General features: G+C 55.9%; 38 protein-coding genes. 21 read left to right on the top strand and 17 right to left on the bottom strand.

Annotated elements, in window-relative coordinates; genetic code table 11:
* Window positions 1-687: 687 nt before the first annotated feature.
* The 10 genes from QZ554_RS01345 to QZ554_RS01300 form a co-directional block, all read right to left on the bottom strand.
* Window positions 688-3378 carry a zinc-dependent metalloprotease gene (locus tag QZ554_RS01345; RefSeq protein ID WP_297193689.1) on the bottom strand — a complete coding sequence of 897 codons (2691 nt, stop codon included), beginning with the start codon at window positions 3376-3378 and terminating at the stop codon, window positions 688-690.
* Window positions 3379-3399: 21 nt separating this feature from the next.
* Window positions 3400-6060 (bottom strand): zinc-dependent metalloprotease, encoded by a 2661-nt coding sequence (locus tag QZ554_RS01340; RefSeq protein ID WP_297193687.1) that lies wholly within the window; start codon window positions 6058-6060, stop codon window positions 3400-3402.
* A 134-nt stretch (window positions 6061-6194) separates the two neighbouring features.
* Window positions 6195-7685 (bottom strand): hypothetical protein, encoded by a 1491-nt coding sequence (locus QZ554_RS01335; RefSeq protein ID WP_297193685.1) that lies wholly within the window; start codon window positions 7683-7685, stop codon window positions 6195-6197.
* Between the two features lie 5 nt (window positions 7686-7690).
* Window positions 7691-8455, bottom strand: a complete 765-nt coding sequence (locus QZ554_RS01330) for a DUF4843 domain-containing protein (RefSeq protein WP_297193683.1) — start codon at window positions 8453-8455, stop codon at window positions 7691-7693.
* Window positions 8456-8481: 26 nt separating this feature from the next.
* Window positions 8482-9939: a RagB/SusD family nutrient uptake outer membrane protein gene (locus QZ554_RS01325; RefSeq protein WP_297193681.1), complete on the bottom strand. Its 1458-nt coding sequence runs from the start codon at window positions 9937-9939 to the stop codon at window positions 8482-8484.
* Between the two features lie 25 nt (window positions 9940-9964).
* Window positions 9965-13003: a SusC/RagA family TonB-linked outer membrane protein gene (locus QZ554_RS01320; protein WP_297193679.1), complete on the bottom strand. Its 3039-nt coding sequence runs from the start codon at window positions 13001-13003 to the stop codon at window positions 9965-9967.
* A gap of 520 nt (window positions 13004-13523) precedes the next feature.
* Window positions 13524-14975 (bottom strand): HD domain-containing protein, encoded by a 1452-nt coding sequence (locus tag QZ554_RS01315; RefSeq protein ID WP_297193677.1) that lies wholly within the window; start codon window positions 14973-14975, stop codon window positions 13524-13526.
* Window positions 14976-14992: 17 nt separating this feature from the next.
* The gene (gene mnmG / locus QZ554_RS01310; protein ID WP_297193675.1) at window positions 14993-16885 is read right to left on the bottom strand and encodes a tRNA uridine-5-carboxymethylaminomethyl(34) synthesis enzyme MnmG; all 1893 of its coding nucleotides are present in this window, start codon (window positions 16883-16885) and stop codon (window positions 14993-14995) included.
* 10 nt (window positions 16886-16895) lie between these two features.
* The gene (gene ychF, locus QZ554_RS01305) at window positions 16896-17999 is read right to left on the bottom strand and encodes a redox-regulated ATPase YchF (protein ID WP_005468138.1); all 1104 of its coding nucleotides are present in this window, start codon (window positions 17997-17999) and stop codon (window positions 16896-16898) included.
* A gap of 346 nt (window positions 18000-18345) precedes the next feature.
* Window positions 18346-20079: a phosphoenolpyruvate carboxykinase gene (locus QZ554_RS01300; protein ID WP_297193673.1), complete on the bottom strand. Its 1734-nt coding sequence runs from the start codon at window positions 20077-20079 to the stop codon at window positions 18346-18348.
* A gap of 1212 nt (window positions 20080-21291) precedes the next feature.
* Here QZ554_RS01300 and QZ554_RS01295 point away from each other — a divergent pair.
* The 4 genes from QZ554_RS01295 (at window position 21292) to QZ554_RS01280 (ending at window position 25831) form a co-directional block, all read left to right on the top strand.
* Window positions 21292-23577, top strand: a complete 2286-nt coding sequence (locus QZ554_RS01295; RefSeq protein WP_297193671.1) for an outer membrane beta-barrel protein — start codon at window positions 21292-21294, stop codon at window positions 23575-23577.
* Window positions 23578-23873: 296 nt separating this feature from the next.
* The gene (locus QZ554_RS01290; protein ID WP_297193669.1) at window positions 23874-24485 is read left to right on the top strand and encodes a sugar O-acetyltransferase; all 612 of its coding nucleotides are present in this window, start codon (window positions 23874-23876) and stop codon (window positions 24483-24485) included.
* 47 nt (window positions 24486-24532) lie between these two features.
* Window positions 24533-25219 (top strand): M15 family metallopeptidase, encoded by a 687-nt coding sequence (locus tag QZ554_RS01285; RefSeq protein WP_297193667.1) that lies wholly within the window; start codon window positions 24533-24535, stop codon window positions 25217-25219.
* Between the two features lie 24 nt (window positions 25220-25243).
* The gene (locus QZ554_RS01280; protein WP_297193665.1) at window positions 25244-25831 is read left to right on the top strand and encodes a nitroreductase family protein; all 588 of its coding nucleotides are present in this window, start codon (window positions 25244-25246) and stop codon (window positions 25829-25831) included.
* A 130-nt stretch (window positions 25832-25961) separates the two neighbouring features.
* Here QZ554_RS01280 and QZ554_RS01275 read toward each other — a convergent pair whose 3' ends face one another.
* The 3 genes from QZ554_RS01275 to QZ554_RS01265 all read right to left on the bottom strand — a co-directional run bounded on the left by QZ554_RS01275 (window position 25962) and on the right by QZ554_RS01265 (window position 27540).
* The gene (locus QZ554_RS01275; protein ID WP_297193663.1) at window positions 25962-26597 is read right to left on the bottom strand and encodes a hypothetical protein; all 636 of its coding nucleotides are present in this window, start codon (window positions 26595-26597) and stop codon (window positions 25962-25964) included.
* A gap of 333 nt (window positions 26598-26930) precedes the next feature.
* Entirely contained in the window at window positions 26931-27329 is a 399-nt protein-coding gene (locus QZ554_RS01270) for a DNA-binding protein (RefSeq protein WP_297193661.1), read from the bottom strand.
* A 25-nt stretch (window positions 27330-27354) separates the two neighbouring features.
* Window positions 27355-27540 (bottom strand): type II toxin-antitoxin system HicA family toxin, encoded by a 186-nt coding sequence (locus QZ554_RS01265; RefSeq protein WP_297193659.1) that lies wholly within the window; start codon window positions 27538-27540, stop codon window positions 27355-27357.
* A gap of 1226 nt (window positions 27541-28766) precedes the next feature.
* Between QZ554_RS01265 and QZ554_RS01260 the strand changes: the two genes are divergently transcribed.
* The 4 genes from QZ554_RS01260 to QZ554_RS01245 all read left to right on the top strand — a co-directional run bounded on the left by QZ554_RS01260 (window position 28767) and on the right by QZ554_RS01245 (window position 30630).
* A complete protein-coding gene (locus QZ554_RS01260; RefSeq protein ID WP_297193657.1) occupies window positions 28767-29216 on the top strand; it encodes an HU family DNA-binding protein in 450 nt (149 codons plus the stop codon).
* A gap of 229 nt (window positions 29217-29445) precedes the next feature.
* The gene (locus QZ554_RS01255) at window positions 29446-29958 is read left to right on the top strand and encodes a hypothetical protein (RefSeq protein ID WP_297193655.1); all 513 of its coding nucleotides are present in this window, start codon (window positions 29446-29448) and stop codon (window positions 29956-29958) included.
* Window positions 29955-30437, top strand: coding sequence for an N-acetylmuramoyl-L-alanine amidase (locus tag QZ554_RS01250; RefSeq protein ID WP_297193654.1), 483 nt, complete (start codon window positions 29955-29957; stop codon window positions 30435-30437). The genes QZ554_RS01255 and QZ554_RS01250 overlap by 4 nt, the downstream gene beginning before the upstream one ends.
* Entirely contained in the window at window positions 30427-30630 is a 204-nt protein-coding gene (locus tag QZ554_RS01245; protein WP_297193652.1) for a hypothetical protein, read from the top strand. Before QZ554_RS01250 ends, QZ554_RS01245 begins: the two co-directional genes overlap by 11 nt.
* A gap of 121 nt (window positions 30631-30751) precedes the next feature.
* Here the strand turns inward: QZ554_RS01245 and QZ554_RS01240 are convergent, their stop codons facing one another.
* The 4 genes from QZ554_RS01240 to QZ554_RS01225 all read right to left on the bottom strand — a co-directional run bounded on the left by QZ554_RS01240 (window position 30752) and on the right by QZ554_RS01225 (window position 35941).
* Window positions 30752-32026 carry a hypothetical protein gene (locus QZ554_RS01240; protein ID WP_297193650.1) on the bottom strand — a complete coding sequence of 425 codons (1275 nt, stop codon included), beginning with the start codon at window positions 32024-32026 and terminating at the stop codon, window positions 30752-30754.
* Between the two features lie 31 nt (window positions 32027-32057).
* Window positions 32058-34199 (bottom strand): TonB-dependent receptor, encoded by a 2142-nt coding sequence (locus QZ554_RS01235; RefSeq protein ID WP_297193648.1) that lies wholly within the window; start codon window positions 34197-34199, stop codon window positions 32058-32060.
* Window positions 34200-34256: 57 nt separating this feature from the next.
* Entirely contained in the window at window positions 34257-34874 is a 618-nt protein-coding gene (locus QZ554_RS01230; protein WP_297193646.1) for a TetR/AcrR family transcriptional regulator, read from the bottom strand.
* A gap of 263 nt (window positions 34875-35137) precedes the next feature.
* Window positions 35138-35941: a Cof-type HAD-IIB family hydrolase gene (locus QZ554_RS01225; protein ID WP_297193643.1), complete on the bottom strand. Its 804-nt coding sequence runs from the start codon at window positions 35939-35941 to the stop codon at window positions 35138-35140.
* A 401-nt stretch (window positions 35942-36342) separates the two neighbouring features.
* On the opposite strand from QZ554_RS01225, the gene QZ554_RS01220 reads away from it, so the two are divergent.
* The 13 genes from QZ554_RS01220 to QZ554_RS01160 form a co-directional block, all read left to right on the top strand.
* Entirely contained in the window at window positions 36343-36780 is a 438-nt protein-coding gene (locus QZ554_RS01220; RefSeq protein ID WP_297193641.1) for a DUF695 domain-containing protein, read from the top strand.
* Window positions 36781-36797: 17 nt separating this feature from the next.
* Window positions 36798-37493 (top strand): pimeloyl-ACP methyl esterase BioG family protein, encoded by a 696-nt coding sequence (locus tag QZ554_RS01215; protein ID WP_297193640.1) that lies wholly within the window; start codon window positions 36798-36800, stop codon window positions 37491-37493.
* A 177-nt stretch (window positions 37494-37670) separates the two neighbouring features.
* Window positions 37671-40247, top strand: coding sequence for an alpha-glucan family phosphorylase (gene glgP / locus QZ554_RS01210; protein ID WP_297193638.1), 2577 nt, complete (start codon window positions 37671-37673; stop codon window positions 40245-40247).
* Between the two features lie 21 nt (window positions 40248-40268).
* Entirely contained in the window at window positions 40269-40619 is a 351-nt protein-coding gene (locus QZ554_RS01205) for a nucleotide pyrophosphohydrolase (protein ID WP_297193636.1), read from the top strand.
* Between the two features lie 28 nt (window positions 40620-40647).
* Complete coding sequence (gene deoC / locus QZ554_RS01200; RefSeq protein ID WP_297193634.1) at window positions 40648-41523, top strand: deoxyribose-phosphate aldolase; 876 nt, start codon at window positions 40648-40650, stop codon at window positions 41521-41523.
* Window positions 41524-42233: 710 nt separating this feature from the next.
* On the top strand, window positions 42234-43592 hold the full coding sequence (locus QZ554_RS01195; RefSeq protein WP_297193633.1) for an SWIM zinc finger family protein: 1359 nt from the start codon (window positions 42234-42236) through the stop codon (window positions 43590-43592).
* Entirely contained in the window at window positions 43585-45078 is a 1494-nt protein-coding gene (locus QZ554_RS01190; protein WP_297193631.1) for a DUF5691 domain-containing protein, read from the top strand. Before QZ554_RS01195 ends, QZ554_RS01190 begins: the two co-directional genes overlap by 8 nt.
* Before the next feature lie 20 nt (window positions 45079-45098).
* Complete coding sequence (locus QZ554_RS01185; protein ID WP_215493661.1) at window positions 45099-46178, top strand: AAA family ATPase; 1080 nt, start codon at window positions 45099-45101, stop codon at window positions 46176-46178.
* Between the two features lie 4 nt (window positions 46179-46182).
* Window positions 46183-48543: a DUF5682 family protein gene (locus QZ554_RS01180; protein WP_297193629.1), complete on the top strand. Its 2361-nt coding sequence runs from the start codon at window positions 46183-46185 to the stop codon at window positions 48541-48543.
* A gap of 12 nt (window positions 48544-48555) precedes the next feature.
* Window positions 48556-49683: a VWA domain-containing protein gene (locus QZ554_RS01175; protein WP_297193627.1), complete on the top strand. Its 1128-nt coding sequence runs from the start codon at window positions 48556-48558 to the stop codon at window positions 49681-49683.
* Between the two features lie 425 nt (window positions 49684-50108).
* Complete coding sequence (locus tag QZ554_RS01170) at window positions 50109-51326, top strand: S-adenosylmethionine:tRNA ribosyltransferase-isomerase (RefSeq protein WP_297193625.1); 1218 nt, start codon at window positions 50109-50111, stop codon at window positions 51324-51326.
* 106 nt (window positions 51327-51432) lie between these two features.
* Window positions 51433-51993 carry a four helix bundle suffix domain-containing protein gene (locus QZ554_RS01165; RefSeq protein ID WP_297193623.1) on the top strand — a complete coding sequence of 187 codons (561 nt, stop codon included), beginning with the start codon at window positions 51433-51435 and terminating at the stop codon, window positions 51991-51993.
* Between the two features lie 150 nt (window positions 51994-52143).
* Window positions 52144-52963: glycine--tRNA ligase (locus QZ554_RS01160; RefSeq protein ID WP_297193621.1), on the top strand; the 820-nt coding region annotated here is incomplete at its 3' end.

Raw genomic sequence — 52963 nt, 5'->3', positions numbered from 1 at the left:
TAGCCTAGCCGAACTCGTGGGGCTCTATGCGCTCCTCATGGTCGTACTCCTACTCGCTCGCTTACGTGCCGAGTACCACCGCTCCCCGACTCCAGCACCCGTGGAGAGCTAAGGAGAGGCAACGGCGTGGTCGGGATAGCTATCGTGTAGCACAGCCCGCCTACCCCGTGTCCCTAGGGCGCAGAGGGAGGCAACCAAGAGGGTTCGTAGAGGCAGAGCAAGGCCGACACATGAAAACACTATTGTGTGAAAGTAAAGTAGAGCATACAACGAACATAGAACTAGCTGTGTACTAGCTCCAGGCATACCAAGTGTACACCTCCTACCCAAGAGGGGTGAGTATACACGCGTGTACACAAGAGTATACACGTGTGTACACAACTGTATACACGCGTGTACACTACCTCGCCCTAAGTATATCCTCTGTAGAGCTCGCTCGTATGTTTTTCCTTAGGGATAATATCTAGGCGCTCGGCTAAGGCCTTCTGGATATGAGATAATATACCCAAAGAGCCAAAGACTGGACTATAAGAAAGAGCATATGTGGGGCAGTGGAGGATGGGGAACAAGCCTGCTCACTACCCACGGCGACGAGACTCCGCTCCCCGACAGACACAAAAGCAGAGACGGTGGTATAGGGAAGTCCTATACCACCGTCTCTGCTTCTATATGGAGCTAGCGAGGTCGCTACTTGGTGATCTGGTCGAGCTTACGCAGTAGGAACTCGTAGTGCTGACGCAGGGTCGCATCTGCCGTCTTGGGCGCTACTCGACGTAGGAGCTCCTGCGTACGGTAGAGCAGTGGGAGGTAGAGCGACTCTGTCGTATTGATGGCGTTGGTGAAGAGATCTTCTGGTTCGCCATAGCTCTTCCCGAAGTTGAGGAAGCCTACCCCTGAGTGCCCATGCGCATCCGCTGAACTCGAGGGCGCATAGGAGCAGATGTGTGGAGCCTGCTGAGGCAGGAGCGAGATGAACTCTTCGTCTGTCATACCCTCCGTGCGTACCAGCTCCGTAGGCTCTGCGAAGCCCGTGAGCTCTGCGATGGAGAGGGAGGAGCGACCACCTCCCTTAGGAGCAAGGTCAGAGGTGTAGCCGATGAGGTAGCGGACGAAGTAGTCCTGCAGTTGCTTTTCCTCAAAGGAGAGGTTCTCCTTACCCTGCTCCGTCTTAGCAAAGACACGAGCATAGACATCGTCCGCATACTCGAGGGGCGAGTAGGAGGTGGAGTCTAGGTAGTAGGAGAGGTTGAGGTTGGCAATATTGCGGATAGCCATCGCTCTCGTGAGGGCACCTAGGCGCACGAAGGGAGAGTCGGCAGCGACATCACTCATCGTATGCTCTAGTGGCTCATTGCGCATACTATCGATCGAGACCGCTTGGTCTAGGAGCCACATAGCTGAGGCACGTTGCTCGGCCTTCGGTACGACCTTGTAGCGGGGTAGGCCAGAGGCTTCGCTCGTCTGATAGAGGTAGATCCCAGGGACGTTGAGGAAGACATTGGAGACATAGCGCATCGCCTGATTGGCGATTCCTTCGTAGAGGGTAGCACGGTGCTCTGCTTCGTCATCATTAGGGAACCACTCCCCTAGGTGGCTGAGGATATAGCGGAGGTTGGAGAGGCCTAGGGTACTTGCCTTGACCGGGTCATTTGATAGGTCTTCCTCGATAGCGGAGGGGTCATAGCGACGATCCCCCATCTGCTGTACCCCATAGCGATACTCAGGGTCGTGGGCATGCTGGTCGATCAGTGCTGAGACTCGCTTAGACTCCTCGATGAGATCCCCCTTCGTATCGGGGAAGTACTTATACGTCCATTCGATGGCGTACTTGTCGTACGTCCCTACGGTAGGAGGATCAAAGCTCACCCCCTTGTCTCCGGGCTGCACGACGTAGTTGAAGCGCGCATAGTCCATGATGGAGGGCGTCGTACCGTGTGTAGCCGAGAAGGAAGGAGAGCGCAGGGAGTCGATGGTGTAGGCTGCCGAGGCCGCCATGTTGTGCATGAAGCCAAGGGTATGGCCGATCTCGTGGGCGATGACGTACTTCAGCGACTTAGACATGAGGCTATCGGGTAGCTTCACTGCTCGTACGGCTGGGTCAGCCTGTGCGGTCTGGATGAATCGCCAGTTGTTATTGAGCTTAGACACATCGCTCCATACAAGTACAGAGGCATTGATGATCTCCCCTGTGCGAGGGTCAGACCAAGAGGGACCCATAGCGTTCTCGGTAGCGATGGGGACGTAGCGAATGCAGTTGTACTTGAGATTATCGGGGTCGAAGGTAGGATCATCGGTGGGGAAGTCACGTACCTCGATCGCATCCTTGAAGCCGATGAGCTCGAAGGCCTTGTTCCAGCGTAGTGTCCCCTCCTTCATAGCTTCCTTCCAGACTGGGGGGAAGGTATTCTCTACATAGTAGACGATAGGCTTCTTGGGGCGGACAAGTTCGCCACGCTTGAAGGCCTCGACATCCGAAGGCTCCAGACGCCAACGCTTAACGAAACGTGCCGACTCGAACTGCTGGCTCTCGGGGTTATATGCCCCCTTGCTGATCTGGAAGACACCGATACGGGTGTCAGCTAGTCGAGGGGTCATAGGCTCCTCCGGTAGGCGCAGTAGCGTGAAGGTCGCCCCGAGGGTCACGGGATAGTCCTTCAGTGGCGAACCGCCCCCACGTGCCGAGGAGAGCGTGATGCGGTAGCTACGATCAACCTTGATGGAGACATTGTCCTCAAAGGACTTAATCTCCCGTATATGCGTTAGGCTACGCTGTGGGCTGGAGCTGACACTGTATGACCCTAGGCTCTTAGCCATGAGGGGCAGATACTTCTGATCCTCTAGGAAGAGGGAGGAGGCATCGAAGACCACGGTAGTCTTGTCCTTGTTCCAAGCCTTGATGGGGAACTTATATACGGCTAGATCCGTGTAGCTCGAGGCGATACGTGGCCGTAGCTCCTTCTCGTCCGCTGGGGTGAGGTAGGGCTCGGTATTGATGGCCTCCATCACGATAGCGCTATCCTTCTGTGCGAAGCGCATGTGGATGGGGTTGCCGTTCTTGAAGCCTACCATCCCCAGCTGGGGGTTGGAGATGGAGGAGAGGGTAGCTGCTAGGAGGAACTCCTTGCCGATCGTCTTGACGGGTAGCTCGATGTAGAGCTTGTTATCCGTCTTGTGTAGCGTGAGGAAGTCCCCCTTAGCGGAGACGATCTTCCCAGAGGTAAGGATACGCTCGTAGGGGGTCTTCTCTACGGGCTTCTCCGTCTTGGCTGGCTTCTTCTTCCTCTTAAGGAAGTCGAAGATGCCTGCATGAGCCGATAGAGGAGCGAGGGTGAGGCACCCGGCTAAGAGGAGCAGGGTGATCGATCTATTCTTCATCATATCTATTCGTATCCTGGTCTACTACTTCTTGTCGTCGAGGAGCTTCTTGACCTTGAAGGCTAGTGTCTGGTAGTGTGCACGTAGCTCTCTGTCGGTGGTGGAGCTGGCTCGCTGCTCTAGGATAGGACGTATCTTGACCAGTGCTGCGTAGAAGTACTGGTCAGAGGTGTCGAGGGCAGGGACATTGGCCATCGGATAGATGTTCGCCGAGGGGTCACCACCGCCGTAGCTGAGACGACCTCTGCTGAGGAGCGTAGAGAAGTCTGTAGGGGCAGAGGCACTGAGACGAAGCATATCCATCGTCACGGGCCCGCTGGTGAAGCCATAGGGCATGTTGGGGGTAGCCTGACGGGCATTGGTAGCACCAGCTACAGCCTTGTCGATGAAGTTGCGCTGCATGAAGCGCTCCATGTGGTTGGGGGCAGTCCCAGCAATCGTGGAGGCGAAGATAGCCTTGTAGAGGTCGTCGAAGTACTCCCCGAGCGAATAGCTATTCTTATCTACCTGCGAAGCGATGATGATGCGGGCACGTAGGTTGAGGATGTCGTTATTGATGAACTCCAGTAGCTGGTCAAAGTAACTCACATCCATCGGTAGCTTCCGCTCTAGGCTACGATCGGCATAGCTCTGGAAGCGCTTAGCCTCCGCTAGGATCCATTGGAAGGCTTCGCGCTGCTTGGCCTTAGGTACAACCTGATAGCGGGGCAGGCCTGTGGAGAGACGAGCTTCACGGGTCACCACACCCCCGACGAGCGACATGACATTCTTGAGGTAGAGGTAGTACTGCTGGACGACGGTGAGGTACATCGCCTTCTTCTTACGACTGTCGGGGTCGTTCTGGATCCACTGCTCGAGGTGCGAGCGGATGATCGCTAGGTTCTTCATCCCAAGCGTGCTACTCATCAGGTGGTCATCCCCGAGGTCTTCGGTACGAACCGTTGGGTCTACGGAGTAGGTCTGCCTTGGGGCGTAGCGGTAGATGGGGTTAGCAACCTTCTTATTGACAAACTCTACCAGACGCTTGGCTTCACGGGCGGGATCACCCTTGTCCTCGGGGAAGTAGCGGTAGCCCCACTCTATGGCGTAGCGGTCGTATTCGCCGAGGACGTTGTTGATGAGGCGGACACCCTTGTCGCTAGGCTGTGCTACATAGTTGTAGAACTCTCCATCCATGATCGAGGGAGCTAGCCCATGCTCACTCGTGAACTTTGCAGAGCGAAGGTTCGCAGTCGAATAAGCGGTGGAGGCAGCATAGTTATTGAGCAAGCCAAGGGTCTTCCCTACCTCCTGCGTGACGAGGGCAGAGAGTGACTCGAGGAAGCGGTCCTCGGGCAAGCGTGCGCTACGTACTGCGGGGTCGATGGCAGCGGTGGCGATGAAGCGTTGCTTGTGGATGAGGTTCTCCACGTTGTTATAGATCAGGAGCGAGGCATTGAAGATCTCCCCAGTACGTGGGTCGAACCATGAGGCACCCGAGACGGTCTCCTGCGAGTTAGGTATGTAACGGATAGTGGAGTATTCGAGGTTGTCTGGGTCAAAGTTCTTGTCCCGAGGGAAGTCGCGTACCTCGATCACGTTGCGGAAACCCGCTGCTTCAAAGGCCTTATTCCACCTCAACACACCTTCCCTCACAGCCTTTGCCCAGGTAGCGGGGAAAGCGTTGTCGAGGTAGAAGGTAATCTTCTTCTCAGGTTCTACTAGTACTCCTTTGGCGTAAGCTTTCTTGTCCTTGGGGATGAGGCACCAGCGGTGGGCAAGGTACACAGGCTCACTCTGGTCGAGGTAGTCGGGGAAGGAGACCTTACGTGAGGTCTCATAGCCCACACGAGCATCGGCTAGACGAGGGGTAGCCTGCGAGGGCTTCACCGGAAGGATGGTATAGGTAACCTCTGCCGTGAGGGGCATATCCTTGGCGACGGTTAGCACGCCCATCAGGGAAGCCGTTACGGAGAAGTTCGTCTCGACCTTGACACTGGCATTGGTATCAAAAGCCTTTAGCCCTCGGATGAAGGTCAGGTTACCATTGCGGGATGAGGATAGCTTGAAGGGACCCTGCTCCTTGGGGATAATCTCAAAGAAAGGATTGCTCTCCGTGACGAGCGAGTTAAGACTGAACACTACGGTAGAGCTATCGGCAGTATAGACCTTCGGAGTGAAGGACATGACCACAGGGTCACGATAGTTAAGCTCAAGGGCCTGCTGTAGCTGACGGGAGGCATCCCTGCGGTAGACGAGGGTATTGGGAGCCTTCATGACGATGACGCTGTCCTGCTTCTCCAGTCTGAAGACGAAGGGAGCGGAGTTCTTCGACCCCACAGCTAGATAGTCAGGGTCGGTGGTGGAGGTGATCGTCGCCCCCATCATCAGCTCCTGTCCTAGGTATTTCGTGGGAAGCTCGAGGAAGACTTCGCCGTCGATCTTGTGGAGGGAGACGAACTTGCCACGGGCACTCTCCACCTTCTTGTCCTTAAAGAACTTGATGTACGGGGTCTCCTCCTTTTTCTTCTTCTCTTCCTTCTCCGGCTTTTCTTCCTTTTTCTTCTCTTCCTTCTTGGGTTCCTGCTTCTTCTCTACCTCCTTGGGCTTGGTCTTGAGTGTGTCGATCTGCGCCGAGGCAGAGAGCGTGTAGCCACCCAGTAGGAGTAGAGTCACCACGAGGGTGCGAATGCTGCTCTTGTGCATGAATCTATCGTTTATTGTATTTGTGATTTTATCGTTGGGATGGTAGCGTCTCCGCTCTTGCATGGGTGAGGCTGTGTGATAAGGGGTGCTTATGACACAGCCTCACCCATGGGAGCGGAGCGCAATGTGAGGGCCTAGCGGGGCTCTCGGTAGACGAGCTTCGTTACCCGGCCCAGCGAGGTGTCTCGCCAGAGTTGCTGAGCCGTACTACCTGAGACATCATAGCTATAGACCGCTCCTGCCGAGCCGTCATAGGTAGCGATATAGAGGCGTGTCCCTCCCGAGAGCACCATACACTGTATCGTCTCCGAAGCACCGAGTGTGATGTAGGCCTCGGGCGAGGAGGCGGCTTGACGCTGTAGGTCATAGAGGTAGACCTTGTTGCCAGCAGCTACGTAGGCCGAGTTGTGCTCAGGGCGCAGGGTGAGGTGAGTCGGGCTGTCTGTCCCCTTGTAGGTAATGCGCTGCATGGGGTAGCTTGTCCCAGCCTTGGTGGAGCTGAGGAAGAGGTTAGGCTCGATCACCGCTAGGGTATACTCACTCGAGGATGCACTATACGTCAGCAGAGCTACATGGCTCATCGTCGTAGTACCTGACATATCGAGGAGGGTACTTCCTGAGAAGGGATTGCCCGTGACAGATACGTCTTGCCCAGTGAAGGGATCGGGCTCGCTGTAAGTGGCCTTGAAGGGATAGACCTTATTCCCCGAGCCAGCGAGCTCCAGCACGATGGCTGTACCCGTAGTCTCATCGAAGAGCGTTAAGCCCCCCGAGTAGATAGCATTGCGCCATACACTGATTCGCCCGGCTAGGACGGGGAGGGTACCGGAGAAGGCGGCCTTGAGGCGAGCGTCATTCAGACGGCGAGGGAGCGTCGTCTGTAGACCTACGGTATAGAGGTTTCCCCCTGCTACGACATACTCATTGAGGTCCTGCGAGGAGAAGATATGCGCCTGGATGGTATGCCCATTGAAGTTCATACGAGAGCCTATGACCTTCAGAGAGTCTGCATTCATTCTATAGCCCCAGGTGTCGGCACCGACGAAGAGGTAGTTGGTCGTCCTCCCTGCCCCCGTGGTATGGGTAAACATACTCAGCGTCTGTGGTGTCCCCGTTAAGTCACGATCGACCCCACCCTCGGTGAAGATGTCCGCAACGGGATTGGCGGCCTGCCCGAAGGGGTAGTAGCCAACAACCGTCTTCCCCGACTGCTGTGTGAGGGCATAGAGTCCCTCACGATACTTGAAGTTCACACGGATGCGGAAGCGATGGTAGTAGGTACCATCAGGGGTCTGCATCTTGAGGCGAGCAGGGTGAATACCATAGTCCGAGCTCTTAGTCGGTGTATAGGCGAGGGTGCTGGTCGTAGAGACCTTCTTGTAGTCCACTTCCCACTCGATCGTAGGAGTCACACTTGCCCCATTGGTGATCTTATACTGGGGAGCCTGTATCGTGAGCGTAGAGCCAAACTCTACCTCGTAGAGCTCCTGAAGCTGCGAAGTGGGGTCTACCACCTCTAGGGGATGCGTCACCCCCGTAGAGTGATCCTTGTAGCACGAGCTGACGACTCCGAGGGTAAACAAGGAGAAGAGCGCTATGCTGAGTTTATATGTCTGTCGCTTCATGTGTCTTATTGTCTGAATTGTTCGAGAGCACGTTTGGTCACCTCGGGGATAGGCTCACCGATCTCGTTGAGGGCAGCCTCGATATTGACCAGGAGCTGATAGAAGACCTCTACATTACCTAGATGGCTAAAGGCATCATAGAGCTCCATCTCATCCTGATGGTAGCGAGCTAGGATAGCTCGGTACTTCTTCAGAGAGAAGTCTCCGCAGAAGTACTGGTAGCTGGAGTTCACCCAGAAGTCTCGTGTGATCATCAGCCCATTGTTGGCTGTCACCGTGATGCGGTTCAGTTGGGTGAAGGCTGTCCTCAGATCCGAGGTAGCCTCTAGCACTAGGACGAGCGTATCGGCCTTACCCTCCTCGGTCTGGAGGGCACTACGGATAAAGGTCACAGGGAACGTCCCATTCAGAGAGTCCGCAGCGAAGGTATACTGGCTCGCCAAGGCCTTGAAGTGCTGCCCCACACGTGCCGTAGAGGCAGCTTCGTCTACCCGTACTCTAAAAGCTAGCGGAGTAGAGGCAGCCGTGCCCGTATGACGTACTGGGATATTCACCGTGAACTCGGTGAGGGCATCGGGACGTGTCCCATAGCTCTCCCGTATGATCCGGTCATCAGCACTAGCAAAGTGGAAGTACACACTGCGTGGGGCTGAGTAGTAGCCATCCCGACTGATATACTCTATACGCTCGTCCTCGGTCTTCTGGCAGCTCATGAGCGTAAGCCCAGTGAGTGCGAGGCAGAGGAGGAGCTTGATATGGTTCCTTTTCATTGTTCGCATTATCTGAGGGTGATCGATCAGTGATTGCCGTAGGTGAGCTCAAGCTGTGGCCAGGGCAGGGTGAACATCTCTTCCGTGGGGGTCACACTCTCCCCAGTGAGCGAAGGGAAGGCGAGGAAGAAGTGCTTGATCGCATGGAACGACAGCCCTTCCCCCGGGGTCTCACGGATATACTCGCGCATCAGTTCCTTGTCAAAGGCAGCCTGATTCGAGAAGTTAGCAGTCGTCAGTGGTGCTAACCCTCGGCTGTCACGTACCTTGTTCAGCGCCTCTACAGCTGCAGCAGGATCGGTGGGATAGCTCGCTTCGGCTAGGATGTAATACATCTCAGGTAGGCGAATGAGCATGATCCCCTTGCTCGAGGTCGCTATGGAGCGAAGCAGGTCCCTATCTGGAAGCAGACGGATGAACTGCGTGTAGGAGTCGATCTGACGGAAGTAGGCTACCTGACGATTGTCAATGGAGGCTCCCCCGCCTAGTGGAGTGTAGAGCTCATTGAGGGCTCGGAGCAGGCGTCCCTGATCGACATTACCTGCCCCCCCTGTAGAGAGGTAAGTCGTAGCTACCCAGTCTAGGAACTTAGGAGCATACAGCCCAAAGACAAGCTCCCGATCAGCAGGGAAGCGGGTCACGTTAGCGAAGGCAGAGCGATCCGCTAGGCCGAAGTCCACACTGTGAGCGATGACCTTCTGTGCATATTCGATAGCCTTGGCAGTCTCACCCATAGCATTGTAGACACGTGCCTTCGTGGCATAGACAGCATACTTATTGAAATGCACGATGCGGTTCGTCTCGTAGGTCGCCGCCGTGAGATCACCTCCCCGGATCGACTCATCACCACCGAGGAGTGCCTCTGCTTGGTCAAGGTCAGCTAGGATATTCTTGTACGTATCCTCGAGGTTGTAGAGACGCTTGTTCTGCAGGTTGAAGTCATAGGAGTAGGGAATACCACGTGTCGTCTTGAGTGTCCCAGCAGCCTTAGCTCGGCGGTAGTCCGCAGCGAAGATACGAGCGACATCAAAGTGCAGGAAGGCACGCAGCCCATAGGCTTCGCCTCGGGCGAGCTGGAGCACATGCCCCGAGAGGGCGCTCTTCTCGGCGTTGGCGAGGATGTTATTGACGTAGGAGATCACTTGGTACTGGGCAGACCAGATAGCGTCGATCTGATCCCGCACCTGAGGGTTGGTATAGCGATAGCGATTCACATGATAGTTCATGGACACGTTATTCACATTACCTATCGTCTGGGAGATATTCTCTAGGAATCCTGCTGTGAGTACCCCTCCATAGAGCCCCTGCTCAGCCATCGAGCCATAGACCCCGTACATAGCATCCTCGTAGCCTCGTATCGTGGAGAACTGTACATCCTCCAGGAGGGTACCCTTGGACTGGATATCGAGGAACTTATTGCAGGAGGGCAGTAGTGCCAGTGACAGTAGACCCACAGCCAGGGGGCGGATTATCATCTTTCTCATCATTGTATCGTTGAGGAGTGGGTGGTTAGAAGGAGAGGCGAGCCGAGAGCTCTATACTCCGTGCAAAGGGATAGTCTAGCCCACGCTCACGACGGACCGTGGAGAGATAGAAGAGGTCATTGGAGAGGAGCTCGAAGCGTGCACGACGCAGGTGTAGCTTCTTCACCCATGCTGCCTCCGTCTCGTAGGCCAGTGAGAGGCTGCGCAGGGTCAGGTAGTACTCCTTCTGTACGAAGCGACTGCTCTGATAGGGACTCTCGCGGTTGGCGATATCCTTGTACTTGGCGACATCGCCGGGCTTCTTCCAGCGGTCATTCAGGACACGCTCGTCGGCATTGTACTGGGGGTCTGCACCCTCTACTCGGGAGGCGAGGGTCTGGTTGTAGACCACAGCCCCAAGGGAGTAGCCAAAGCTAGCATTCAGAGAGAAGCCCTTATAGAAGAGGTAGGACGAGAGCGTCCCATAGGCCCAGGGACTCGTATCACCGAAGACGATACGGTCGTTGGAGTCGTAGTCGAAGGTATAGGAGCCATCACGCTTGATATAGATCTCCTTACCCGTGGCAGGGTCGATCCCAGCCGAGGGGACGACCTTCAGCGCCGTGAGCGACTGCCCTTCCTCGTAGAGAGGGAGCGGCGTCGTGGAGCGGTTCAGCACCGTGTCCTTGGCATAGGAGTCGTTCAGCGCCTTGAGGGCATTACTGATCTTCTTCACCTTATTCCTATTATAGGAGTAGTTCAGAGCGAGCGTCCACTGCAGATCTTGGTTCTGAATAGGCACGACACGAGTGGAGAATTCCAGCCCTGAGTTCACGACCTCCCCGACGTTCTGCTTTGCCGTGACGACACCGATTGAGGGCGCCTTCGTGACATCCAGCAGGAGGTTATCCGTCAGCTTGCGGTAGGCATCGAAGGTCAGGTCCCAGCGACTCTTGAAGAGCGTCAGGTCAAGCCCTACGTTCTGATTCAGCGTACGCTCCCACTTGAGGTCAGGGTTCCCGATGCCACGGGGCACAGCACCTGCACCTACGAGGTAGTTGATATTCTTATTGTAGTCGTAGGTCGTGTAAGCCTGATAGGGCTCGAAGGACATATTTCCTAGATACCCAAGGCTCGCACGGAGCTTCAGCAGTTGGATATTCTTGTTGCCCTTGAAGAAGGACTCGTTGTGGATATTCCATCCACCACCGAGCGACCAGAAGGGAGCGAAGCGCTGGTTCTTCCCGAACTTCGAGGAGCCCTCATAGCGGAAGACGAAGTCCAGCGAATAGCGGTTATCATAGATGGCATTTCCATTGAGGAAGAAGCCCGCAGCCGTGGAGTAATTGTCCGAGCCTGAGGGGCGAGCACCACTGCGATAGCCAAGGGCAAAGTTGGGGTGCCCAAGGTTGTCCGAGTAGAACCCTCGACTCGTGTAGGTAGAGGCATCGGAGGACGAAGACTCAATATTAGCCCCAGCCATAGAGGTGACATAGAGCTTGTCGAGGAAGGTACGGTTGTAGGACACCATCAGCTTCCCCATGTAGTTGAGGCCCTTCGACTGATTCTCTACCATCTCCCCACGCTGGTCGAGGGCATCGCCACGGAAGTCATTGGAGAGAGGTGAACGGAACTTACGTCCACTACCACTACGGATCGTGAAGGAGAAGTCTCCGTCTACACGGAAGTCCCCAACCCAAGCCTGAAGGGTAGAGGTATTCAGCAGGTCGATATTCTGCGACTGATTGTAGCTCCCGAGCTTGGCCTCATAGAGCGGGTTATTGACCCGATCCCCATTGAAGCTCTTGACGAGCTGACCATCCGAGCCATAGGGCGAGAGATAGGGGTTCATGCGGGAGAAGTTGCTGAACGACCCATAGTTGGGCTCGTCCGAAGAGACCCTATTGACCGTAAGGTTATTGGATAGGAAGATGCGATTAGGTCTGTTGTAGGAGAGCTTGAAGCTTCCCGACACACGCTCACGTCCTGACTGGATCATGACCCCCTGCTCGTTGCCGTAGCGGAGGGTTAGGCCGTAGCGGACGAACTGGTCACCACCCTCTGCACTGAGGCTATGCGAGTGAGAGACACCCATACGCAGGGGCTTAGAGAGCCAGTCGGTATTCACCCCACTGCGGATCATGCGTACCACGGCGTCACGCTCTAGGTCCTTGCGATACTGCTCAGCTGGGTCAATACCCGTATAGACCCCAGCTAGGTCCTCATAGCGGAGCTTCTGCTCGGGATTTAGTAGGTGATAGCCACTAAGGTCTGGAGTGGTGAGGCGGAGCGTACCACTATAATTAAGGCGGATAGCCCCCTGCTCAATGGGCTTGGTGGTGATGACGATGACCCCAGCCGCGGCCTTCGCCCCATAGAGCGCAGAGGCAGAGGCGTCCTTGAGCACGGTGACACTCTCGATGGTGTTCATATCCATATCGTAGATGTAGTTCACGTCTACGATAGCTCCATCTACGACGAAGAGAGGGAGATTGGCAGCTCCAGAGAACGTAGCACGACCACGGAGGTTGAGGTCAGGGCGAGCATTCGGGTCAGAGCCGAGGTTATTCTGCTGTACGATCTGTAGCCCCGGGACAAAGGCCTCAAGACTCTCCAGGAGGTTCTTAGTCCCCACAGAGAGGAGCTCCTTGGCCTTGACGGTCGTCTGCGAACCAGTGAAGCTCTTCTTATCCTTCTTTGTGAAGCCCGTGACGACAATATCCGAGAGCGTCTCACTATCGGGCTCTAGGGTGATACGATGGGGCTTGCCGGCCTGTAGGGTCAGACTCTTGGCCTTATAACCAATGAAGCTTAGGCGGATCGTCTCGCTAGGCTTCGTGGTCTTGAACTCAAAGTGCCCTTTGGCGTCCGTAATAAACCCACCAGTCATCCCACTAACCTGTATAGTGACCCCCATCATGGGCTCGCCGAACTCATCTAGGACGATCCCACTGATCAGGGAATAGGTGGATTTGGGTTGATCTTGTTGTCCTGCTTGGCTCGTCGGCGCACTAGGGGCAGCTAGTGCCGGGGGGAGAGCAAGCATTAGCCATCCGCAGGCTAATAATGTAGTTTTTAATCTCATTGCGACCTATTAAATAGTGATACAATCTCTGCCCAAGGGCGGTCGGTTCCCCCTACTCGATCCATAGCTCTACTCACATAGAGCCTATGGTGTGTAGATCATTTCTTTCCCGTGACCAGAGTTCGTCGTGAATTATAATGACAAATAGTAAGGGGGAACAATCCCCCCCTTAGACGACCACGCCAAAGTCATTTGGCCAGTCTCAAAGCACCTTATTTCACAAAATTAGCAATTGATTTCCATAATTCCTAGCAAACTACCAAACTCTCCCCAAAAACAGCAACAGACCCCACCCCCATCTCTTGCCCATATCCGCCCTAGACCACCTAACACCTACGATCCCCACCTATCACACCTAGCCCTACCTACGACTCGCCATAGGAGCACTTCTCCGACCACCCTTATTAGACCTATTGCTCCCATTGGACCCATTAGACCTACGCTCTAATAGCACCAGCCCCACACGCATCGGAGACACGTGTGGGGCTGGTGAGCTTAGGGATAGCTATCGTAGACGAGACTATTCCTCCTTGGGGGTGAGGCCTAGCTTCTCGGCCTCACGTAGCATATAGGCATAGGCGGGCTCGTACTCGTTGGGGATGGTGCCGTCGAGGATAGCATCCTTGATAGCGTCCTTGATGAGCCCTACCTCCCGACAAGGGGAGAGGGCAAAGGTCTTCATGATGAGCTCCCCTGAGATGGGGGGCTGGAAGTTGCGCACACGATCCTTCTCCTCGATGTCGGTGAGCTTCTGCCGTACGAGGCTATAGTTATCGAGGTACTTACGCACCTTCTGCGGGTTCTTGCTCGTGATGTCGGCCTCTACGAGGAGCATGAGATCGTCGATATCATCCCCTGCCTCGAAGAGCAGACGGCGCACAGCTGAGTCCGTCACTCCCTCGTCCACGAGGGTAGCTGGACGCATGTGCAGATCGACGAGCTTCTCCACGTAGTGCATCTTGTGGTCTAGGGGCAGCCGCAGGCGACGGAAGATACGCGAGATCATCTTCATCCCCACGTAGTTGTGGTTGTGGAATGTCCAGCCTAGGCGATGGTCAAACCGCTTCGTCCGAGGCTTACCGATGTCATGCAGTAGAGCAGCCCATAGGAGCCACAGATCCTCCTCACGATGAGGGCGGGAGGCAAGTGCCTTGGCGAGGTTGTCTACGACCTTGTAGGTATGGGTGAGGTTGTCCTTGTGTCCGATGCCCTCACGGGTCTCCGCACCCTTCAGCTCGAGGAGCTCGGGGAAGAGGATCTCCATCAGTCCAGTCTGCTCGAAGAGCTCCAGTCCGACAGAGGGGCGAGGGGATAGGAGGATCTTGTTGAACTCCGTAGAGATGCGTTCTGCCGAGACGATGCTGATGCGCTCCCTATTACGCCCAATGGCAGCGAAGGTGTCGGGATCAATGAAGAAGCCCAACTGCGAGGCGAAGCGTATGGCTCGCATCATGCGCAGAGGGTCGTCACTGAAGGTCACATCAGGGTCAAGGGGCGTACGCAGGGTCAAGTTGTCCATATCATCCAACCCATCGAAGGGATCGACGAGCTCGCCGAAGCGATCAGCATTCAGACAAAGGGCTAGAGCATTGATCGTGAAGTCTCGTCGCTCCTGATCCTCCTGCAGCGTGCCATCCTCCACGAAGGGCTTACGGCTATCGGGGCTATAGCTCTCTCGGCGGGCACCGACGAACTCCAGCTCTATATCGCCCTTCTTGACCTGTGCAGTGCCGAAGCGGGCGAAGACCGAGAGCTTCGCTCCTCGTCCGAGTCGCTCCGCCACTGCCTTCGCTAGGTCTATCCCTCTACCTACGGAGACGATGTCGATGTCCTTGGAGGGGCGATAGAGGAAGAGGTCACGCACGTAGCCCCCGACCACGTAGGCCTCGACTCCGAGGCTGTCAGCAGCCTCGCCAATGAGATGAAAGAGGGGGGTATCTATCTTATCGTAGATCAGATCTTCGTCTGGCATAATCATGTGGGTGGGGGCTACCGACCAGCGAGCACGAGGAGCACGCTGACATCGTGGGGGGATATACCGGGGATACGTGAGGCTGCTCCGATCGTCGCAGGGCGGATGCGCTCTAGCTTCTGCCGAGCCTCTGTACTCAGGGCTTGGATACTGCTGTAGTCGAGTCCCTCGGGGATGAAGACGTACTCCAGTCGCTCCAGTCGCTCGGCCTGCTGTCGCTCACGCTCTATATAGCCACGGTACTTGATGAGGATCTCGGCACACTCGACGATCTCCTCTCTCCGTCTAGGGATACGCTCTATGGCTCGGGCCAGAGCGGGGACGAACTGGGCGAGCTGGGCGAGGCTCAGCTGGGGACGCAGAACGAGGTCTACGAGCTTGCACCCCTGACGGAGGGGGACTAGTCCCTCCTGCTCTAGGCTGGGGTTGATCTTGTCGGGGCGGATCGAGTAGCCCTCTATGAATTGTATGAGGCGGTCTCGCTCCTCTATCTTCTCCGCCAGTAGCTCTGCCCTCGCCTGGGTAGCGAGCCCGAGCTCGATCGCCCGAGGGGTCAGACGCATATCGGCATCATCCTGCCTGAGTAGGATGCGGTACTCGGCTCGTGAGGTGAACATACGGTAGGGCTCATCCACCCCCTTGGTCACGAGGTCGTCAATGAGCACACCGATATAGGCCTCGGAGCGACTGAGCGTGAAGGGAGGGAGGTCATGCACCGACTGATGGGCATTGATCCCAGCTATGAGTCCCTGGCCAGCAGCCTCCTCATAGCCTGTCGTCCCATTCACCTGTCCTGCGAGGAAGAGTCCCTGTACCACCTTGCTCTCCAGCGTATGGTGGAGCTGTGTGGGGTCAAAGAAGTCGTACTCGATGGCATAACCTGGGCGGTACAGACGGACGTCCCGAAGGGCGGGTATCTGACGAAGAGCCTCTAGCTGCACCTCGAGGGGCAGGGAGGAGGAGAAGCCATTGATATAATATTCGTTGGTACGCTCCCCCTCGGGCTCTAGGAAGAGCTGGTGCTGTGTCTTCTCTGCGAAGGTCACGATCTTCGTCTCTATGCTTGGGCAGTAGCGAGGGCCTATGCTCTGTATCTGTCCGTTGTAGAGGGGAGAGCGATCGAGTGCTGCACATAGTACCTCGTGGCAGGCTTCGTTGGTATAGAGCGTATAGCAGGGGAGCTGCTTGAGGGGCGAGCGAGCGGGCGTGTCCATGAAGGAGAACTTATGATAGTCCTCCTCACCATCCTGTACTCCGATCTCCCCCCGTTGGATGCATGCCTCTAGGCCTATGCTACGTATATCCACTCGGGGGGGAGTACCCGTCTTCATGCGGTCGGTGCGGATGCCTGCAGCACGTAGCTCCTCGGTCAGCCCATAGGTAGCTGGCTCGGAGACCCGCCCACCACTCATCTGATGCTCTCCGAAGTGCATAACCCCCGAGAGGAAGGTACCTGCTGTGAGGATCACGGCACGTGCCTCGAAGTGTACCCCGAGCGCCGTATCCACACCCTGCACCCTACCCTCCTGGATCTCCAGATGGGTCACCGTATCCTGCCATAGATCTAGGTTCGGCTCATCGTCCAGCTCCTCTCGCCATGCCTCCATGAAGCGCTGGCGGTCGCTCTGTGCTCGGGGGCTCCACATAGCGGGTCCCTTACTGCGGTTGAGCATGCGAAACTGGATCGCTGTCCGATCCGTGATGAGTCCCATACGTCCCCCGAGTGCGTCTATCTCACGCACGATCTGCCCCTTGGCGATACCGCCCACAGCGGGGTTGCAACTCATCTGCCCGATCTTGTTCATATCGGGTGTGATGAGCAGCGTATGCGAGCCTAGGCGAGCGGCAGCGACGGCGGCCTCACAGCCTGCGTGCCCTGCACCTATGACGATGACGTCGTAGCTGTGCATGTAGGGAGGACTAGACGTTGAAGCGGAAGTGCATGATGTCGCCATCCTGGACGACATACTCCTTACCCTCGACAGCCATCTTCCCAGCCTCCTTGACGGCGGCTTCGCTGCCGTAGTGGACGAAGTCCTCAAACTTGATCACCTCGGCACGGATGAAGCCCTTCTCGAAGTCCGTATGGATAGCGGCTGCCGCACGGGGTGCCTTGCTCCCCTTGGTATACGTCCAGGCACGTACCTCTTGTACGCCTGCGGTGAAGTAGGTCTCTAGGTTCAGCAGGGCATAGGCAGCCTTGATGAGACGTGCTACACCTGACTCCTCGAGCCCGATCTCCCCGAGGAACATCTGACGCTCCTCATAGGTCTCGAGCTCTGCGATCTCACTCTCGATCTTCGCCGCTACGACGAGTAGGTCTGCGCCCTCGTCCTGGATAGCGGCACGCACCTGCTCTACGTACTGATTGCCACTGAGTGCCGAAGCCTCATCGACGTTGCAGACATAGAGGACGGGCTTGCTGGTCAGCAGATAGAGTTCACGGGCGACCTTCTCTTCGTCCTTCGTCTCGAAGGTCACGGTGCGGGCATTACGTCCCTGCACAAGCGCCTCCTTGTAGCGGCTCAGCACCTCGTAGGCGAGCTTAGCAGCCTTGTCGCCACCCGTCTGAGCCTGCTTGTAGACCTTCTGTAGGCGAGCCTCTACGGTCTCCAGATCCTTGAGCTGTAGCTCGGTGTCGATGACCTCCTTGTCACGTACGGGATCGACGCTCCCATCGACGTGGGTGATATTGTCATCGTCGAAGCAACGCAGGACATGTAGGATAGCATCGGTCTCACGGATATTGGCGAGGAACTTATTCCCAAGCCCTTCGCCCTTGCTTGCGCCCTTGACAAGCCCTGCGATGTCTACAATCTCCACTGTCGTGGGGACAATTCGCTGGGGGTGGACGATCTCCGCCAGCTTGTTCAGACGTTCATCGGGTACGGTGATCACCCCGACATTGGGCTCGATGGTGCAGAAGGGGAAGTTAGCGGACTGTGCCTTAGCGTTGGATAGGCAATTAAATAGGGTAGACTTACCCACGTTGGGTAGGCCTACGATACCGCATTGTAGAGACATATCGCTTATTCTTTATATACTTATCTGTGAGGTGCAAAGATAATCAAAAGCCTGCAGACCTCTGCCCCTGCACCCTCCGCTTCTCCGCCCCTCCCCTACCCCCTTCTCTCGCCCTAGAGCAAAAGGCACAGGACACCCTACTAAGACACCACTACACCCCCACCCTCCGTAGATTCCAGCGTGAACTCCCCCCACAAGGAGTCCCTCGCCCTTCCCACGAGAGGGACTGACACCCACTACCACGGGATCGGGCTCTCCTATATAATACGACTACCCCCACCGCAGGCGAACCTGCAGCAGGGGCAATCTAACTTAAGATTTAGAAAGAATTAGAGACGGCTTACGCTTAGTCTTCGTTGATCATGCTGAAGAGCTCTTCGGCAGCGGCACGTGGCCCCGTCTTGCTGTGTCCTTCGACGGCGAGGCAGGTGTGCATCTCCCCGACCTTCACCCCCTTGTCATAGAGTGCTGTGAAGTACTTCTGGATAAGCTCCTCGGCTCGTTCACGCTCCTGCACAGGGCCGAAGGGGTTGGCGAAGTACGAGGTCACAAGGCCCGTCTCCGTCGTCGTCCCCTTGGCTCGGCGTGCACCTGCCTCGAAGGTCTTCACGGCCTCATCTCGGTCGTTGAAGAGGGCGATCTTCTGCTCGCAGTCCTCATAGTTATTAGCATAGAGGAAGTAGTCCACGGGGAAGCCCTTAGAGATGACTTCGTAGGTAGAGATGGGGATGGTCACACGGGCATTGACCTTGTCGGGGTTGGTGTAGATCCCTCGGTCAAGCTGGGAGAAGGCATACATAGGATCGAGGTCGTCCGTACGTACGAAGGCACCGATCTCCGTCCCGTAGGCACGTATCGTCCCGTCCTCCTGGAGCTTGAGATAGCCCATGTCGTCGAAGATGACACGCATGTGACGGATGTACTTCTCGTTGAGCGTGCGGAAGGCCTCGAGGCTTTCGCTCTTCCCCGCACCGCTATCGCCCATGATGATGATGTTGGCCACACGGCTGTTCTTCAGGACGATATTGACCATAGCACCGTGGATGGGGAGGTTGCCACGCTCCATCTGCTTGATGTTGTGCAGGGTCAGGAGCATCTTCTTCATGTAGCCGAAGTAGTCGATCTCGTCGCTGTAGTTGGCGTAGCCGATGAGGATGTCGTTCTTCTTGTCCTTGTGGTAGAAGGTACGCTTCTCCTCGTGCCCATCAGGGTAGCCGAAGATATAGATCATATCCGGCTTCTTGCCGATGTATTCGTTGGGCTTAGCCAGCTCGAAGAGGTTCGACAACCCAAGACCGTGGCACATGAAGTCCTTGTGGAAGTAGACGAACGCTAGTAGATCGCCCACCTTGGCTGGAAAGAGGAACCACTCATCCTCACTGAGGATTATGTGGTCTGCGGGGTTCGACTGATGCTCCTGGAAGATCCCATCACGCGTATTCTTCTTCGTGTAGGAGACATAGGGAGGGTTAATGATGATGGAGTCGATGAAGGGGATAGCTGCCAAGCCCTTGTACTCGATCGGGCAGTTCCATGGGGCATCATTCAGGATAAGCCCCGCATTGACCCCAGCTGTCGTCTGGCGGTAGACATGGCTAGCGAAGCCATTGACGACCTCCTTGGTGCGGCGGTAGATGGAGAGAATGAGTTCATTGAAGAGCTCGTATGCCTGCACGAAGCGCACATTCTGTAGCCCCTCTCCCTGACGCTGGTTGTGCACGACAGCGATACGCTCCATGCGACGCCAGTAGTGGTAGAGGAGTTCTATGAGCTCGAGGAAGAGATCACGGTCCTTGAAGAAAGGTGCATACTTATTGTTCGTTGCTAGGAGTTCTTCTACCTCGCAGACACTCAAGAAGCGGATCACCTCCATAAGGGAGTGGATGAGATTATCATCTGTCTGGAAGTCTTCGATGAAGGCATCGTAGATAATCGGGTTGTCCTTCTTTAGGTGAAGGATGAAGGACTCGACCACACGCCCGTAGGCGTAACTACTGAGGATCTTTCGGCGATTATCGCAGTACTTCGAGGTAAAGTTGATGATTGCTCTGCCTCGGTTTAGAGTGAATTCCTGTAACATTTCCTTATATTCGGTTGGATTAATAGATACGCTAGTCGCTCTAACGCAAAGACAAATATATCCCAAATATCCTCAATAAAGAAATATTTATCCTATATACCTATAAATAGCTACTTTGCTCTGCCGACTCTACAACCAGCCCTCCTACCTACCCCCCTACTATCCTCACCGAGCACCTGCCAGCCTACCAGCCTACCCCCCTACTATCCTCACCGAGCACCTGCCAGCCTACCAGCCTACCAGCCCACCAGCCAGCCCACCAGCCAGCCCACCCGACCTCACCTATCAGCGCAGCGCCCCCACCTACCCACCTCCACCCAGCACTTTGGCTAGGACTTTGCTGACCACCTATTAGACCTATTGCACTCATTAGACCTATCGCACCACCTACCCCCTACTACTAGCATCAGCCTACCAGCCAGCCCCATCCTACCCAGCACCAGCCAGCCCACCGACCTACACACCCACCGCCCTCACCTACCAGCCCAGTGCCCCCTACCCGCCTCCACTCAGTGACCTTAGCTAGACCTTCGCTGACCACCCATTAGACCTATTGCACTCATTAGACCTATCACACCACCTACCCCACCTACTACTAGCATCAGCCTACCAGCCAGCCCACCCGACCTACACACCCAGCTCCCTCACCTACCAGCCCTGCGCACCCCTCCCCACCTCCACTCAGCCTCCTTAGCCAGACCTTTGCTGACCAGCTATTAGACCTATTGCACTCATTAGACCTATCGCACACCTGCCCTGCCTACTCCCACACCGCCATCGTACACGAGCTGACCGAGTACGGTCTAGCTCCTGCCCCCCTCCACACGGCCCCCTCCGTCACAGTCCTCTCGAGAGGGGGAGATAGGAGCGACCAAGCCCCCTACTGCGTACTCGGTGGGAATGCCCCAATCACCTTACATAGGTGATGGAAGCGATCATTATAGGAGCGCAAGAGCGCTCTCGGTAAGAGCGTCTCGGTCACCTTACATAGGTGATTGGGGCGCTCCTATCGAGAGCGAAACAGTGCTCCTACCGAGGCCTCTCCCGCCCCGCTATAAACTCTGTAACAGAGGCCTTTGCCAGGGGTTGTGCGAGGGTCTTGCAGGGCGATATATTTTTTTTAAATTTGACCCCGAGCCTTGCGATAGAGTTCGTAAGACCAACACTCAACTAACAATACACAACCCATACACCTGTCAGAGAGACCGACCTATGAGACACCTCCTACTCACCCTCCTCCTTGCCCTTGTGTGCGGAGGAGTTATCCGAGCCCAGGAAGCTGAGGCTTGGCTCGAGGGGACACTCGTCAGCAAGACCGACAAGACCCCCCTCATGAATGCCCTCGTCGCCCTACGTACAGCCGAGGGACAAGACACCCACTTTCGCACCCTCACCGATGAGAAAGGGTACTTCCTCCTCAAAGCTACCCCAGGAAAGTACCTCCTCGGTGCCTCCTTCGCCCAACAAGTCATTATCCTCCGTCCCTCGCTAGACCTTCGCTCTGGCAAGCTCCAGCTGGGGACTCTACCCGTAGAGCTCACCCGCGAGCTAGAGGCTGTCGTCGTACAGCATAGCGCACCCCTCGTACGCTACGAAGGCACAACCCTCATCTTCGGAGGAGCCGCCTTTGCCCTCGCTCGTGGCGGTAGTGTGCTGGATGGACTGAAGCTCATCCCTGGACTCCAACTAGAGGGAGGTAACACCCTCAAGCTATACGGACTATCCGAGCTTACCGTCTACATCGATGGGCGTCCCCAGCGCATGAGCAAGGACGAAGTCATCTCCCTCCTACAGAGCATGTCCCTCAGCGAACTCTCTAGCGTCGAACTCATCCGTGAGCCCGGAGTCGAGTATGGCGGTGTCACTACTCCTATCCTCAACATCAAGCGAAAGACAACAGTCGAGGAGGGCGTCAAGGGCTTCACCAGCCTCGTCGGCACCTACCAGCACTACCTCTCCGAGCAGTTCTCCACTCGTGTAAATCTCAGCTACGGACGTAGCCGCTCCTACATCTCCTACACCCTAGGCGACAGACGTCATAGAGAGACTACCACCTTCTCTACGGGGCACATTGATGACCTTCGCACCGATTCCCGCATCTCCCATCAGGTGGGTTTGGGGACGGATCTTTCGCTGGGCAAGAGCCACACCCTCGGCGCTCAGATCCTCGGGAACTACGCCGATGAGCGACTCCTGCTCACGCAGAACATGAGTAACCGCCTGAAGTGGAGCAACCTCTACGGCACACTCTACCACACCTACCGAGCTAGCCACTGGGCACTATGGACCACGGTCGAAGGTTCGCTGGGGAGCTCTGACCTACGACGAGAGAAGGCTTCATCAGGCGTAGCCAGCAAGGACGAGAACCAGTTCGCACGCCTAGCCCTAGACTTCAGCCATCAGCTCTCTAGGGTCTTCACCCTCTCCCTAGGAGCAGAAGCAAGCCACGTAGCCGTAGACTCTAGGATCACCCACAGGACGAACAAATCCACGCTAAGAGAATGGAACATAGAGGGATATGCTAGCCTTCGCTTCCGCCTGGAGCGACTCTCGGGACTTGTGGGACTTCGCATCGCTGGCGAAGATCGTAAGGGAAACTTAGGGACAGGCTCAGGTGAGTTCTTCCGCTCCGGCTCAGAGTTGCTCCCCTACGCTTCCCTTCGCTACACCCCAGCCCGAGACCACCAGATCTCACTGACCCACTCCTCTAGCTACACCCGACCAGGCTACAGAGACCTCCTCGGCTACATCTCATCAGCCTCCGAAGTCCTAGCACGTGAGGGGAACAGACATCTAACGACGTCGTACCGCAGGAGCTTGACGCTCAACTATAGCTATCTCCAGGCAGCCCAGCTAGAGCTTAGCTATGTCGATACCAAGGAGCCCATCGTAGAGGCCATCACACAGCAGGGCGGAGTGTACGTACTGCGCCGGCACAACCTCGACTACAGCCGTTACCTACGTGCACTGCTCATCCTTCCCATCCCGATCATTCGCCAAGGAGAGCTGAGCTGGACAGCCTCCACCTACCTCGCCGCCCAGCGCCAGTGGGATGCAGGACGTATCGACAGGGCAGACTACAGCAAGGTATTCAATGCCTACTACGTCCAGCACAAACACAACCTCGGACTCCCCTCGGGCTGGACAGCCGACCTCGGCGTGACCTATTATAGCGGACTGATGTTTGGGCTCTACCACATGCAACGCCAGTGGTGGGTGGATGCTTCGGTAAGCAAGCACATACACGACCTACGCATCACTCTCTCCGCACACGACCTCTTCAACACCAACATCGCACGTGGGAGCTATGAGCTTTCATCCCCAGCCCTCGCCTTCGAGCGCAATTGGCACAGCCCTCGCCTACAACTTACACTCTCCTACTCCTGGGGTAAGAAGGCCGTCAAGACACATGACGCACGCTCTAGAAAGGACGACACAAAGCGTCTCTCCACAGACGCTAACGAAGGCCTAAACATCACCACCCAATCTGCACAGTAGCCCCACCGCTTAGGCAACATCCGCCGACAAGCAGGCCTCAAGCACCCATCCAACGTAGAGCGGGAGGGGATAGCGACAACACCTCGCTATCCCCTCCCGCACGTTATAAAGAAGGCTACACTAGACATCTACACGACCTATATACCTTTATTGCTCCACGTGGAACACTCACACCAACCACCCCTTTAGCACACACCCCAAAGACACCTTCAACAAGAAAGGCATATCTTTGCACGAGGACTTCACAGAGCGCAACTCCCGCCCCCTCGGCACCCTTCACCCCTCAAAGCAAAAGTATGACACAAAAGGAACGACGACAGCAAGGCCTATACTTCGATGCCTCCGACCCAGAGATTATTGAAGAAAGGATGCGAGCCCAGAGGCTCATCAATCGCTTCAATCGCCTTGACGAAACAGAGCAGGAAGAAGCTCAGCGTATCCTCCACGAACTACTAGGGAGCATCGAGGGTAAGTACTACTTCGTACCCCCAATATTCATGGACTACGGCAGTAACATCCACGTGGGAGATCACTCGTTCTTCAACACGGGCTTTACAGCACTTGATGCTGGAGAGATACGCATAGGCAAGAATGCCTTTATTGGGCCAAATGTAAGCATCTACACCCCACAGCACCCCCTACTCGCCGAGGAACGCAACACATACTACGAACGTGGACTTCCCGTGACCATTGGAGACAACGTCTGGATAGGTGGCTCCGTCACCATCCTTGGCGGCGTAACCATAGGCGAAGGTGCGGTGATCGGCGCAGGCAGTGTGGTGACACGAGACATCCCCGCACGTGTTGTCGCCGCTGGCAATCCATGCCGAGTACTACGACCCATCACAGACTCTGACCGAGTGCTAGAGCAAGTCTCCCTCTCTACGCTCCACGTGGAACACTCATAAACCATTCTCTCTCACCCCCACAACCCATCCAGCAACAACAAGAGCCTATGCCGAAGCGACTGCGCCTGCACCTCCTCCTTTGTATCCTCACGCTCGTCACACTCGTTGCGTCACCCCTTCGAGCACAGAACTACGACAGCCTCATGCGAGCTCATGGGCTCGTCGATGTGCAGGTAGCAGCGCCACGTATCCAAGTGCAGCTAAAGTACGCCACAAAGGACAACTTCACAGGTGCAAACATGTATGGCTCGCTACGTAAGGCCTACCTGCACCCCAATCTCGCTAAGGCTTTAGCCCGTGCCCAGGGGCTACTGGAGAAGGAGCACCCCGGCTATCGTTTCCTCGTCTACGATGCTGCACGTCCCCTGAGCGCACAGAGACGTATGTACGAGCAAGTAGCAGGCACCTCCAAGCGCATCTATGTAGCACATCCCCGCCGAGGTGGACGGCACAACTATGGGGTGGCCGTAGACCTTACCATCATAGACGAAAAAGGGAAACCACTGGATATGGGAAGCCCCTTTGACCACTTCGGCGATCGAGCTCACCTCGGAAACGAACGGGCACTTGTGCGCTCAGGCCTCTATGCCCCCGAGGTACCCCAGAACAGGGCTCTACTCAAACGTATCCTAGGGCAGGTAGGCTTACGCCCCTACAAAAAAGAGTGGTGGCACTATCAGGAACGCATGCCAATGCCCGAAGTGCGCCGTCGCTACCGTCTCTTAGACTTCTAGCCCCACCCCACATTAGCCCCCCCAATGAACATACTCAAGATCCTACAGGAGCGATACACCACCAAGCTCTATGATCCGACCCACCGACTGAGCAAAGAGGAGATAGAGCACATCAAGGAACTCCTCCGACTTTCCCCTAGCTCCATCAACTCCCAGCCGTGGGCATTCGACATCATCCCCGAGGGGAAGCTCAAGGCCCATCTCTCGGAGCACTCCATGAACAACAAGGAGCGAGTGCGCACAGCTAGCCATATCATCGTCATCCATGTGTACCGCAGCGTGAAGACCTTTGAAGAGGAACGCATCAGCACGCTTGCCGAGGGAGCGCAAGCCTTTTACCGAGCCAAGGTCGCCACAAGAGGCGAGGAAGCCGTGCAAGGCTGGATGGAGCGACAGGCATACATCGCCCTAGGCGTCCTGTTGACAGCCCTCCCCACGATGGGCATCGACGCTACCCCGATGGAGGGGATTGACCTTCAGGCATACGACTCGATCCTTGGGCACGCAAAGTATCGTCCCATTGTCGCCGTTGCCCTAGGCAGACGAGACCCGAAGGATGAGAACCAGCCGACCTTCACCCCCAAGAGCCGTCGTACCGACATCTTCCTCTAGGCAAAGGCACCCAAACACCCCCACCACAAATAACAAGCCCCCGTACGAAGCATAGACTTCGTGCGGGGGCTCTCTCTATCTCCCTATCTAAGAGCCTTATACAGACTCCATAGCAGGGGTAAGGCAGCCGCTACTTGGTCACCGAGGGCACGGGGCTGGTGCGTGTGAGCACCCAGCTCTCCTCGATCCCGGGGATGTAGTCGGGACAGTCACCGGCATCCGTTGCGATGATTACATCGGTCATCACGAGGGTTAGCTCCTTGAGGTCTTTGCTCAGCAATGCCTTTGCAAAGATGCAGGTACCCTTGTCGTCCAAGGGCAGGGAGAGCTCATAGTGCTCCTCCAGTACCTTCGCACCTGGCTGACCACCCTCTCTGCGCACCTCCAGCGTGCTCCCCTCGCCTATTAGGCTGGGCTTCTTGGCGGTGTCGAGGATGATCTTGCCCGCAGCGTCCAGCACCTGATAGGAGAGGACTAGGCGGTCGGTGAAGAGGGGCTGAGGGATATCCTCCGATGGCTCTACCTGATGCTTGCGCTGGAGGGTCAGTGTGGCGATGATCTTGTGCCCGCCGTAGGTCCCCGTCCATTGTCCTTCGTACTTAGGCAGGAGGTTGCCTTGGTCTTGTAGGTAGACGGACTCTTTCTTTAGAAGGGCTTCTAGCCCCTCGTTGGTAGCGGAGTTCTCTAGGGGGACTACTCGCTGAGCAAGGAGGGTTGTACAGCAAGAGCTGGCTAGTGCTAGGAGCGCTAGTACATACTTCTTCATTGGGTTTCTTTGTGCTTAGTTAACGAACGTCTTTCATGGTCGTATAGGCGTATGCTCCTCCTTTACCCTAATAAAAGTCTCCTAACCGATTAAGGACATCGGCAGGTCAAAGGCATTAGGGTATGACAGTCAGGGGTGAGCGTATCGTCACACGACCATTCTCTATTACTTGTGTGGTTCCAGGGGGTTAGCCCATGAATATGACCTCCCCTTTCTTCCGCAAAAGTACAAATAATCATACGAATGATCCCCCACTCTATCCTCCCCCGAAAGCAACTAGGGTCTAGGGCTGGGGAGCCCCCAGTCCTAGACCCTAGCTATACTCAAATAGGGTTAGATAAATACCCGACTAAGCTCGTTAGCGAGTTCTTGTATCGACTCCTTGATCTTCGCTTGTGTCCGAGGGGAGGGACGCCGTGTACCACAGACGTACTGTGAGAGCTGAGCCTTATTGATCCCCGTAAGTCTCGAGAGACCAGCTAAGGTAAAGATGCCCTTGTATTGCTGTAGAAAAGCTGAGGCATCCATCACAAAATCAAACTGAAGCTCTATATCATCTCCTGTACGCACTCTATGAGCCTCGCGCATCGCCTCATATACGGCTAGGAAGTCTTGCTTGGCCTCCTCTGCGGTATTACCCTCTCCTAGCAAACCAAAGGGAAGATCCTCTGGTACGTAGACGGAGTAGAACCCTTCTTTGTTGCACTCGATATGAGCAATCACTGTCTTCATTGTCGTTGTCATTTTGGGGATAGAGCTAAAGCCCTGCATCCCTCATTATCTTTTTAAGTGTCCCTGTTGCGACCTCTCTACCTTCATGATTACTTGTGGGGAAATATTGCCCCGTAATAGGGCTGTACCATTCAGGATGTCCCGCAATACTTGCCCCCGTTGGGTAGCAGCCGTTCTTTCGAAGTAATCGGTGAAGCTCACTATACTTCATAATTTTGTCCCATTTTATATCTAATTAAAAATCAATTCAACCAGAGGTGCTAATTACACCTCCTTTGCAAATGTAAAGCTTTTCATTTGAATAGCATAACGAGCCTACATACCCACTCCTTCCCTCAAGGCACTTTCCCTGAATGCCTAGCACAGCATGCCCTCCAGCCCTTTCTAATCCTATTATTGACAGCCCAGCACAGTTCCCTCGCTACCCCGCTTGAGGTAGCGGGAAAACCTCACCGGAGGTAACGGGCATACCTCGACCAAGGTAGTGAGGGCACCTCAAAAGCCCCACCGAATCCCCTTTGTCCACGAAGCCCTCGCCTCCCAAGGCAAGGAAGGGGCAAAAAGAGCCCCAAGAGAGCCCCATCCCCTTCGGATAGAAGTATCCCCCACCCGACCGAAATAAACCCCGAAAAGGGGCTCCCAGACCCCCAGGGGCGACTAGACAGGCAAAGACATACATTCGGAGCCGAAAGCAGTGATTGGGGAGCAATGGGAGCGGGAAAGCCCTAGGGCACGCTTAGAGCACCGATGAGCGAAGGCTTGGGAGGAGCATTAAGAACCCACGACTCGTAGTCGAAGAGGAAGTAGAAGAGGAGATTAAGGGCTACTTGCGGGCAAAGGTAGAGGAGAAAGACGGGGGAGAGAGGCTGCAGACAAAGGAGAAGGTCAAGAGCACCTCTCAAGTAAAATCAAAGGAAGAGGAAGGGGATGAGGAGCAGAAGATGGGAGAGGGGAACAAGGGATGCTTTCGGGTGAGGCTCAAGGAGCATAAAGGGTGAGGGTTGGGGAACGTAAAGGGTGAAGGTCGAAGAACTGAAAGAGGGAGGGCTGAGGAAAGAAAAAGAGGGAGCTGAGGGGAAGTTTTGGGGAAACTTCCCCTCAGCCACAAAAGCACCTACTTCGCCTATATAGAGGAAATTATGACTACTAAGTAGGCTTACCCCGAGAGGGCTGTGGATAAGTTTTTTTCGCTCGTACACCTTGCCCTTGCCGTGGGGTCGTGAGAGGGGTCAGAGGGGGGCTAACTGATCATCGCCTCCGAGGGGGTGATGGGACGTGTCGGGAGCCTTCGTACCTTTGTATTGTCAAACGAAGAGCACAAGTCCAGACCCCACACACCACCCCCAGCGAAGGGTACCCAAGGGGAAGCATGAGGGGCACTCGAGACCAAGCTCTGATCGTGACACGTAGATATACTTTATTATATACAGATCTATTATGTTACACTTTGAAATCAAGCCTACCACCATGAAGGTAGGCAAGAACAAGGGCTCTACGCTCTACTACGCCAAGCAGAGAACCCATGATCGTATCCGCACGAGCGACCTAGAGCGTCGCATCGAGCGTATGACTACCCTCTCCAGAGCAGACATACATGCTGCACTCATTGCCCTAAGCGACGTCATCAACGAAGAGCTTCGCCTCGGCCGATCGGTTTCCCTAGCAGAGCTGGGCACCTTCAAGCTCATGGCCTCCGCCAAGCGTATGACCAAGGCTGATGAAGTGACGGCGCAGACCATTCGCACTCCTCGGGTGCGCTTCTACCCAGTGGATGCTATACGTCTGGCAGCGAAGCAGGTAGAGATCACCGTCGATGATGCTAAGGGTCAGCCCATAAAGCCCAAGCAACCTGGTGGTACAGCCCCCGGTGGTGGCGTCGGTATCTAGCCGAGCAAGTTCTCCCTCTTTACCTCTGTGCGCATGCATTCCCTTGCCCTCTAGTTCGCCTAGAGAGCCGAGGGCACGACCCGCACACCACGAAGCACAGCGGCCCGAGGGGAGTATGGGCTCTCCCCTGATGCCCCTTGGGCTACCTCCTGCCGCCCTACCCCACCAGCCGAGGTGGAGGCAAAGGCGCAGCTATATTCCTCTACCCACACTTTTATTATACACTACTATGTACCACGACACCTATGGCTCCACTATAGGGCGGAAAGGGTATGCCCCACAGCTGGCACTCCTCATCGCCCTCAGCCTCCCCCTCGGCTGTGGAGCACGCAAAGCCACGACAGAGGGCATACACGAGAGGCAGAGTGACAGCCTCCTAAGCCAACACTCCGCCCACACCACGGCACAGACCGTAAGCGAAAGTGAGGAAGAGCTCCTAGGGCTCTACCCGCTCATCCTCCCGCCTGCCCTTGAGAGCGATAGCTCAGCACGTGCGAGCCTGCTCCCCCTCCTCTACCACCACAGACGCACGACACGTCGGGAGGGGATGCAGTCAAGCCTTCGTGAGGACAGCGTCATAGGGCATCACAAAACCAGCACGCACACCCAACTCAAGACCCTAAGCAAGGGCAGCTCTGGGAGCTTCTTTGCCCGAGTGAAGTCTTTCCTATGGGGTATTCTATTCACCGCCCTTACCCTCACGGGACTTGTGGGCTATATCTACTGGAGGAGACACAGATGAGACAGGAGAACATTCGCTACATCGTCGTGCACTGCAGTGCCACACGCTGCACGATGGACTACACGGAAGTGATGCTGGAGCGTGACCACAAGGCTCGGGGCTTTAGGCACGCAGGCTACCACTTCTATGTGCGCAGGTCGGGGAGCATTATCCCCCTTCGCCCCCTCGACGAAGTGGGGGCCCATGCCCGAGGCTACAACGCCTGCAGCTGGGGCGTCTGCTACGAAGGCGGACTAGACGCTACGGGGCAACCCGCTGATACCCGTACCGAGGCACAGCAGCGAGCTCTTAGGCTTCTGCTCATCCGCCTGCACCGCCTAGCTCCTGAGAGTCTTATCCTAGGGCACCGAGACCTGAGCCCCGACAGGGATGGAGACGGAGAAGTAGAGCCACACGAATGGATCAAGGTGTGTCCCTGCTTCGATGCTCGGCAAGCCTACCGCCTCATTAGCGAGGGAAGGGAGGTGTATGATGCCTGAGAACAACCAGATTGGCACTAGGCTACAGCTATGGGTGGCTGTGGGGCTATGTGTCTTTGGGATTAGTTTATTGGCTATTGCCTTTTTCGTACGACCTCCTGGAGAGATCCACTCCAGCGTCCTCGTGGCTTATGGGGAGGTGATGACCTTCGCAGGCGCACTCTTCGGGATTGACTACCACTACCACCGCTAGACGGGAGTGCGGTCAAGCGATCTCAGACGTACAGAATGACCGCCCAGTCAATAGCAAGAGAGGCTACCCCCAGCCCGTAGGCATGGGGGTAGCCTCTCCGCCGTATAGCGTCTTCCGAGGATTAGTTGGCTGGGATGTAACGGATGCCCGTGACCGTGCCCTCGGTCGTGATGTAAGGCTCTTCGGGGTCTATCTTCCCCGTCTGAGTGTCGTAGCAGTAGATCCCCTGCCGCTCCTTACTCGTGTAGCTATAGTAGGCATACCTGCTACCATCATAGGTGACCCCTATAGCCATCGCCGTAGATGCAGGTTGATCCCCGATGACACGAATGGTCTTAGCTTGGAGATCGATGAGGGCAAGACGATGGACATAAGCCATGTACATATTCTTAGCAAGATCGGGGTCAAGCTTGTTGATGCTAGCCAGAGCAAGCACCTTCCCCTTGCCTAGATAGGCGATGGAGGAGAAGAAGTCTACGTTGTGGGCTACTCCCTCGGGCTTAATATCAGCTGTCCTCAGCATGTAGGAGGGATCAAACTCAGTCTCGCCCTTCTTGATGCGAAGGAAGCCTGCCTTCTGATTCGGGTGTAGGGGATCCTCCATAGACCCGAGACAATTGACGTAGATGTCCCCCTGCTCATCGATAAACATCGAGTTAGGGTCGATAGGACGAGAGCAGAAAGTGAGCTTGTGTTTGGTATCAGAGATGACCTTGACTAGCTCGTCTTTCTGTGTATCGATGATAGCGATATCTGCCTGCTCCTTGACAGACTGCCACTGAGCATTGAGCTGGCAAAGCCCGACATAGAGTAGCCCGTCACGTAGCACCATGACCGAGGGGCGAACGAGAGCACCCTCATGGGCATACTTGTTGAGGTCTATGGTCTTGGTGCTCTGTAGGGTCAGAGGGTTAATGACCTGCACAGTACCACTCCCCCAGTTGGAGATATAGGCTTTATCCTTGTTGAGGACAGCCATAGCAGTGGTCGCAGCTGTCCCCGCTACAGGCAGAGCACCTACCTGCCGATAGGTCTGATCGATCTGCTCTAGGTAGCACCCGAGTTGGCTCTTCGTCGAACCCATGATACCGGGGAAGGTATAGGTACGTCCCTCCCAGTAGTAGGGGGTATTCCCTACCTCTAGGGGCAGACCATTGGCGTTGGTAAACTTCCCGGGGATGATCCGCCCCGTACTAATCAGATAAGAGGCACTCGGCGAACCATCACCCCCAGTGACGGAGGTAAGGAAGATGAGGTGCTCGGGGAGCTTCAGCGGGGTCACTTCACCTGGATTAGGGGTAGGAGGTGTCGGCTGGTCATTCCTCTTCCCACAGGAGGAGAGTAGGGTGAGTAGCCCAAGGCCTACGGCACAGAGGGCACGAGATGTTTGCTTCATAGGTGTATTACTTATTGGGTGAATGATTAAGTTACTTGAGGAGGTAGCGTAGCTTGAGTGAGAAGCTACGTCCAGGCAAGGGTTGATTGTATTCGCTGTAGAGGTCTCGGTCTAGGAGGTTCTTGACCTTCGCCGTGACCGTCCAGCGACCATTACCGAAGCTTTGCTCTAGGCCTGCATCCAAACTAATAGTGGATGGTATGCGTCGCTCTTGGAAGCGAGAGACTTCAAAGTCATAGAAGTACTCGTGCACATAGGAGGCATCACACAGTAGACGTGTATTGGCACCTCTGACGAAGCCAAAGAGATCCATCCAGTGGAGCTCCAGCCCAGCATTCCCTAGGAGATAGGGGATGTTGGGCATTCTTTTTCCATAGGTGGGGTTAGGGCGAGTGGAGCGAGGCTCTAGGGTACGTGTGTCTCGGAGATCCTGATAGGTGGCGTTGGCGTAGAGGTAGAGCCATGGCGTGACATCACTCTTGACCTCCGCCTCAATACCGAGGGAACGCATCTGACCGAAGTTCGTATACTGCAGGGCAGGCCCCATCGCAGAGACCAGACGGGTCATATCACGCACATCGTTGTAGAAACCGTTAATCTCCACCTCTGTCCTGCCGTAGGAGTAGCTGGACTGAAAGAGCAAACCTAGATTGGCCGAGAGACTGCGCTCGGGGCTAAGTGCCGTCGAAGGTAGAATCAAGTATCCATTGCCAAGTAGCTCCTCGCTACTGGGTAAACGCAGCTCCCATGCTACCGAACCCTTGACCATCAGTGAGCGGAAAAGCTGGTATCGGAGAGCCTCGCTAATACCGAAGTCTCCCTTAGTAGAACTCACCGGCACAAACGTGCTAGAGCCAAAGTAGGAGGGCTGTTCGCCTCTCGTCTTGTAGTAGTACCACTTCCCCGTAAGAGACGAGAGAAAGCGATCACCGAAGGCGTAGATCTCATGCCCAAGTCCAAGGGTGAGGCTGAGCACATCCCCAGGGCGACTGGCCTCATAGTGCATCCGCTTCCTCTGGTAATCATCCCTCGGACGGCTTACCGTGGCTGCGAGGCGAGCGGAGAGGGAGAGCGCCTGCTTCCCCGACAGGGTGTAGGTCATATAGAGCTTGTCGGCTATATAGTAAGATCTATTATGCCCATCGGAGGGAAGGTTCTGCAGCTCTCCCCCATAGGGCGAGGTAGGGGGAAGGGGTGTCCCATCCCAGTCTCGCCGTGAAGTGGCTCTATCCCTTAACCCGCCGTAGGAATAGACTCCCGATAGCTCGTTGTCTAGGTCTAGCCCAGGAAGTAGGAAGTGCCTACGCTTAAGCAGGAGTGTCGTCCCTATGCTTAGGTTGTGGTTGTATGCGGAGTCGATCGGGGTGACAATGCCCTGTAGCTCTCGGTAGGTATTTGCAAGGAAGAACTCGAGCTTTGCCCGCTCAAAGCCCCAGCGTTCGTCGGCAGTAATCGATCCACCTGCTAGTATCTTTCGGAAGTGGTCATGCTCACGACGTACGACGAGGTTCTGCCGCTGAGGTAGGCTCATCTCATAGTCATTGGCCGAGTAGGTGAAGCCACCACCTACACCATAGGTAAGCCCTGTGGCTCGGTCGTGCCGCTTGAGGATCGTGCTTAGACGATGCGTATGAAACGAACCGACCTCATACGAGCCATCGAGGTAGAAGGGCGGGTACTCCTTCAGCACAATATTCACCGCTCCGCCCATGCTGTTTCCCCCGAGCTTATTGGGGACGATCCCCTTGTAGACCTCGATATGATCGATCATATCTATGGGGACGTCATTGAGACTAACCATATCGGAGAGCTCCCCGATCGGCTGCTCATCTATATAGACCCCCACACGCTTGCCCTCGAGTCCACGTACGGAGAGGCGAGAGCTACTCCCCACCCCACCTGTCTGGCGGATCGTGATGCCGGCTGTACGGGCAAGGACGTCGTCGATACCTGAGGCGGTACCCTGCAGTTGCCTTACGGAGATGATGGAGACAGGCAGGCCACTCTCGTGTAACTTGCGCTCCTTGCTCTTGGCAGAGACTACGACCTCCCTGAGGGTGCGTTCCCCTCGACCTGTACTATCGCTCTGAGCTAAACTAGGGGAAGGCAAGAGGAGAAGCCCAAGGGCGAAGAGCCCGAAGGGGCGGTATCTGTGCTGATGGATAGGATGCATATTTTGAACTTATACCTTAGTCCGTTCACAATAAGAGCCGGGGAGATACTCCTCGGCTCATTTCATTTTAGGTAGTGGGGCTCTCATGACTCGCTCCCACCCAGCGGTGGTGAAGGCGAAGTACTCGAGTAGGACTTGAGCCCTCTGGCTATCGTTCAGACGCTCATCGAGGAGGGTCTTCAGCAGGTGCAGCCAGTTCTCCACATTGATCTTTATCAGTTGCTCCGAGAGGGCTGTATTCATCTGGGGGTACTTCTCTCCCATACGTCTTAGGTAGGCTTTGCCCTGCTGGTAGTTCTTCTCTACAAACTCTTCCTCGTAGTGCTCATAGGGCGAACCCTCGGCATGCATGAGCAGTAGACGTAGCTCACGGCGGTACTTGGTGATCAGTAGGAGAAACACTTGATACTGCCCACGCTCTACGTCTTCAAATATAGCCTCGGTGCACTGCCCCTCGCTGTTGTGCTCTGCTAGGACGTACTCCAGAGTATTGATCACTGGTCGGACGACATCTGCGAAGAGGGCATCCTTGCTGACGAAGTAGTGGTAGATCAGACCTAGGCTAATAGAGCATCGGGAGGCAAGCATGCGCATGGATACACCTTCGTATCCAAACTCCAGGAAGAGCTCTCGGGCATGGTCGAGTATGAGATCCTTTGTCTTTGTTCCTTTCATCTGAGGTATCCTCTAGGTAGGGTAAATAAAGGCCTAGAGCCAATCACCCTGCAAAGGTATTGGCTCTCCGTCTCGGCGACAATACCTAGTCCTCGGTATTCACTCCTCCAAAAGCCTACCTACACCTCAGCCCACGAGCCCCCTACTCCCACCCCGAGCAGACGGCGAAGCCCCCACGACAGCACCCAGCATAACGACAGCGGCTACCCCTAGGACAGTCCTAGGGGTAGCCGCTGTTTGCACTTGGGAGGAAGGCTCGTAGACTAGGGGAGGAGGTGCTCGAGGGCGTAGGCTACGCCGTCCTCATTGTTGGTCTTGGTCACGAGGGTAGCCATTCGCTGGATGTCCTCGGGAGCGTTGCCCATGGCGACGGAGGTGCCTGCTAGACGAAGCATCTCTACGTCGTTGTAGTTATCCCCGATGGCGATGAGATCGCTTAGGCTTACCCCGAGGACGGCAGAGAGTCGCTCTAGGGCAACGCCCTTGTTCACCCCCTTGGGCACTAGCTCTAGGAAGATGTCGCTGGAGCGGAAGGCATCTACCCGATGGCCGAGCTGTGCCTTCACCGCAGCTTCTAGGGCTACCAGCCGATCGGTAGGCCCGACAGCTAGACACTTCGGTAGGGGCTCCTGGATGGAGGCTAAGAAGTCATCTAGTACGCACAAGGGCATACCCGTGATGTCGATCTCCTTCTGAGCGTACTCGTTGGCAGCCTCTTCACTTAGGATGGCTTCATCGGTGTAGCTGAGGATATTAACCCCATGCGCCTTGATGAGGTGGTAGAGCTGAGGGATGAGGTCTTGGTCTAGGAGCTGGGCATGGAGTACCTTGCCGGAGGAGAGTTCGATGGCCTTACCACCGTTGTAGGGGAGCAGGTAGCCCCCGTAGGTCTTTAGCTCTAGGATCTCGACGAGGTGACGAAGGGCAGAGGTGGGACGTCCCGAGGCAAGGACGATCCGCATATCCCGTTCACGCTGGGCATGGATGAGCGCATTACGTACGGGCTCGGTCACCTGATGCTGGCTATTGACGACCGTGCCATCTATGTCTAGGGCAAGAAGCTTCATTTGAGTTACTTACAATCTTGTTCGTTATGTATGTCCTGTGCAAAAGTACGGCATTCGTGAGACACTACCCTCCCCGAGGTCGTGGCGTCTACCCTGGCAAGGGGAGCGGAGAAAGGTGACTCACCCACAGAGCACACCTAGGCTAAGGAAGGAGAGCCCCCTGCCCTAGGGCAGAGTAGAAGGCTCGGAGCAAGGGCTAAAGAGTGCCGCCATGAGGTAGCCCTACTACCCCGCTCGGGGTGCCCCCGATACCTCACGAGACGTTCCCCCGATACCTCGGTCGGGGTAGCGGGCATACCTCGTAGGGTGGAGTGAGGGAGCCCTTCCCCCGAGCCCTAGGCAGGCTTCCCCGAGCCATATAGGGAGGAATAGATAACTTTGCCCAAAAGAACAGACAACGAATGAAGCTAACAGATGACTGGTTCACCTCGCTGAGCCATACCGACGAAGGACAGCTCGTCTTCGTCACTGTGCGTAAGGGCCTCGGCGAATTTATCGCTAGCCGTAAGCTACGGGTACGCGTAGACCTTAGCCTAAGCTATGAGGCAGAGGCCGAAGGGATGCCTACCGAAGCCGCCGCCCAGCTTATCGAGGCCATCGAGCCCCAGCTACGCAAGATCATGGAGCGGGACAAGCTCGCCATCCTCACCGGCAACTATACGGGTGGTGGCGTGAAGGACTGGACGTTCTATACTCGCCACTTGCCCACCTTCGGCGAGCGACTCAACGAGTGTCTCGCCCCCTACCCTCCCCTACCACTGGAGATCAGTTGTGTGGAGGACCCCGACTGGGAAGACTATCATGAGATGCTCCAGCTAGAGGAGCAGGAGGAGGACTAGCCACGCCATAGCCCGCTATGCAGTACCGACACTTCCGTCAGGAGGGGTGCGGTGAGGCCCGTGGTCTCATCTTGCACTTCAACGGCTGGGCGATGACCCCAGAGGCTGTCCAGCACCTTCGCCTGCCCCTCGGCTATGATCTCCTCGTCCTCTGGGATTACCGTACGGATGTACTTGATCCGCTGGAGCTGGGGCAGTATGAGGAGGTTCGCTTGACAGCTTGGTCGATGGGTGTATGGGCAGCTGACCGCTTCGTGCAGGCACACCCCGAGCTACGACAGCGTGTGCGCTCTGCCACGGCAGTGGCAGGGACTGGCTACCCTGTGAACGACCACCTCGGGATGCCTCTCGGGCATTGCGAGCAGACCCTTGCGGAGCTAACGGAGGAGAACCGTCCCCGCTTCAACCGTCGCACATGCGGAGGCAAGAGCCTTCGCCATCTATTTGAGGCTCTGGCTGCTCGCCCCACAGACGAGATCAGAGCAGAGATGCTTCGCGCCTACCACGATAGCCTTATGACCCCACAGCCTTCGCCCAAGAGCGAGGCATTAGGCCTCTGGACAAGAGCCTACGTGGGGGCGAGGGATCGTATCCTCCCCCTAGAGAACCAACTACGCTACTGGCACGGGCAGGGCCTAGAGCCGATCCTATTGCCCGAGGGCGAGCACTACCTCCTCAACCTCTTCACCGACTGGCAGGAGCTCTGGGACTAGGCTTCCCCTAGCCTACGACACACTTTTCCCCAGCCCAAGTCCCCCACCCTAGGCTTTGCCTAAGGGCAGATAACGAGCGAGCCTTCTCGGGAATGACTTGCTTGATTATCACTATCTTTGCATTTCCAAATCAAGAAGGTCACTTAATAGACAACAGACAGCTAAGAACCCAAAGATATGATAGTAACAAAGCGTGCCAACGATCCCGTATGGACGAATATCTACGCCTATGCTAAGCTCCCCCAGGAACTAGCTCGCCTCGAAGAACTCGCCCACAACCTATGGTGGGTGTGGAGCCCAAAGGCTCAGCACCTATTCTCCCGTCTCTCTCCTGAGCTCTGGGAGTCTACCGAGGGCAATCCGGTCATGCTCGCTCGCCAACTCTCCGCCGAGGATATAGAAAAGATCATCCACGATCAGTCTCTCATGGATGAGCTCTCCTCGGTCTACGCCGACTACCGTGCCTATATGAATGAGCCACAGGATGCCGAGCGCCCTTCGGTGGCTTACTTCAGCATGGAGTACGGACTCACCAATGTACTCAAGATCTACTCCGGCGGTCTAGGTGTACTGGCTGGAGACTACCTCAAGGAAGCCAGTGACAGCAATGTCCGTATGACGGCTGTGGGCTTCCTCTATCGCTACGGGTACTTCACCCAGACCCTCTCTCCCGAGGGACAGCAGCAGGCATCTTACGAGGCACAGGACTTCGCTCAGCTCCCCATCGAGCAGATCTTTGAGCAGGATGGTGTCACCCCCCTTGTCCTAGAGGTGCCCTACTCCTCCCACACTGTCTACTGCCACGTTTGGCGGGTCAATGTCGGTCGCATCAGCCTCTATCTCCTAGATACGGATATACTGCAGAATAGCGAATGGGACCGCTCTATCACCCACCAGCTCTACGGCGGCGAGTGGGAGAACCGTCTGAAGCAAGAGTACCTCCTCGGTATGGGGGGAATGCTCCTACTCAAGCGTCTAGGCATCCGCAAGGATGTATATCACATGAACGAAGGCCACGCCGCCTTCATGAACGCACAGCGCCTCCTAGACTATGTCGAGGACGAAGGCCTACCCTTCGATGAGGCCCTAGAGCTCGTGCGTGCCTCCTCCATCTATACGGTACATACGCCTGTACCTGCAGGTCACGACTACTTCGACGAAGGCCTGCTAGGCAAATACCTCGGACACGTCCCCGCACGTCTGGGCATATCGTGGCATGAGTTCGTAGACCTCGGTCGCGAACATCCTGGTAGCAACGAGAAGTTCTCTATGAGTGTCTTTGCTCTGAATACCTGTCAGGAAGCCAACGGAGTGAGCCTCTTACACGGCAAGGTGTCACAGGAGATGTTCTCCCCCGTTTGGCCGGGCTTCTTCCCCGAAGAGCTCCACGTAGGCTATGTCACGAATGGCGTGCATCTCCCCACTTGGGCCTCGGCAGAGTGGCAGGAGCTGTATGCTAAGTACCTCGGCGAAGACTTCATCAAGAACCAAACAAACGAGAGCACGTGGGCTCGCATCCAGCAGCTCCCCAACGAGCTCCTATGGGACACGCATCAGACGATCAAGCTTCGCCTAATCGAGCACATACGTTCCTTCTACGGAGAGCGATGGATCCGCAATAGCGGCGACCCCGAGACGACGGTATCCGTGCTGGAGGGGATCAACCCCAACGCCCTACTCATTGGCTTCGGTCGTCGCTTCGCCACATACAAGAGAGCTCACCTGCTCTTCACCGACCTTGAGCGACTCGAGCGTATCGTAAACAATCCGAAGTATCCCGTACAGTTCCTCTTCACCGGCAAGGCACACCCCGCCGACGGTGGTGGGCAGGGACTCATCAAGTATATCCTTGAGATTAGCCGACGTCCAGAGTTCCTAGGCAAGATCATCTTCCTCGAGAACTATGATATGCGTCTCGCTAGTAAGCTTATCGCAGGTGTGGACATCTGGATGAACACTCCTACTCGTCCCCTCGAGGCATCAGGCACGTCAGGTGAGAAGGCTGAGATGAATGGAGTACTTAACCTCTCCGTGCTAGACGGATGGTGGTACGAAGGCTATCGTGAGGGTGCTGGCTGGGCACTCACCGACAAGCGCACCTTCGCAGACCAAGGTCTACAAGACAAGCTAGATGCGACGACGATCTACGACCTCCTAGAGAAGGAAATCGTGCCTCTATACTTCAATCGTGAGGGCAAACCCTTCTCCGATGGTTGGGTACAGACGATGAAGAATTCAATGAATTTCATCGCCCCTCACTATACCATGCGTCGTATGATGGACGATTATTTCAGTCGCTTCTATTGCAAGCTAGCTCAGAGGTCTGCACGCCTGCACGCCGACGGCAATGCCATCGCTAAGGAACTCGTAGCATGGAAGCAGGCTGTGATCCGCCACTGGGATGACCTGCAGATCGTCTCCGTCGAAGACTCTGGTAACACCAGCAACGGATCCAACCAGCGACATACGGGCACAACGGAGACCATCCGCCTCGTACTCGATCGTGGAGCTCTCACCTGCGCCTTCGATGTGGAGCTGGTAGACGCTCGTGAGGACGAGCACGGCAAGCTCAGTCTCGTGAGCCGTACCCCTCTGACACTTGTACACGAAGAGGGTGCACGCAGTACCTACGAGCTCTCCTTCGTACAGTCCCGTCCTGGCCACTACAAGCGTGCCCTAAGGATCCTGCCCGCTCATCCCGAGCTCCCTCACCGCATGGACTTCGCTCTCGTGCGCTGGGTAGCCCTTCCCTAGTCGTTCGCTTCTCCCCGATAAATGGATAGCGGACTCACCCTCACCCAAGCTCAGTCTCTAGTAGACGAGTGGATACGTACCTACGGCGTACGCTACTTCTCCCCCCTCACCAACATGGCCATCCTTACGGAGGAGGTGGGAGAGGTGGCGTGCCTGATGGCACGTACCTACGGGGACCAAAGCTTCAAGGCCAGTGACGAGGCTAACACACTCTCCGACGAACTCACAGACGTCCTCTGGGTGCTCCTGTGTATCGCCAATCAGACGGGGGTGAACCTAGAGGAAGCCTTCCATCGAAACCTAGAGAAGAAGACCAGCCGTGATCGGGATCGCCACCGAGACAACCCCAAGCTCCACTGCGACACTGATTAGCAACCCTTTTTAGTTTACTCATAAAACCATGGCAGAGACAACCCCCAACAAGTACACTGAGGCTTTTGCCTCCTTCGCTCCTGCACTAAGCCTACAGGAGATCGACAAGCGCATCCAAGAGATCCTCGAGGAAAACTATGAGCGCAACAACACACGTGAGGTCAAGAAGTTCCTCCACTCCACCATCGACCTTACCACCCTTGCCGGTGCAGACACAGAGGAGAAAGTCGCTAAGCTTGTAGCCAGTGTCAATGACTTCGAAGGCACCGAAGACGTCCCTTCGGTGGCGGCGATCTGTGTCTACCCTAACTTTGTCAAGACCGTCCGTGATGTCCTCACTGCCCAGGGTGTGCAGGTAGCGTGTGTCAGCGGATGCTTCCCCGCCTCCCAGAGCTTCATCGAAGTCAAGATCGCTGAGACAGCTCTAGCGATAGCTGCGGGTGCAGATGAGATAGACATCGTGCTCAACCTCGGGGCATTCCTCGCTGGAGACTACGAGGAGGCTGCCACGGAGATCGAGGAGCAGCGTGCCACAGCTCGTGGAGCACACCTCAAGGTCATCCTAGAGACAGGTGCGCTCTGTGACCCCGAGCTCATCCGCCGAGCTTCTATCCTATCCCTCTTTGCGGGAGCAGACTTCCTCAAGACCTCTACTGGGAAGGAGTATCCAGGCGCTGACCTGCGTGCCGCCTTCATCCTCTGCTCGGTACTACGTGAGTACTACGACAGGTACGGGCACGTACGTGGCGTCAAGTTCAGCGGTGGCATTCGCACGGCAGAGGAAGCGGTGAAGTACTACTGCCTCGTCGAAGCTATCCTCGGTAAGGAATGGCTGGATAACCAGCGCTTCCGCATCGGTGCCTCCAGCCTCGTAGGGAGCCTTCAGGCAGAGATCCTCGGCTAAAGCCCCCAACAAGAAAGAAGCCCGAGCTGTAGATCTATACAGCTCGGGCTTCTTTTTTTCCAGCCATGGTGGCATGGGATAGGGGAGCTAGAGGGAGGGGAGGGGGCTATTGGACTTATTAGACCTATTGCACCTATTAGACCTAGATGATAGGTACGATAGGTGCAATAGGTCTAATAAGTCCAATAGCAAAGCCCTCTGTCACAAGCATTCCGAGAACGGAGAATAGTAGATACCGAGAGCGAAAAAACAGATCATACCGACAGCTCCGTAATCACCTATGTAAGGTGATGGATGCGCACATACCGAGAGCGCAGTAGCGATCATACCGAGAGCGTTGTCGTCACCTATGTAAGGTGATTACAGCGGACATACCGTGTCCTCTCCTACCCCACCCAAAATCCCGTAGCTAGAGCTGTCTCCGTAATCGATACAAGCAATGAGTACTGGGTCGAGGATATGGGCAGGGGGGGGAGGGGGTAGGCCTATCAGCAGGATCTGTAGGGGCGAGGGGTGCGCAGGGGCAAGGATGGGAGCAGGAGGGTGAGTGAGCTAGACCTATCGGCAGGATCTGTAGGTCGGGGGGGACGCAGGGGCGAGGGGTGGAGAGGAGAGGTAGGGGAGGTAGCGGTAGTACCTTGGTGGGGGAGAAGGTGGTTTTTCGGGCATAATCGCTACCTTTGGTACACACAACGCAAATAGACATCACTATGTCCATCAGACTTACCGAAGACCAGATACTACAGCTCGCACCCGACGCCGCCTCCGTCAAGGCTGGACAAGGACAGGCAAAGACCAGCAAATGGCCCCTGCTGCGATGTGGCGAAAGAGCCTTGTGGGGACACTGCCAGGGCTCAGGGTCATCCCCCTACCAGACGATAGTAGACCTTACGAATATTGCCTTTAAGTGCTCTTGCCCTAGTCATAAGTTTCCCTGCAAGCATGCCCTAGGCCTGCTCCTGCTCTATGCTCGCAGTGAGTCCGCCTTTGCCCAAGAGGACGAGCCCGAGTGGGTCACCTCCTGGATTGACAAGCGTGCAGAGACAGCAGAGAAGAAAGCTCAGCGTGAGGAGCGCAAGAAGGAGGGCGAGAAGGTCAAAGACCCCAAGCAGGCAGAGCGTCGGCAGGCCAATCGCCATGCCAAGATCTTGGGGGGAATGCAGGAGCTGGAGCTGTGGATGAAGGATCTACTGCGTACGGGTCTGATGCACGTAGCCTCTAGCCAGCGGGGGAGTATCTACGAGATGGCACGTAGGATGGTGGATGCGCAGGCCTCGGGTGTCGCCCAGCGGCTCTACGAGATCTACGAGATCGACTACAACGCTGAGGGCTGGAAGGAGCTCCTCCTCGATCGCCTCTCCCGTCTCTACCTCCTGATCTCTGCCTACCGTAGGATAGAGACCCTCAGTGAGGACTGGCAGGTGGAGCTTAGGACAATGGTCGGTATCCCTCAGGCACAGGATGAGGTGCTCGCTGGCGAAGGAGTGGAGGATGATTGGCTTGTCCTCTATACCGAGGAGCGTAGCACGGGCGATAACCGCACCGAGGTCGCCCACCTCTACGGACAGCAGAGCGGACGATATGCCGTGCGCTTGACCTTCATAGTGCCCGGTCGCCCGTCTATGGAGCTTAGCTTGATGGAGGGAGTAGTCTATCGGGCAAAGCTCTTCTTTTATAAGGGAGTGCTCAACAGCCGAGCCTTGGTGCAGGATGCCACCCCTACAGAGAAGACTTTTGTTCCTCAGAGCTTTGGCTGTATCGAGGAGGGAATGGCATACTATCGAGAGCGGATGGGGCAGAACCCCTTCGCCCAGCACACCTCTCTCTGTCTCGGGGAGGTAAGGATCTGCCCAGAGGGCGAGTCCTTCGCACTCTATGACGCTAGGGATAGGCGACAGCTTGTCTCCGTGAGGAGAGAGGATGGACTTTCCTTCCTGACCCTAACGGGCGGAAGACCTTGCAATGCCTTCGTCATCATCAGCGAAGGCGAGTGGCGGCTCATCTCCATTTGGTACGATGGGCACTACTGCATCACACAGCATGAGTATCACACCAAGGAGTATGAGTAGTACAACGAATAGTCTTGTTAGCCTAGCTCTGCTGGGCACCCCAGGTAGGACGGTGGCCTGCCCCCTGCCCGAGCTGCAGGCAGAGTGGGAGAAGATACAGCAGGGGAGTGAGGACAGTGAGGAGGCCTTCTATCGCTTAGCTGCGATGGTCTTCGCTTATCGTCGGGCAGGTCTCTTGCCCGAGGAGCAGGAGGTGAGCTACCCACTGACGGAGCCCCTTGAGGAGACGCAACCCTTCCTCCCGCAGGAGCCTTCCCTCATCCTTCGTAGCCTGCTCAGCAATAGGCTGACCGCTACCCTTGCCTATGGGCTAGACCTAGTGGCTGAGGAGGGGCTGATCCTTCGCCCCGAGTATGTGTACGAGCTACTAAGCACAGTGCTCAAGAAGGGTAGTGGCTACAATGTGGCTTGTAGAGCCAACGCCCTCAAGGTCTCGGGCAATAGAGGTAAGTGGCTGCTCCCGCTCCTCGAGGTAGAGGAGGAGAGTCCCCTAGACCTAGAGCACTGGGAGCTATCTGGCCAGCAGGCTCGCCTACAGCTCCTCAAGCAGGTGCGTAGGGAGGATCCTCGGGCTGCGATACCACTTGTCGAACGCACTTGGCGTGAGGAGACGGCCTCCAATAGAGAGGCTCTGCTCTCGTGCTTCAGTATAGGACTTAGCCAAGAGGACGAAGAGTTCCTCACCGCCGTGATGGCGAAGGATCGCAGTCAGAAGGTGCGTGAGGTCGCCCGTTCGCTCCTCGGGAGCTTACCTAAGGGGCAGCTCGTCAGACGCTACTGCGAGCTCCTAAAGGGACAGCTGAAGTATGGGCGCATACTAGGCTGGTCATATACCCCGATCCCCTACAGCCCCGAACTCAAGGAGCTGGGTATCGCTGAGGTCAGCCCCAACAAGGGCGAGAGCGATGAGCACTACATCCTGCGCCAGATAGCAGAGCGTGTACCCCTGACCTTCTGGATGGAGTTCTACGACACGAACGACCCGATGAAGGCTGCACAGCGACTTGCCAAGAACCCACCCTTTGCATCCTACTTTTCCATAACGAGTCCGATCGTAACCCTACGAGATAGGCACTGGGCCTACTGGGTACTGCAGGAGCAGTGTGATAGCAAGACCCTCGAGGAGCTCGTGGGGCTTCTTAGCCCGGGGCAACGAGAGGATATAGACCTACGGAAGTACAACGCTCGCCACGGTATACCCGAGCAATGGGTCACGGAGGGTGAGGAGATGTGGGGGCCTCGCTTCTCCCTGGCGTTCCTGAAGATCGTCAGTGCCTGCTATGTCTACTATCGCCTAGCGAAGACGGAGCAGATAGGTCTATCCCTACACCCCGACGTACAGCCCTTCCTCTACGGTCTCCTGCATGGAGAGGACGCAGAGCATGTACCCGATATGACCCCATCCAAGCGAGCCTTCCTAGAGGATCTTCTCCTGATCATGCAGACGAAGGCCGCCCTAGACAAAACATTCCCAAAGACTAAATAAAACCACTACATACGTATAATATGAGCACATTACTAAGACAACATGCCGAGCAACTCTTCGCAGAAGAACTTCACGAGCTAAAGAAGAACGAGACCAACCCAATCCCTGATAACTGGGTGCTATCACCCCAGTCGGTCGTCACCTATCTCCTCGGGGGGAAGCTCAAGAACGGATTCGAGGTAACCCCGAAGTACATAGGCCGCAGACGGCTCATGGAGATAGCCGTAGCAACCCTCGTGACCGATCGTGCCCTCCTGCTCTATGGACTCCCGGGGACAGCCAAGAGCTGGGTCAGTGAGCACCTAGCAGCCGCTATCTCGGGTAACTCTACCCTCATCGTCCAGGGTACTGCAGGTACGGGAGAGGAGGCTATACGCTATGGGTGGAACTATGCCCGCCTACTAGCCGAAGGGCCAAGCGAAGGGGCACTCGTCGAGACCCCCGTCATGAAGGCTATGAAGGAGGGTAAGATAGCTCGTGTGGAGGAACTCACCCGCATTGGCTCCGATGTGCAGGATACCCTCATCACCATCCTCTCGGAGAAGGCGATGCCTATACCCGAACTGAACCAAGAGGTGCAGGCCATACGAGGCTTCAACGTCATCGCCACAGCGAACAACCGAGACAAGGGGGTCAATGACCTCTCTAGCGCCCTCAAGCGTCGCTTCAATACCGTCATCCTCCCGCTGCCTGATACGCTGGATGAGGAGATCGATATCGTGCGCAGACGTGTCGAGAGCTTCGAGCAGGTGATGAAGCTACCAGCAGAGAAGCCTGCACTAGAGGAGATACGTCGTGTGGTCACTATATTCCGTGAGCTACGTTCTGGGGCTACCGCTGATGGTAAGACCAAGCTCAAGAGCCCCACGGGGACACTTAGTACGGCAGAGGCGATCTCGGTGGTGAATAACGGCCTTGCTATGGCTGGCTACTTCGGTGATGGCGCACTACATGCAGAGGACTTGGTCTCGGGTATCCTCGGTGCTGTCGTTAAGGATCCCGTGCAGGATAAGATAGTCTGGCAGGAATACATGGAGACCGTTGTCAAGCAACGTGATGGGTGGAAGGACATCTATCGTGCTTCGCGTGACATGATCTAGTACCATGGCTACGTATATACTAGGGGTCAGGCATCACGGCCCGGGCTCTGCTCGGCGTGTACGGGAGCGTCTCGAGGCTCTCCGCCCTGACCTAATACTCGTAGAGGGGCCACCCGAGGCGGAGGAGCTCCTAGGGCAGGTAGCTAGAGAGGGCATGAAGCCCCCCGTAGCTCTCCTGGCCTACGAGCCTACGAATCCTCAGAATGCGGTCTTCTATCCCTTCGCAGCCTTCTCCCCCGAATGGCAGGCGATGCTCTACGCAGCCACTCAGGGTACGGAGCTACACTTCTTTGACCTACCCCTTATCTATCGCTTAGCCCAGACAGAGGTGAAGGCAGAGGAGACGAGCGAGGCAAGCCCGGGCGAAGCTCCCACTGACGAGGCTACAGAGGTGCTGTCTACTCCCCCTACAGAGCAGACCGAGTCGTCTACCTCAGCTACAGACGAAGAGTCCCCCGTGGAGGTGAGCTCAGTCCTTCCCCCCGATGAGGAAGAGCTAGAGGATGCCTTTACCACTCCCGATCCCTTCGATGTCCTCGCAGAGATCGATGGCTTATCGGATGGGGAGGCTTGGTGGAATCTCCGTATCGAGAGTAGCCCCGACGGGGCAGAGGTCTTCGAGGCGGTGAGCGAAGCTATGACTGCCCTTCGGGAGGCCTTCCCCGACCGTACGAGTGAGCACGACCTCGTACGTGAAGCGTGGATGCGTAAGCAGATACGAGAGGCAGAGCGAGCAGGTGATCGGGTCATCGTCGTCATCTGTGGCGCATGGCATGCCCCTGCCCTAGAGGCAAGAGCCAAGATCAAAGTCAAGGAAGACAATGAGCGACTAAAGGGCCTTCCCAAGACGAAGATTACCTGCACGTGGATCCCCTGGACCTACGACCGCCTATCCCTATATAGCGGTTATGGTGCAGGTATCACTTCACCGGGATGGTATGACTATCTGTGGCATCACCCCGAGGATGATGGTACGCTCTGGGTCAGTAGGATGGCCAAGCATCTTCGTCGGAAGAATATGGACATCTCCGTGGCACATGTTATCGAGACCGTACGTCTGGCTCACGCTACTGCTGCCCTCAAGGAATACCCACGTGCCCTCCTAGAGGACTATAGTCATGCAGCTATTACCGTAATGGGCTTCGGCGATCCGATCCTACTGGATCTGATCAAGGAGGAGCTAATCATCGGTAATCGCCTTGGCTCTGTACCCGATGATGTGCCTAAGGTGCCCCTCTTGGTGGACATTGAGCGGCAACAGAAGCGACTTCGCTTGCCCTTCACTTCCGAGATCAAGACCGTAACGCTTGACCTGCGTAAACCGCTAGACCTAGAGAAGAGTATCTTCATCCATCGCCTTGATCTACTCGGCATCGGCTGGGGGACAGAGCGGGGAGTCTCGGGCAAGGGTACCTTCAAAGAGCAATGGGAGCTCTACCATAAGCCCGAGCAGATCATATCGATCATCGAGCGGGCTGTGTGGGGCAACACCCTGCAGCAGGCTACCGAAGCCTATATGAGCCATCAGGCGATGGAGGCGCAGAACATACGCCGTCTCGCCGAACTCCTTGATGAGGCTATCCCTGCCGACCTCCCGGGGCTGGTGACGATGATGACCAAGAGGCTCGACGAGCTATCTGCCTCCGCTGTCGATGTCGGGGAAATGCTAGATACGATCCCCAAGCTCATACGCATCCTGCGCTACGGCTCTGTGCGTGCCTTAGACTTCTCTCACCTAGAGGGCATCCTGCGGGTAATGGTAGCACGTAGCGTAGCTGGGGGCTTGCAGGCCTGCTCAGGTATCGACGAAGCTGCCGCAGACGATCTGTATCGATCCCTTAGGGAGGTAGACCAAGCACTCATGACCCTAGCAGACGAAGAGCTTAGGGAGCTGTGGCTCGCCTTCCTCGAGGAGCTTCGTACCTCCTCACAGGTGCATCCTTTGCTGGCTGGTATGGCGACGTTGCTCCTTAACCAAGCTGACCGCTTGTCCAGCGAACAGATCGCACGTAGTCTCTCTTACCACAGTTCGGTAGGGATGAAGCCCCTGGATATGGCGTATTGGCTCGAGGGCTTCCTTCGTTCCTCTTCCACGCTCCTCTTGCTGGAGGATCGCCTCTGGGAGTTGGTCAATGACTGGATCTGCGGTATCACGGCGGAGAACTTCCACGAGCTACTTCCGGTGCTGCGTAGGACCTTCTCAGACTACTCTCCAGCCGAAAGGCGCAACCTCGGGGAGAAGGCTCGTCACTATGATGGCAAGCGCTCCTCGACCCAGAGTGTCGGGATGAGTACAGAGCCCCTGGATCATGCCGAGGCAGCTCGTGTCCTGCCCTTACTTCACCTATTCTTAGGATTAGACTAGACAAAAGAGATCATGCAAGAAGAATATCTGAAGCGCTGGCGACTGATCCTCGGTGGAGATGAAGCCGATGGCACCGGTGTGAGCCTCTCGAAGGAGGAGATACGGATGGATGAGTGCCTCGAGGCTGTCTACGACTCTGACCGCTCGGCGGGACTAGGGAGCTCGGCTCCCAAGGTCAGCCGATGGCTGGGGGATATACGAGAGTTCTTCCCCCAGAGTGTCGTGCAGGTCATCCAGCGGGATGCTGTATCACGTCTTCACCTCCATGAGCTCCTGACAGAGCCCGAGATGCTCGAGGGAGTCGTACCTGACGTTCACCTAGTAGCTACCCTCATGTCTCTATCGAGAGCTATACCCGAGAAGAGCAAGGCAACGGCTCGGGAGGTCGTCCGCAAGGTCGTCGATGAGCTCCTTAGGAAGCTCGCTGGACCTACCCAGCAGGCGGTCACGGGGGCACTCAACAGATCCTCCCGACGTCGCAATCCTCGCTACAACGAGATAGACTGGAATACTACGATCACGAAGAACCTCAAGAACTACCAACCCGACTATAAGACCATCATTCCCGAGATCCGTATAGGCTATGGGCGACGACGCAAGGCCATGAAGGACATCGTCCTCTGCATCGACCAGAGCGGCTCAATGGGTGCCTCCGTTGTCTATTCGGGGATCTTTGGTTCGGTGCTTGCCTCTATCCCTGCCGTCAGTACCCGTATGGTCGTCTTCGACACAGAGGTAGCGGATCTCACGGATGAGATGGAAGACCCTGTGGACCTGCTCTTCGGAGTCCAGCTCGGGGGAGGAACGGATATTGACCGAGCTCTGCACTACTGCATGGAGCGTATCACACGTCCAGAGGATACGACGTTGGTATTAGTGACGGACCTCTACGAAGGGGGCAACGAGCGGGAGATGCGCAAGAAGTTCGTCCGGCTGGTACAGTCGGGGGTGCAACTGATCGTCCTCCTAGCCCTCAACGACGATGGTTCGCCTTCCTATGATCGGGGTAACGCAGCCTTCCTAGGCACTCTTGGGGTACCCGCCTTTGCTTGTACCCCGGACAAGTTCCCCGAACTGATGTCGGCAGCGATCAATAAGCAGGACCTCAACCTCTGGGTCGCTCAGAATATCAAGAGCTAGCCGTCATCGAGGGCAAAGGGTGGGAAGGGAATGCCCATAATGACATTGTGTATTTGTATTGTTTCGTGTAGTCCCCTGCTTCGCCGAGGTTATTCCTTTGGCGGGGCAGGGGCTAGCGATATTGCACCTATTGGACTTATTAGACCTACCCCCTACACTACTAGACCTATCACTCCCCCAGCCCTACTCCTGCCTAGTCCCTAGCCTCTACCTAGGAGGGATGAGTATACACGCGTGTACACTACATCGCTCTAAGTATATCCTCTGTAGGGCTCGCTTGTATGTCTGTTTCTTGGGGTTGTCGGCCCTACTAGCTCGGGGGAGATGAGGGTGGGTATCCCGCATCTACAGTATCTTTGTCTCCCCGATGAGTCCCCTGCCTTTTGTGGGGGTGTGCTTCACAGATCCATTTGTCCCATAGACCTATGTCCTCTATACTCCCTCAGCAGATAGCCATAGCAGACTACGACTATCCCCTACCCGATGAGCGCATCGCTCGCTATCCCCTACCCGATAGGAGTAGCTCCAAGCTCCTCTCTTACCAAGGAGGGAGGATCGCCGAACATACCTTCCGTGACCTACCCAAGCTCCTACCCGAGGGTACCGTCCTCGTGCGCAATAACTCTAAGGTCATCCGTGCTCGCCTGCTCTTTCACAAGGAGAGTGGAGCACGCATTGAGATCTTCTGCCTTGACCCTTCCTCCCCCGAGAGCTACGAACTCTCCCTCTCGGCCACGGAGCGGTGTAGCTGGCACTGCATGATCGGTAATGCCAAGCGTTTCAAGCTCTCCTCAAGCCTCTACGAAGACCTCACCGGCTCTAAGGGTCAGGTACGCCTACAAGCCGAACGTATCGGCGAGGGCGAGGTATCCTTCAGCTGGGACAACCCCCACTATACCTTCGGCGAACTGCTAGAGCTGATGGGCATCCTTCCCATCCCGCCTTACTTGGACAGAGAGACCGAGGCTGGTGACCTCATCACCTATCAGACTGTCTATGCCCAGCGAGAGGGATCGGTAGCAGCTCCTACGGCAGGGTTGCACTTTACCCCCGAGGTCTTTGTCCAGCTCGGAGAGCGAGGGATAGATGTGCTGGATGTGACCCTTCATGTCGGGGCAGGAACCTTTCGTCCTGTCAAGGCCGAGCTCATCGGCGAGCACGAGATGCATGCCGAGCTTATCTCCGTCTCCCGCCCGACACTGGAGCGTCTAAGGGCAAGCCTAGGCCATATCATCGCTGTGGGGACGACCTCGGTGCGTACGCTGGAGAGCCTCTACCACCTGGGAGTACACCTCACTCAGCACCCCGAGAGCCTGCCCGAGGAGCTACACGTATCCCAGTGGCAGCCCTATGAGGGCGAGGAGGACTACAGCGCCGAGCAAGCCCTAGACACACTCCTATATTATATGGAGCGACACGGACTGACTCAGCTCGTCTTCCCCACAAGCATCATTATTGCCCCAGGCTATACTTATCGGGTGATACGAGGGATGATCACGAACTTCCATCAGCCACATAGCACCCTGCTACTGCTGATAGCAGCACTGATCGGAGAGGACTGGCACAGGGTGTATGAGTATGCGCTCTCGCATGACTTCCGTTTTCTGAGCTACGGGGATAGCTCACTACTGCTACCGTATTAGACCTATTAGACCTATTGCACCTATTGGACCTAGGTGATAGGTCCAATAGGTGCAATAGGTCTAATATATTATCTATATTTGTGGACATGACTTAAATATACCTTGTATGCCCACACCGCCTAGCTTTCTTCCACAGAAGGGACGATACCGAGACCTCATCGCCTTTCAGAAGGCAGAGTGTATCTATGATATTACCTTTTACTTTGCTCATCACTTCCTAGAGCGGGGTGATCGCACCATCGACCAGATGATACAGGCGGCACGCAGTGGTAAGCAGAATATCGCCGAAGGTACAGCCGCCGCTACCACCTCCCGAGAGACCGAGATCAAGCTCCTCAATGTAGCCAGAGCTAGCCTCCAAGAACTCCTCATCGACTACGAAGACTACCTACGTGTACGTGACCTTGAGCAGTGGAGCTTAGGTAGCGAAAAAACCTCTCAGGCACGTAGAGTATGCTGGAAGCACAACGACTCCGCATTCTACCGAGAGGCAATCAAAGTACGTACACCCGAGACCATAGCCAACATAGCCATCACCCTAATCCATCAGGCTGATAGCCTCCTACGTAAGCTCATAGAGGCCGCCAAGGCTGCCTTCCTCAGAGAGGGAGGCATACGAGAGGAGATGTCTCGCGCTCGGCGGGCAGCGAGGGAGCAGGGCTATTAGACCTATTGCACCTATTAGACCTATCACCTAAGTCCAATAGGTGCAATAGGTCTAATAGCTGATATTGTGTAACTTTGTCGTTTAGTTATTAGCCCCCCTTGTGGGGGTCATGATGAGATTTTAATCTACGAATTAGGATAAACAACTTTAATGGCACAGCAAGAAGACCTCTTCAAAAAGGTAATCGCTCACTGTAAGGAATACGGCTTCGTCTTCCCATCCTCCGAGATCTATGATGGCCTCGGCGCAGTCTATGACTATGGGCAGCTCGGTAGCGAACTCAAGAACAACATCAAACGCTACTGGTGGGAGGCCATGACGCTCCTTGCCCCCAATGTCGTGGGCATTGACTCCGCCATCTTCATGCACCCTAAGATCTGGAAGGCCTCTGGACACGTCGATGCCTTCAACGATCCACTCATCGACAACAAAGACTCCAAGAAGCGCTACCGTGCCGATGTACTCATCGAAGACCACCTAGCCAAGATAGAGGAGAAGATCAATAAAGAGGTAGCTAAGGCTGCCAAGAAGTTCGGAGAGAGCTTCGACGAAGAACAGTTCCGCTCCACCAATGGCCGTGTACTCGAGTACCAGGCTAAGTGGAATGAGGTACATAGCCGCTTCGCCGAGGCGATGAATGCCACCGACCTCGAAGGGCTACGACAGATCATCCTAGACTGTGAGATCGTCTGCCCCATTAGTGGTACACGCAACTGGACAGAGGTGCGACAGTTCAACCTCATGTTCGCCACCGAGATGGGCTCTACCGCAGAGGGTGCCATGAAGGTGTACCTTCGCCCCGAGACCGCTCAGGGGATCTTCGTCAATTTCCTCAACGTGCAGAAGACTGGACGTATGAAGATACCCTTCGGGATCGCTCAGATCGGTAAGGCCTTCCGCAATGAGATCGTAGCTCGTCAGTTCATCTTCCGTATGCGCGAGTTCGAGCAGATGGAGATGCAGTTCTTCG

It is taken from the genome of uncultured Porphyromonas sp., from assembly GCF_915070105.1.
Lineage (GTDB): Bacteria > Bacteroidota > Bacteroidia > Bacteroidales > Porphyromonadaceae > Porphyromonas.
The sequence above is the reverse complement of the archived record's forward strand: the minus strand, read 5'-3'. Positions and strand labels throughout refer to the sequence as shown.

Coding starts and splice junctions, on each gene's coding strand:
- QZ554_RS01345 (WP_297193689.1), bottom strand. CDS start 3,378: ATGATGAAGAATAGATCGATCACCCTGCTCCTCTTAGCCGGGTGCCTC.
- QZ554_RS01340 (WP_297193687.1), bottom strand. CDS start 6,060: ATGCACAAGAGCAGCATTCGCACCCTCGTGGTGACTCTACTCCTACTG.
- QZ554_RS01335 (WP_297193685.1), bottom strand. CDS start 7,685: ATGAAGCGACAGACATATAAACTCAGCATAGCGCTCTTCTCCTTGTTT.
- QZ554_RS01330 (WP_297193683.1), bottom strand. CDS start 8,455: ATGAAAAGGAACCATATCAAGCTCCTCCTCTGCCTCGCACTCACTGGG.
- QZ554_RS01325 (WP_297193681.1), bottom strand. CDS start 9,939: ATGAGAAAGATGATAATCCGCCCCCTGGCTGTGGGTCTACTGTCACTG.
- QZ554_RS01320 (WP_297193679.1), bottom strand. CDS start 13,003: ATGAGATTAAAAACTACATTATTAGCCTGCGGATGGCTAATGCTTGCT.
- QZ554_RS01315 (WP_297193677.1), bottom strand. CDS start 14,975: ATGCCAGACGAAGATCTGATCTACGATAAGATAGATACCCCCCTCTTT.
- mnmG (WP_297193675.1), bottom strand. CDS start 16,885: ATGCACAGCTACGACGTCATCGTCATAGGTGCAGGGCACGCAGGCTGT.
- ychF (WP_005468138.1), bottom strand. CDS start 17,999: ATGTCTCTACAATGCGGTATCGTAGGCCTACCCAACGTGGGTAAGTCT.
- QZ554_RS01300 (WP_297193673.1), bottom strand. CDS start 20,079: ATGTTACAGGAATTCACTCTAAACCGAGGCAGAGCAATCATCAACTTT.
- QZ554_RS01295 (WP_297193671.1), top strand. CDS start 21,292: ATGAGACACCTCCTACTCACCCTCCTCCTTGCCCTTGTGTGCGGAGGA.
- QZ554_RS01290 (WP_297193669.1), top strand. CDS start 23,874: ATGACACAAAAGGAACGACGACAGCAAGGCCTATACTTCGATGCCTCC.
- QZ554_RS01285 (WP_297193667.1), top strand. CDS start 24,533: ATGCCGAAGCGACTGCGCCTGCACCTCCTCCTTTGTATCCTCACGCTC.
- QZ554_RS01280 (WP_297193665.1), top strand. CDS start 25,244: ATGAACATACTCAAGATCCTACAGGAGCGATACACCACCAAGCTCTAT.
- QZ554_RS01275 (WP_297193663.1), bottom strand. CDS start 26,597: ATGAAGAAGTATGTACTAGCGCTCCTAGCACTAGCCAGCTCTTGCTGT.
- QZ554_RS01270 (WP_297193661.1), bottom strand. CDS start 27,329: ATGAAGACAGTGATTGCTCATATCGAGTGCAACAAAGAAGGGTTCTAC.
- QZ554_RS01265 (WP_297193659.1), bottom strand. CDS start 27,540: ATGAAGTATAGTGAGCTTCACCGATTACTTCGAAAGAACGGCTGCTAC.
- QZ554_RS01260 (WP_297193657.1), top strand. CDS start 28,767: ATGTTACACTTTGAAATCAAGCCTACCACCATGAAGGTAGGCAAGAAC.
- QZ554_RS01255 (WP_297193655.1), top strand. CDS start 29,446: ATGTACCACGACACCTATGGCTCCACTATAGGGCGGAAAGGGTATGCC.
- QZ554_RS01250 (WP_297193654.1), top strand. CDS start 29,955: ATGAGACAGGAGAACATTCGCTACATCGTCGTGCACTGCAGTGCCACA.
- QZ554_RS01245 (WP_297193652.1), top strand. CDS start 30,427: ATGATGCCTGAGAACAACCAGATTGGCACTAGGCTACAGCTATGGGTG.
- QZ554_RS01240 (WP_297193650.1), bottom strand. CDS start 32,026: ATGAAGCAAACATCTCGTGCCCTCTGTGCCGTAGGCCTTGGGCTACTC.
- QZ554_RS01235 (WP_297193648.1), bottom strand. CDS start 34,199: ATGCATCCTATCCATCAGCACAGATACCGCCCCTTCGGGCTCTTCGCC.
- QZ554_RS01230 (WP_297193646.1), bottom strand. CDS start 34,874: ATGAAAGGAACAAAGACAAAGGATCTCATACTCGACCATGCCCGAGAG.
- QZ554_RS01225 (WP_297193643.1), bottom strand. CDS start 35,941: ATGAAGCTTCTTGCCCTAGACATAGATGGCACGGTCGTCAATAGCCAG.
- QZ554_RS01220 (WP_297193641.1), top strand. CDS start 36,343: ATGAAGCTAACAGATGACTGGTTCACCTCGCTGAGCCATACCGACGAA.
- QZ554_RS01215 (WP_297193640.1), top strand. CDS start 36,798: ATGCAGTACCGACACTTCCGTCAGGAGGGGTGCGGTGAGGCCCGTGGT.
- glgP (WP_297193638.1), top strand. CDS start 37,671: ATGATAGTAACAAAGCGTGCCAACGATCCCGTATGGACGAATATCTAC.
- QZ554_RS01205 (WP_297193636.1), top strand. CDS start 40,269: ATGGATAGCGGACTCACCCTCACCCAAGCTCAGTCTCTAGTAGACGAG.
- deoC (WP_297193634.1), top strand. CDS start 40,648: ATGGCAGAGACAACCCCCAACAAGTACACTGAGGCTTTTGCCTCCTTC.
- QZ554_RS01195 (WP_297193633.1), top strand. CDS start 42,234: ATGTCCATCAGACTTACCGAAGACCAGATACTACAGCTCGCACCCGAC.
- QZ554_RS01190 (WP_297193631.1), top strand. CDS start 43,585: ATGAGTAGTACAACGAATAGTCTTGTTAGCCTAGCTCTGCTGGGCACC.
- QZ554_RS01185 (WP_215493661.1), top strand. CDS start 45,099: ATGAGCACATTACTAAGACAACATGCCGAGCAACTCTTCGCAGAAGAA.
- QZ554_RS01180 (WP_297193629.1), top strand. CDS start 46,183: ATGGCTACGTATATACTAGGGGTCAGGCATCACGGCCCGGGCTCTGCT.
- QZ554_RS01175 (WP_297193627.1), top strand. CDS start 48,556: ATGCAAGAAGAATATCTGAAGCGCTGGCGACTGATCCTCGGTGGAGAT.
- QZ554_RS01170 (WP_297193625.1), top strand. CDS start 50,109: ATGTCCTCTATACTCCCTCAGCAGATAGCCATAGCAGACTACGACTAT.
- QZ554_RS01165 (WP_297193623.1), top strand. CDS start 51,433: ATGCCCACACCGCCTAGCTTTCTTCCACAGAAGGGACGATACCGAGAC.